The sequence below is a fragment of the Acidocella sp. MX-AZ02 genome (assembly GCF_000306035.1).
In the GTDB taxonomy this organism is placed as follows: Bacteria; Pseudomonadota; Alphaproteobacteria; order Acetobacterales; family Acetobacteraceae; genus Acidocella; species Acidocella facilis.
Genome location: NZ_JH976207.1, coordinates 26,167 through 69,669 on the forward strand (window position 1 = coordinate 26,167; position 43,503 = coordinate 69,669).

Genomic DNA, 43,503 nt, shown 5'->3' on the forward strand with positions numbered 1-43,503 from the left:
GTTAGAGCAATATGTGTTTAGGTTGACGCGCCAGCGTCAAACTAAACACATGAAATTGCTCGCTAAAACAAAACCTAGAGGATCAAGCTAAAAGCTTGATGCTCTAGTGAAAGCGGGTGATGGCGAAGGGCGCGATCGGGTGCTGCGTCGCCCCCTGGGTGACCAACTGCGCCATGATTTCGCCGATGACCGGGCCCAGCTGAAAGCCATGCGCGGAAAAGCCGAAGGCGTGAAACAGGCCGGGTTCGGTGCTGCTCGGGCCGATCACCGGAATATCGTCCGGCAGGCGGGATTCGATGCCCCCCCAGGCCCGAACCAACGTCGCCGCGCGCATCAACGGAAAAAGTTCGGTGGCGGTACGCGCGCTGCGGGTGAGTTTGGCGAAATCCAGCCTGATGGTATTGGTCCGCAGGTCGGCGCTGCCGAGATGGCCGCCGCCGATCATCATGGTGCCGTTGGGCATCTGTTTGAAGGAGAGCGGCCGGCCGATGCCCAACACCACCGGCTTGAGAAAGGCGGGCAGGCGGGAAGTGACCATCATCATCGGCGCGATGGGCTGCAGCGGCACGGCTTCGCCGCACTGCGCCGCCAGTGCCCCGGCCCAGGCACCGGCGCAATTCACCACGCAGGGGGCCTGATAGGTGCCGGCATCCGTCTGCGCCCGCCAGAGTCCGTCGGCGCGTGCCAGCCGGCGCACCGCGATCCCCTCTTCGATCACCACCCCGGCCTGCAGGGCGGTGTCGCGAAAGGCCATGGTGGTGTGATACGGGCTGGCGGCGCCGTCGCCGCGGGCGATCAGCCCGCCTTCCATGCCCGGCGCCAGCTCCGGCATCATCTCATACAGCTCGGCGGGGCTCAGCAGCTCCTCATGCGTATAGCCCAGCGCCCGCAGCCGCGCGGCGCGTTGCGTGGCCCAGGCCAGATCGGCCTGGGTCTCGGCCACCGCCACCTGGCCGGTGACGTGAAACCCCGTCTGCCGGCCCTCCAGCAGCGTCTCAATGTCATACCACATCTCCATCGCGGCGATGGCGAGCGGGATCTCCGCCTCGTGGCGGCGCAGCCGCCTGACCCCGCCGGCATTCACCCCCGAGGCATGGCGGGCGACATGATCCTTCTCCAGCAGCACCACGCGCAGGCCACGCCGCGCCAGCTGCAAGGCGGTGGAGCAGCCTTGGATGCCGCCGCCGATCACCAGCGCATCGGCCGGGCGCGCCATCACCCTTGGTCCATGTCCGCCAGCTCACCGATGGTAATCGGCTTCAGCGGCGGGCGGATGCGGTAATAGCCGGTCGCCTCCGGCGTCTGGCCTAGTTCCTTGGCCAGGATGAAATTCACCAGCGGTCCGCAGACCCGCCCCTGGCAGGGCCCCATGCCGGCGCGCAGGAAGGACTTCACCTGGTTCGGCCCCTGCGCCCCTTGGCGGGCGGCATCGCGGACCATGCCGGCGGTGACTTCCTCGCAACGGCAGATCATCACCTCGTCCGGTGGGGTGAGGATCTCCTGGCGCGGCGCATAAAGCGCATCCAGGAACGGCCGCAGCGCCAGCTGCTTGCGCCGTGCGCCGAGAAGGGGGGAGGCTTGCGCATCGCGCGCCGCGGCGCTGATCCGCCCCAGCCGGTACAGCGCCGCCAGGGCCGCGAGATGCCCCGCCGTTTCGGCGACGAGCGCACCGCCAATCCCCCCGGCATCGCCGGCGACCAGGATGTTATCAACGCTGCTCTGGCCCCATTCATCCAGCACCGGCTGGAAGCAATGCTGCACAGCGTTCCATTCATGCGCGCAGCCGATCGCGCGGGTCATCTGCTGGTGCGGGATCACCCCTTCATGCAAGGCGATCAGCCGCGTCTCCAGCCGGTGGCGCTGGCCGGCGGCGGTGAAGCTCAAAGCCTGCGCTTCGCTTTCGCCTTCGATACGCAGCCCTTTCGCATGGCGGTAGAGCTTGACCCCGGCATCGCGGATGGCGGCCTTCAGCGCCAGCCCCTTGCGCAGCATCTGCCGTGCCGGGGCGTGGATCAGTGCGGTCAGATGCGGCAGCGCGGCGCGTTCATGCGCGCGGCTGGTGGTGTCCACCAGAGCAGCGGGGGCTGCCCCGGCGGCGATGCATTGCGCCGCCAGCAGATAAAGCAGTGGCCCGCTGCCAGCCAGCACCAGGCCATCCGGCACCAGCCCGGCGCTTTTCAGCAAAATCTGCACCGCCCCGGCGGTCATCACCCCGGGCAGAGTCCAGCCCGGCAGCGGCACCGGGCGCTCCAGCGCGCCGGTGGCGATGATGATCTGCCGAGCCTGCAGCATCGCCACCCGGCCCTGGCGCTTGGTCCAAACCTCGCCCTCGGGTGTTACCTGCCAGATCGCGGTCTCCGGCAGATAGGTGGCGCCGGAGGCCCGGAACGAGGCGGCCAGGGCTGCGCCGTGGGTGTAATCGGGCCCCAGCATCTGCCGCAGGGCAGGGGAGCAGCTCTCAATGCCGCGATAGATCTGCCCGCCCGGGGCCGCCTGCTCGTCCAGCAGCACCACATCGGCGCCGTGCCCGGCCAGGGTGGCGGCGGCTTGCAGCCCCGCCGGGCCGGCGCCGATGACCAGCGCGTCATGCATCACAGCGCTCATTGCCCGTCCTCCGCGGTGCCGAGGTCGAATTGCCGCGCCCCGCGCTGGCGGCGCACCACCAGCCCTGGCGTGGCGGCGGTCAGGCAGGCCTGCTGGTTGGGCATGCCGTTGATCTCGACCAGACAGTCGAAACATACACCCATCATGCAATAGGGCGCGCGCGGGGCGCCGCTCACCGGGGTGTCGCGCAGGGCGGCGACACCCGCCGCCAGCAGCGCGGCGGCGATGCTCTCGCCCGGCCTGGCCTCGATGGCCTGGCCCTCGAAGGTGAAACGGACCGGCGCCGTCAGCGTCTCAATGCGCTTGAACATGGAACCTCTGGCTGGAAAAAGGGAGAAGCTGTTCGGGCAGTTCGCCCGCGAGAATGGCCGGCGCGTAAGCGAGCGCATGCGCCCCGGCGAGGGTGACGCCGCTATGGCAGGCGGCGGAAAACGCCCCCGGATGCGCGGCGGATTGCTCATAGATCGGATGACCATCCGGGCTCATCACCCGCAGCGCCGACCAGCTGCGGATCAGCGTGGCATCGCGCAGGGCCGGGAAGATGCGCATATTGCGCGCCGCGATCTGCTGCTGCACGGAGATTTTCGTGCCGGTATCGAAGCCGACATCCTCATGGCTGTCGCCCAGCATCACCGTGCCCTCCTGGGTCTGGCGAACATTATGGGTGGGATAATCCAGGAAGCTTCGCATCCGCTCGGTCACCAGGATCTGCCCGCGCAAGGGTTGCACCGGCATCTGCAGCCCGACCATCGGCGCCAGTTCCCGGCTGCCGAGCCCGGCAGCCAGCACCAGCTTCTGGCAGGAGATCAGCGCCGTGCCGCAGGCGATACGAAAGCCGTCCGGCTGCGGGGTGATCAGCGTGACATGGCGGTTGGGGAGATAGTCCCCGCCGGCCGCGCGCAGCCCGGCCTGCAGCCCGCGCAGCAGATAGAGCGGGTTGGCGTGACCATCCATCGGACAATAGGTGGCGCCGACAACCTCGTCGCCCAGCCCCGGCACCATCGCCCGTGCCTCTGCCCGGCCGACCACGCGGGTGCCGATATCGCCGCTCTCATTGCTCATCCGGTGGATCAGCGCGGCGCGCGTCTCCAGCTCTGCCTCGCTGAGGCAGAAATAAAACCCGCCCGGCTGCTGCAGCCCAAGATGCAGGTTGGTTTCGCCTTCCAGCGCGTCGCGCAAGGCCGGCCAGAGATTGGCCGAAAGCTGCGACCAGGCGGCGTAGGCGGGCATGCCCGCTCCTTTGCCCTGGATCCATACCAGGCCGAAATTACCGCGTGCCGCGCGCAAGGCGCTGTCCCCCTCATCCAGCAGCGCGACCCGCGCGCCGCCTTTCGCCGCCCCCCAGGCGATGGCGCTGCCGACCAGCCCCCCGCCAATGACGGCAAGATCATAGGATTTCACTTGCTTCCTCCGAATAGGCGATCGACGCCATAGAGCCTGTCGAGCAGAATCAGCAGGGCCGTGGTGATCGCCATGATGATGACCGAGATTGAGGCGACCAGCGGGTCCACCGTCTGCGAGATATAGTTGAACAACGCCACCGAAAGCGGCGTGTTCTGGGGCGAGGAGACGAAGATGGTCACCGTCAGCTCGTCGAACGAAGCGGTGAAGGCCAGGATGAACCCGCCAGCCAGCCCGGCCAGCAGCATCGGCATCGTCACCCGCCAAAAGGTGGTGAAGGCGCTCGCCCCCAACGAGATCGCAGCGCGCTCCACCGTGCGGTCCAGCCCCGCCACGCCGGCCAGCAGCATCCGCAGCACATAGGGCATCACCACCACCATATGCGCCAGCACCAGCCCGAGAAACGAACCCTGGATCTGGAACAGCGCAAAGAAGCGCAGCAGCGCCACGCCGAGCACGATCGGCGGGATGGTCAGCGGCGACATCGCGAAGGCGAGGATCGCATCCCGGCCGGGAAACCAGTAGCGCCCGATCGCCAAAGCCAGCGGCAGCATCAACATCGTCGCTAGAGTCGCCGCGAGCAAACCAAGCTCGATGCTTAACTCGAAGCTGGAGATGAAATCCGGGTGGTTGAGGATTTCATAGAACCAGCGCAGGGACACGCCATGCACTGGAAACGAGATATAACCGGCCGGGGTGAAGGCGACGAGGGCCACCACCACCAGCGGCGCCAGCATGAAGACCAGGAAGGCGGCATGGAACAGCCGTTCCAAGATCGAGACGCGGTTCATGCCGTCACCGCCGCGTAGCGACGCTCCAGCAGCCGGTTCCAGGCGAAGACGATGACCATGATCGCCACGATCAGCAGGCAGGCGATGGCCGCCCCTTCCGGCCAGTTCAGCGTGGTCAGGAACTGGTCATAGATCGTCGTCGCCGCCACCTTCTCGCGCCGCCCGCCGATCAGTTCCGGTGTCGCGAAGGAACTCGCGGTCAGTGAAAACACGATGATGCTGCCAGAGAGAATCCCCGGCACGATCTGCGGCAGCACGATGCGGCGAAAGCAGGTGAAGCCGCTCGCCCCCAGCGATTGCGCGGCCTGCGCGGTCCGCGGATCAATCTGCCGGATCGAGGTCCAAACCGCCAGCACCATGTAGGGCACCATGACATGCGTCATCGCGATATCCATGCCGGTTTCGGTGAACAGCAGATCGACCGGGTGCGGCAGAATGCCAAGCCCGACCAGGACCTGATTGATCAAGCCCGTCCGCGCCAGCAGAATCTGCCAGCCCAGCGTGCGCACTACCACCGAGACCAGCAGCGGCCCCAGCACGACGACCAGACACAAGCTGCGCCAGCGCGGCTGCAGCCGCGAGATGATATAGGCCTCCGGCACGCCGATCAGCGCGCTGGCGATGGTGGTGACCAGCGCCAGCCGCAGCGTACGCAGAAAAATCGAGGCAAAATAAGGATCGCTCAGGATTTTTTGGTAATTCGTCAGCGACCAGCTGTGAATGATGCCCGCCGTGTCGCTATAGGCGTTGAAGCTGAGCAGGAAGGTCATCAGCATCGGCACCGCCAGCAGCACCGCCAGCAGCACCAGCGCGGGCGCGCAGAGCCAATACGGCGTGGCGGCGCGCGGACGCGGCGCGGTCTCAGCCATGCGCGGCCTCGCGCGGCAGGAACACCACGCTTTGCGCCGCCCAGTCCAGCCCGACAAGGCTGCCTTCGGTGGGCACGTCGATCCCGGCATTCTGCTGGAACACCAGCAGCTCGCCCAGCCCGCTCTCCAGCTGAAACAGCCAATGATTGCCCAGGAAGATCCGGGACTTCACGGTCGCATCCAGGCGCCCGGCGCCCGCCGCGCACAGGCTCAGCTTCTCCGGCCGCAGCGAGCAGATGAACGTCTCGCCAAGCTCTGGCGACGGCGCGTCATCCAATGTCAGCGCCTCGCCCAGCAGCACACCGGCGCCATGGCGCCGCGCCGGCACGCTGTTGCTCTTGCCCAGAAAATTCGAGGTGAAATGGCTGCCCGGCTGCTCATAGGCGGCCTGTGGCGCGTCGATGCGCATGATCCGCCCGGCCCGCATCACCGCCACCCGGTCGCTCAGCGCCATCGCCTCGTTCTGGTCATGCGTCACAAGAATCGTGGTGACGCCGAGATCGCGCTGCAGCCGGCGGATTTCCAGCTGCATATCCTCTTTCAGCTTGGCATCGAGATTGGACATCGGCTCATCGAGCAGCAGCAGGCGCGGCTGGATCACCAGCGCCCGCGCCAGCGCCACACGCTGCTGCTGGCCGCCGGACATTTGCCGTGGATAGCGATCGATGAATTGGCTCAGATGCACTTGCTCCAGCGCGCGCCTCACGCGCGTCTCGCGCTCCGCCTTGGGCACGCGGCGCATCTCCAGCCCGAAGGCGACATTTCGCGCCACCGTCATATGCGGAAACAAGGCGTAGGATTGAAACACCACGCCGATCTGCCGGCGGTTCGGCGCCACCCGGGTCAGATCCTGCCCGTCCAGCCGAATGCTGCCCGCATCCGGTGGCGCGAAGCCGGCGACCATCTGCAGCGTCGTCGTCTTGCCACAGCCCGAGGGGCCGAGGAGGGAGACGAACTCTCCCTCCTTCACGTCGAGATCCACGCCATCGACCGCCGTGACGGCACCGTAGCGGCGGACCAGACCGCGGATCTCGAGAAAGCTCATTCTCTTATTTCTCGATCTGCCGGTTCCATTGCGCCTGCCAGGCCGGCCGGGCGGCGTTCACCCTGTTCCAATCGAAAGAGACGAGGGTGGACATCACATTCGGCCCGTAGGGAATGTTCTGCGCTTGCGTCGGTGTCAGCTTCACGGTCTTGTTCACCGGGCCGGTGCCGGATTTCAGCGCGAAGATCTTCTGCACGTCGGGCGAGAGCAGATACTCGATCAATGCCTGCGCATCCTTGTTGTCATGCGCGCCATTCACCACGCAGGCGGTATCCATCAGCTCTGGCGCGCCCTCTTTCGGGTAGGCGAAGCGCAGCGGAAAGCCGGTCTGCGCTACGGAGAAGGTGCGGCTGGTGCCCCAGATCGAGGCGACGATCTCGCCGCTCTGGAAAAGCTGGGACATCGCGCCCGGTGAGCTTTCGAACGCATCCATGTTGGGGGCGATCTTCGCGGCCATGTAATCGAAGCCCGGCTGGATATTATCGCCGCCGCCGCCGTGTATTTTCGCGTACATCAGCAGCGCGTCGAGCCCGTAGGTATTGTCGAGCCCGGGCATGGCGATGCGGCCTTTATATTTCGGGTCCGCCAGATCCGCCCAGCTGCTCGGCGGCGCCCAGCCATTCTTCTTGAAGGCGTCGGCATTATACGCAATGCCCACCGCCACCAGTCCGGTGCCGACCGCATCGGGGCTGATTTTGGCGATGGAATAGACATTCTGATAATTCGGCCCCGGCTTCAGCGGCGCGCAGAAATGCAGCGACAAGGCCTGATACATCGGCCCGTCATCCATGATCGCGAGATCGATGTCCGGATGCGCCTTTTCCGCTTGCAGCTTGGCGAGCGTATCAGAGGAATTGCCGGCGATATATTGAATATGCACATGGTGCGCCTTCTCGAAGGCCGGAAACACCGCGCTCTGCATGATGGTCTGAAATGAGCCGCCATAAGCGGCAACATACAGCGTGTTGTCGGCGTGGGCCGCAGCGGGAAGGGTGGCTGCGCCTAAAGCGAGCAGGAAAAATTGTTTACGCACAGATTTTAGTCTCCCATTGGTAGGTTGAGGCTCAAATCAAGGCATTTGCGTGCCAAATCATCATTTCAACGATTGCATTGACCACTTCATTCCGTCAAATATTCGTTTTATATGTTTTCATTCCTCTTAGTTATGAAACGGGAGCGCGATGACACCGACCAGATTGCGGGAGCTGGAAGCCTTCGATGCCGTGCTGCGCTGCGGTTCGGTCACGCGGGCGGCGGAAACGCTGGGAATGTCGCAACCCGCCGTCAGCAAGCTGCTGAGTTCGCTGGAACACGGGATCGGTCTGCGGCTGTTCGAACGCGCCCGCCGCCGGCTGGCGCCGACGATCGAGGCGCTGCGGTTGCATGAGGAAGTCGCGCGGTTTTTCGTCGGTGCCCGCAGGATCGAAGAGCTGGTGCAGGAAATCCGCGTCTCCGGCCATGGCGAGCTCAGCATCGCCGCCCTGCCGATTCTGGGATTGAGCTTTCTGCCGCGTCTGGTCTCGCAATTGCGCTGCGCGCATCCGGGTTTAAAAATTTCATTCACGCTGGAAAGCTCGCGCGAGGTCCGGGAAAGTCTGCTGAACCGGACAGCGGATGTCGGTTTCGTGCTGCCTCTGCCGGACCAGGCGCCGCTGCGCCATGGCTGGACCATTCGCGTGCCGGCGGTGGCGGTCCTGGCGCCGGGCCACCGCTTGGCCGCGCGGAAAAGCCTAAACCCGGCGGATTTTCAAGGCGAGAGCTTTATCTCTCTTGGCCGCACCTACCGCATGCGACATCTGGTGGACGCGCTGTTCGATTCGGAAAATGTCATCCGCGTGCTGGATGTGGAAACCCAGAATGCCTTCGCGGCCTGTGAGCTGGCGGTGCATGGCGCCGGGGTGACGGTGGTGGATGCCATCACCGCGCGGGATTTTGCCGATCGCGCGGTGATCCGCCCGCTGGCGCCGACGGTGCCGTTTCAGTTCAACGTGCTGCTGCCGCCGAGTGCCGCACCGCCGATGCTGGTCGTGGCGCTAATTGTACAATTGAAAAAAGCCCTCGACGGCATTGGCGAGATCGAGGAAATTCAATGATATCGTTGAATTTTACATTATATAAGTGATGGACGGTTGCGCGCGAAGCCGGTGGCAGCGGCGGTGCTGCTCTTCTCGGCGGTGTCCATGGATTGTCCATAATACGGACGTGATGCGGCGTTTCGTGTTGAAGGTGGCGCCCGTCGGCCGGCAGATGCAGGGGTGCGGCCAGTGTCATAGGGCCGTGGACCAGCAATAAGGAGGACAAGCAGGAAGCTTCCAGAAGATTTGCGTGTCGCGTCTTGTTAGAATGCGACGGCTGGAGCTTTCGGCAGCACTGCCATGACCCATTATTTTCCGTTCCATCCCGCCCCGCGCCCCCCAGCCCAGCTGCCGCCGCCTCTGACCTGCGACGCGCAGTTCCATGTTCTGGGCGACCCGGCGCGCTACCCGCCCCGGCCGGGCGCGCATTATGAAATGCCCTCCGCGACCATCGAGCGCGCCTTGGCGATGCACAAGATTCTGGGCATCACTCGTGGCGTTATCGTGCAGACCACCACCTACGGCGCCGACCATAGCGTGGTGCTGGATGGGCTGAAGCGGGCAGGGCCGAATTATCGAGGCTGCGCCAACGCCATTCTATTCGCCACCGCCACGGATAAGGAGCTGGCGGCGCTGCATGAGGCCGGCATACGCGGGGCGCGTTTTTCCTTTCGCCAGGAGCTGGGGGTGAAACTCTCGCGCGCCGAATTCGACCGTGCCGTCGCGGTGATGCGCGAGTTAGGCTGGTATGCGAAAATCCAGCCGGAGAAGACCGGCATCATCGAAGGTGTCGAATTCTACGAAAATCTCGACATTCCGGTCCTGATCGACCATATGGCCCGCCCAGACCCGGACGCCGGGGAGACGGATGCCAATCTGCTGAAAATGACTGAGCTGCTCAAGCGCGGCAATTTCTGGGTGATGCTGTCCTTGACTGAAAAAACCTCGCGCCAGGGGCCGCCTTGGGATGATGTGATGCCGATTGCACGGCGCTATATCGAGACCGCGCCGCAGCGCTGTGTGTGGGGCAGTGACTGGCCGCACCCGATCTCGGTAAAGCCGCCGCCGAATGATGCGGAGCTGATGGAGTTTCTGTTCCGCTGCGTGCCGGACGAAGCGGAGCGACACAGCATCCTCGTCGACAACCCCGCGCAGCTGTTCGGATTCTAACGTAGACTCGTTTTAAAGATCTTTGCGGATGTGGGGTGTTTTTCAAAACATCCCACATCTTTCATGTGTGTCTCAACGCGGCAGCATCGTCTCAATCCTCGCCACGCTCTCCTTCAAACGCGCCGCGATTTCCGCCGTACGCTGCTGAGACATGCGCCGGTCGATGCCTGCGGCGGTGAAGGCGGCCAGTGATTTGCCGCCTGGCGCCTCAAGCGCCACGGAAACCACCTTGGTCCCGGGAATCAGCCCATGCTCGCGGATGACATGGCCGCGCCGCTGCGTTGTCGCCACCAGCTCGCGCACCCGCGGCAGGCTGAGGCCGAGACGGCGCAGCCGTACCTCGTTCTGGGCCAGAATCTCCTCGCGCTCCCCCTCCTGCAGCCGTGCCAGCATCGCCAGCCCGGCGCTGCTCATGCCCAGAGGCCGGCGCTGGCCGACATCGACCATCAGCACCTGGATCGGGAACACGCCCAGCCGGCGCGCGACGCAGAGCGTATCCAGCCCGGTGCGCACGGTGAGGAACATGGTATCGCCGATCTCGGCCGAGATCCGCCGCAGCTCTGTCTCCGCCGCGCGCAGGAAGGGCGTGCGCCCGACCCGCGCCAGCGCCAGCATCGGGATTTGCTCGCCGATCGCGTAGCGGCGCGTCGACGGATTTTGCTCGACGATATTCTCTTCAATCAGCACCTTCAGAATCCGATGGCAGGTCGGCCGGCTGAGCCCGGTGCGCTCGGTGACATCGGTCAGTCGCACCCCGGCCTCCTGGCCGGCGGCCAGCACGGACAAGATCGCCACCGCCCGCCGGATGCTTTGCGCGCCCTCGGCCTTGCCGCTCGCGTCATCGTCCATTTCCGCCCCTTGGCCAGCCCGCGCGGCCCTTCTGGTTTTGAATTAGATGTCCACGATACGGACAAATCCAAGCCCCCGCAATTGTCCTGCCCGGCCGGGGAGCGCAGGAAAGCAGCAAGCATGCCGGCGGCACCAATAAAGCCCGGCAGCAATGAGGGGGAACGCATGAACGACGCCCAAGCCGCGTTGAGCGCCTATAGCAGCGGCCAGAAGCTGGCGATTATCGTTTCGGCGATACTCGGCTTCGGCCTGGATATGTATAACGTCCTGATCTTGACCTTCGTGCTCGGTGCCATTCGCGCCTCTATGCATCTGAGTCTCGGCCAGGCCGGGCTGATCGCCACCGCGACGCTGGTGGGCTCGGTGATTGGCGGCGCGGCCTTCGGGCTGGTCGGCGACCGCTATGGCCGCAAGACCGCTTTGCAGTGGGCACTCGCGATGTTCTCCATCGGTGCGATTCTGTCAGCCTTTTCCAACAGCTTTGAGATGCTCTTCGGGCTGCGCTTCATCACCGGCATTGGCCTCGGCGGCGAATGGGGGGCGGGGATGGTGTTGTTCAACGAGGTCTGGAACGCCCGCCGGCGGGGCATTGGCAGCGCCTGCGTGCAGGGCAGCGCCGTACTGGGCACCGCGGTGGCCTCGGTGGTTGGCATCTGGGCGCTGAAGCAATATGGCCCGGAGCTGGGCTGGCGGGTGGCGCTGCTGACCGGCGGCGCGCCGATTCTGCTGATGATCTTTGTTCGCTTCGCCATACCGGAATCAAAACTCTGGCAGGCGCATCAACATAGTCTCGCCAGCGCGCCGGCCGCGCGTCGGGTCCGGCCGGAATGGCTGGACCTGCTGCTGCCGACCTATCGGCTGCGTTTTCTGGGCGGCATCGCCTGGATCATGAGCTATATGTTCACCTTCTACGCCATTCTGGTGTTCCTGCCGACCTTGTGGATCAAGGATATGGCGGTGCCGCCGGCGGAGGTGCGCAGCATCGTGCTGATCGGAACGCCGATTTCCTGTGGCGCCTACCTGGTGTTTGGCTGGCTGAATGACCGCCAGGGCCGGCGCATCGGCGCGGTCATCCCCGGTAGCATCTGGGTCATCAGCCTGGCGCTCATGGCGTTTTTCTCCACCCAGCCTTATGCGGGGTCGCTTGTCGCCTGGCCGATGTTCTGGAGCTATCTGCTCTTCGTCATCGGCAATGCTTCGCTCGGCGTCTCCGGACCGTGGATCTCGGAGCTGTTTCCCGTCGGCATGCGCTCCACCGCGACATCGAGCATCTATATGATGGGCCGCGCCATTGGCAGCCTGGCCCCGGTGGTGGTGCCGCTGGTGGCCGCCGCGGCGGGTGGCTCGCTGTTTCTGGGCATGATGATCGCGCTGCCTTCGGCTGCCTTGTTCCTGCTCATCGGCTTCATGCTGCCGGAAACTGCGCCGCGCAAAACCCGCGATGCCGCGATGACCGCCGAGACCTACGGCCAGACGACCGTCACCGCGAAGAATGGAGCGTGATCAGCCCTATGAAATTTGTCAGCTACGAAACCGCCCAGGGCGCCTCCTACGGCATCGTCCGCGGGGACGGGGTGATCGACCTCAAATCCCACTTCGGCGTGCATTGCCCGACGCTGCGTGACTTCATCGCAAGCGCCGATCACGATCTTACCAGCGTGATGCGGGCCGCGCCGGATCATCAGCTGGCGGCGTTGTGGCTGCTGCCACCGATTCCCGCGCCAGAGAAAATCCTGTGTGTCGGCGTGAATTATGCAGATCGCAACGAGGAATATAAGGACGATAAGCCAGTGCCGAAATATCCGAGCCTGTTTTTTCGCGCTCCGACATCCTTCGTTGGCAGCGGTGAGCCCCTGATCCGCCCGCGCGTTTCAGAGCAGCTCGATTATGAAGGCGAGATCGCCCTGGTGATCGGCAAGACCGCCACCAAGATTTCGCGCGAGGACGCGCATTCTTATATATTTGGTCTGACCTTGTGCAATGAGGGCACCATTCGCGACTGGCTGCATCATGGCAAATTCAACGTCACCCAGGGCAAGAATTTCGACCGCTCGGGCAGCCTTGGCCCCTGGATTGTCAGCGCCGATGCGATCGATTTCACGCAACCTTTGGCCTTGCAGACCAAAGTGAATGGCCAAGTCCGGCAGAGCGACGATACCTCCCGGCTGATATTCCCCTTCGCGGATCTGCTGGCCTACATCACCTCGTTCATGACGCTCAATCCCGGGGACATCATTGTCACCGGCACGCCGACCGGGGCGGGGGTGCGTTTCACCCCGCCGCGCTTCCTCAAGGCCGGGGATGTGGTGGAGGTGAGCTGCCCCGCCATCGGCACGCTGCGCAACCAGGTGGCGGAGGAGGCGTGAGCATGCGTGATGCCGCAGATATCGCTCGGATCGCCGAGGCGCTGGACCAGGCCGAGCGCACCCGCACGCCGATGCGCCAGCTCTCCAAATCCATGCCGGATTTGAGCCTGGCCGAAGCCTACGCGATCCAGGAGCATTGGGTCCAGGCGAAGTGCGCTGCCGGGGCCATCGTCAAAGGCCACAAGATCGGCTTGACCTCGCGTGCCATGCAGACGCTGCTGGGCATTGATGAGCCGGATTACGGCGTGCTGCTGGATGACATGTTCCTGGAGCCCGGTGCCGCCATCCCGCGCGCGCGCTTCATCGCGCCGAAACTGGAGGTGGAGCTGGCCTTCCTGCTGCGCAGCCCGCTGAAAGGGCCGGGCTGTACGCTGTTCGATGTGCTACGCGCCACCGAATACATCGTCCCGGCGCTGGAGATCATCGATAGCCGCACCCCGCGCGTCGATCCCGAGACCGGCATGGGCAAGACCATCATCGATAATATCGCGGATAATGCCGGCAACGCCGCTTTGATCCTGGGCGGTTCGCCGGTGCGGCCGGCTCAGATCGATCTGCGCTGGAGCGGGGCTCTTCTGCATGTGAACGGCACCATCGAGGAAACCGGGCTGGCGGCGGGTGTGCTTGGGCATCCCGCCACTGGCATCGCCTGGCTGGCGAACAAGCTGGCGGCGCATGGGGTGACGCTGGAGGCCGGCGAGGTCGTGCTGGCGGGCGCCTTCACCCGCGCGCTGGATATGCGCGCCGGGGATCAGGTGCATGCCGATTTCGGTCGGCTTGGCAGCATCTTCTGCCGGTTCGTATGAGGAAACGCCATGGAAAACCCGCCTAATCTGTTTAAGCGACGCCTCGCCGCCGGGGAGCCGTTGACTGGGCTCTGGCTCGGCCTCGTCTCCGCCTACACGGCGGAACTTTGTGCCGTCAGCGCGTTTGACTGGCTGCTGGTGGATTGCGAGCACGCGCCCAACGGCGTAGCGAGCACGCTGGCGCAGTTGCAGGCCATTGCCCCTTACGCGGCGCAGCCGGTGGTGCGCCCGCCGATTGGCGATACCGTTCTCATCAAGCGCTATCTCGATATCGGCGCGCAGACGCTGCTGATCCCGATGGTGGAAACCGCCGCGCAGGCGCAGGCGCTGGTTGCAGCCACGCGCTACCCGCCGGAGGGTGTGCGCGGTGTCGGAGCGGCCTTGGGCCGGGCCTCGCGCTGGGGCCGTGCCGGCGGCTATCTCACCGGCGCTGCCGAGGAGATTTGCCTGCTGGTGCAGATCGAGACCGTCACCGGCATGGAAAATCTCGAGGCCATCGCCAGCGTGCCCGGCATAGACGGCGTCTTCATCGGCCCATCGGACCTCGCCGCCTCCTACGGCCATCTCGGCCAGCCGCAGCATCCCGACCAGCGCAGGATGATCAGCGATGCCGTCGCACGGCTGCGCCGGCTCGGCAAACCCGCCGGCATTCTGGCGACCGACGACGCCTTCGCCCGCGACTGCCTGGCCGAAGGATTCGGCTTCGTCGCGGTGGGCACGGATGTCGGGCTGCTGGCGCGCGGTGTCGATGATCTCGCCGCCCGCTTCAAGGGCAGCGCCGCCCCTACTCCCCGTCCGTCCGGCTATTGAAAAGGGTCTGATCATGGCGTCTCGTCGCACTAGCATCTATATCGACGGGTTCAAGCATGTGAACCCGATCCCCGCCGCCTGTGTCATCGACCGCGTGCTGGTCTCAGGGCTGGTGATCGGCGCGGACCCGCAGACCGGCGCGCTGCCGCCCAGCCTGCCCGAACAGGCGGCCAATATGTACACGCATATGCGCCGGATCATCGAGGCAGCGGGCGGCGGGCTTGAGGATATTCTGAAGGTCACCGTCTGGATGAACGACCGCAATGCCCGCGAGGCGATCAATCCTGGATGGCTGGCGATGTTCCCGGACGAGGCATCTCGCCCGGCGCGCGCGACAATGAGCCGCGTGCTGGGGGGCGAAAAGCTCGTGGAGGCAGAATTCATCGCGATCTTGCCGGAGGCCTCTTAGCGCCTCAGGCTTTCGGTTTAGCGAGCAATTGGGGGGGGTATTTTGCCGGTGGCGCGTCAATCTAAACACATATTGCTCTCACGATGGTTTCAAGGCGAGCTTGGGAAGAGTTTATAAAGGTCTTGGTTTATCGAGGCATTTTGCAAAAACCAAGTGTCTTGCTCGCCGCCTCTTTCGAAAAAATCGAAAAACGATTTCCAGTCTTATCTTGATTTATAAAGGGTGGTGGCCCGGAGCCCGGCTCACTGCTTTGGTGTTTGCTTGATCGCCGGCTTGACGATCATTTCTCCCAGCGACGCATAGACCGGACCTGCCACCCGCGCGATCGGATTGAGCATATGTGTGTCGATTTTGCCATCGCGCAGAAGCCCAGGGCGGATATGGAATTTGATCACCTCGCCGACGATCAGCCTGCTTCGGGTTTCGCCGAATTCCAAGCAGGTACGAAAACGGCATTCCATCGCCACGGGGGCCACCACCAGCCGAGGGACGCTGATCTCCTCAGAGGCGGTGGTTTCCAGCCCGATCTCGTCAACCTCGCTGATGTCGCTTGGATATTCGATGGCGCTTTGATGCACGGCATCGATCTGTGAAACATCCGCGACATGCACGACAAACTCCTCGCGCGTCAGGATATTGCGTGAAGTATCCTTGTACACCCCGGCTTTGTGACCGATGCTGATCCCCAGCATCGGCGGCTTGGGCGCCAGAAAGGTGAAGGCGCTGAAGGGGGCGAGATTGATAATTCCGGCCTCGGACAGGGACGTCACCCAGGCAATCGGGCGCGGCACGATCATGCCGGTGAGAAGCTTGTAGGATTGCTCGGCGCTGAGTGAAGCGGGGTCGATGATCAAAGATAAGCTCCGTGTGGTGGTCCCGCGCGGCATATTTGGCGGCGCAAATGGATGGTGTTCCCAGTATGCTGTCGGCTCGTGGCCTCTTCCAGAACCGCTGGGATGAAGTGTCCGGATCGTGGACCTTCATTCTTCGCCCCGCCTGGCGGTGCTCTGATGACCCAGCCTGTTCAGGCAGCCAGGCCGCGCGGTGCCGCGCCAATAGCCGACAAAAGCCTTGATCTGAAAGGAGTGGCTCCAGTATTTGCCCCAGGCGGAGACTTAGAGCAGCTTGGCGAAACTCGCCGCATGGCGATCGGGAAATCCATAGGCGCCACACCCCTCGATCTGCCGGAAACATGCCTGGGCAACGCAATCGTCTCGCCATGCTCGAACGGACAGACCGAGGGGCAGATCACGCGCCTTTGCGCCCCAGAAGATTAGCCCTTGTTGATCGCCGCCGCGCTATCTTATGGCAAACCCAAACTCCAAGCCCGCAGATAGCGATGACCTGCCGCCCAAGGTCGATAAAAGCCTCTATTACGCCAATGATGTCCCGCAACCAGGCAGCTAGGCTTTCGCAGCACTTTCGTAATTGTAAAATCCGCGCCCGGATTTGCGCCCCATCCATCCGGCATTCACATATTTCACAAGCAGCGGGGCAGGGCGGTATTTGTCTTCGCCCAGTTCCGCATGAAGCACGCGCATGATCGAAAGCAGCGTGTCCAGTCCGATAAAGTCGGCAAGTGCCAGTGGTCCCATCGGATGATTGGCGCCGAGCTTCATCGCGTTGTCGATCGAATTCGCGTCCGCAACGCCTTCCGCCAGCATGAAGATGGCTTCATTCAGCATCGGGCAAAGCAGGCGATTGACGATAAAACCCGGGGCATCCTGCGCAACCGCGGCCGTCTTGTTGAGTTGCGCGGCAAGTTTTGTCGCCAGTTCGTAGGTTTGTTCCGAGGTGGCCAACCCACGGATGATCTCGACCAGCTTCATCATCGGGACGGGATTGAAGAAATGCAGCCCGATGAATTTATCCGGCCGGCCGGACAACGCGGCCAGAGCGGTAATGGAAATCGAGGATGTATTGGAGGCCAATATCGTCTCTGGCGCCAGAACATCCTTGAGTTCCGCGTAGATCGCCTCTTTGATCTGCAGGGATTCCGGAACGGCTTCGATGACGATATCGGTTCCGGCCAAGGCGTGATAATCGGTCGAGCTGATCAGGCGCGCAAGCGCGCTGGCTTTGTCGGCTTCCGTTATCGTCGCCTTGGAAACCTGCCGTTCCATGTTTTTATGGATCGTGGCAAGGCCTTTATCCAAAGCCGCCGCGAACGCGTCCACGAGCACCACGTCAAAACCGGATATCAGCGCCGCGTGAGCGATGCCGTTTCCCATCAAACCCGCGCCGATGATACCGATTTTGCGGATGCTCATGATTAAAGGGCCTTCTCTAGTTCGGGCAGAATCGTGAACAGGTCGCCGACAAGTCCGTAATCGGCCACCTGAAAGATCGGCGCGTCCTCATCCTTGTTGATGGCGACGATGACCTTGGAGTCCTTCATGCCGGCCAGATGCTGAATGGCGCCCGAAATGCCAACCGCGATGTAAAGTTCGGGGGCGACGATTTTACCGGTCTGGCCGACCTGATAATCATTGGGCACGAAGCCCGCATCCACGGCGGCGCGTGACGCGCCAACAGCGGCGCCAAGCTTGTCGGCGATCGGCTCGATCAGCTTGGCGAAATTATCGCCCGCCTGCATGCCGCGGCCGCCCGAGATGATGATGCGGGCGGCGGTGAGTTCCGGCCGCTCGGACTTGGAAATCTCCTCGCCGACATAGGCGGATTTTTCCGCGGGGCGGGCCGCGGAAACCGCCTCAACCGGCGCCGCGCCGCCTTCCGTAGCGACCGGATCAAAGGACGCCGCGCGCACGGTGATGATTTTCACCTTGTCAGCGGATTTGACGGTCGCCATGGCGTTGCCGGCATAGATCGGCCGGACGAAGGTATCGGCATCGACGACATCCGAGATATCGGAAATAGGCTGCACGTCCAGCAGCGCCGCGACACGGGGCAGGACGTTTTTTCCGGACGCGGTGGCAGCCTGCAGAATATGGCTGTAATTTCCAGCAACCGACATGATCACCGCGGCCATCGGTTCAGCGAGGTGATGCGCATAAGCCGCGTCATCCGCCACCAGCACCTTGGACACGCCAGCGAGTTTCGCGGCCTGTTCCGCGATGTTGCTAACATTTTCGCCCGCGAGGAGGACATGCACATCGCCAAGCCGGGCCGCCGCGGCAATGGCCGAGCGTGACGGCTGCTTGATGCCGGCGGCGTCAAAATCAAGGATCACCAAAGACGTCATGATCAGATCACCTTTGCTTCGTTGCGGAGTTTCTCGACCAGGCTGGCCACGTCCGGCACCTTGATGCCAGCTTTGCGCGTCGGTGGCTCGCTGACATTGATCAAGGTCAAACGTGGCGTGATATCCACGTTAAGATCGGCCGGCTTGAGCGTATCGATGGTTTTTTTGCGGGCTTTCATGATGTTCGGCAGCGACGCGTAGCGCGGCTCATTCAGCCGCAAATCCGCGGTGATGACGGCCGGCAGGGTCAGTTTCACCGTCTCCAGGCCGCCGTCGATTTCGCGGGTCACGGTCGCGGCGCCATCGGCGATCTCAACCTTGGAGGCGAATGTCGCCTGCGGCCAGTCGAGCAGGGCGGCGAGCATCTGCCCGGTTGCGTTCATGTCATCGTCGATCGCCTGTTTGCCGAGGATCACCGCCTCAACATCTTCCTTCAGCGCCACTTCCTTCAGGATCTTGGCGACGGCCAAAGGTTCAACGGCAGTTTCGGTTTCCACCAGAATGCCCCGGTCAGCGCCCATGGCCAGCGCGGTCCGGATGGTTTCCTGGGCCTGGGTCACGCCGATCGAGACCGCGATGATCTCAGACGCGATGCCCTTTTCCTTCAGGCGAACGGCTTCTTCCACGGCGATTTCATCGAAGGGGTTCATCGACATTTTCACGCCGGCGGTTTCCACGCCAGACCCATCGGATTTGACGCGAACCTTGACGTTATAGTCGACCACCCGCTTCACGGCGACCAGCAATTTCATTTTGATACCTCTGAACTGTCCCTCGAAGGGTCATCCTTGATATGCGATGCCCGACGCTTTGGATAGCCTTTATTTACTCGCGAGTAAATAAACTCAGCCGAGCTGTTTCAGCCTGGTGATGGCCTCTTTGACATCCTCCAAAGGCCCGCAATAGCTGAGGCGGAAATACCGGCCGCCGCGTTGCGCGTCGAAATCCAGCCCCGGCGTCGCGGCGATATTCTGCGCCGCCAGCAAGCGCGCGCAGAAGGTGGCACTGTCCTGCGCCCGGCCTTCGATGTCGGCGTAAAGGTAGAAGGCCCCATCGGGCGGGGAGAATGTGGAGAAGCCGGCCTCCCGCAACCCCGCCATCAGCAGCTCCCGGGCATGGGCGTAGCCGGCGCGATTCGCTTCCAGTTCCACCCGGCAATCCATGGCGGCCTCGGCCGCCACCTGCGCGATATGGGGCGGGCAGATGAACATATTCTGGGCGAGGCGCTCGGTGATGCGCACCATGTCCTCGGGCAGCACCATCCAGCCGATCCGCCAGCCGGTCATGGAAAAATACTTGGAAAACGAGTTGATGACGATAGCACTCGCAGAAAACTGGGCGGCTGAGGCCTGCGGCTTGCCGTAAGTGAGGCCGTGATAGATCTCGTCCGAGATCAGGCGAATCCCGGCCGCATCGCAATAATGGCAAAGCGCTGCCAGCTTGTCCGCCGGGAGCATCGAGCCGGTGGGGTTCGCCGGGCTGGCGACGATCAGCCCATCAGGCTTGCGGGGCAGGGCGTCGAGCATTTCCACCGTCGGCTGAAACCCTGTCTCGATGCCGCAGGGCAGGACCAGCGGCCGCAGCCCAAGTGCCAGTAAAATATTGTAATAAGGCGGGTAGTAGGGGGCCGCGAGCGCGACCACGTCGCCAACATCGAAGCTGGACAGAAAGGCCAGGGGAAATCCGCCCGAGGCGCCGACGGTCACCGCGATGCGGTTGGGCGGCACCTCTATGCCGTACCATTCGGCGATATGCCGGGCGATCCGGGCTTTCAGCGATGGCAGGCCCAGCCCGTCAGTATAGCCCAAGGCGGCGCCGCTCCGCAGCGCGGCCTCAACGGCCTCACGCGCCCCGCTGGGCAGGCCGGTCCCCGGTTGACCGACCTCCATGCGTAAAATCTTCGCCTCACCGGCTTGCAGGCTTGCCGCGCGCTGGTTGGCGGCGAGGATGACATCCATCACCTGAAAGGGCGGGACGAGCCGTCCCGCGCCGATTTTCAGGGCCAATTCAGCGCCCGCCGATGGCCAGTCCGTTGGCGCCCGGCGCCGTGCTGGCGCGGCAGCTGGCCTCGCCACCCGGGACATTGTTCGGGCAGGAGATGATGTTGGCGCGGCCAGGGGCGGGGATGGGGGCGTTTTGGCCGGTCAACGCATTGTCCAGACCAATGCGCGCGGCCGCCGCCGCGGCGTTCTGCCCGGTGCCGGTGGCCGCCGCCCGGAAGGCATCATTGCCGCCGGTATAGGCCATCTCGGCAGCCAGATCCGGCGTTGGGGCGGTCCTGGGCGAGGCGGCCAGCAAGATGCCGGTGCCCGGCGCAATCCGCCCCGTGCCAAAGAGATTATTCATCGAGGTCACGCAAATCACCGCGCCGCCCTTTTTGTCCAAAGCCATGAAGCTGGCCGAGGCGGGCAGCGCCCGTCCGGCAGCGTCAGGCGATACGGGCAGGCTGGCGACCTGATATCCCCCCTGCTGCGTTATGTCCGGCGCGCCATAGTGCGGTGTCGCATTCACAAGATCGCCTGTGGTCAGGCCGCCGCCGGCCTGGTCGGCGGCCTTTGCGAATTGCGCCGCCCCCATGCCCGCATAGAGCCCGTTGACGCCGTTCACACGCAGGCTCTCCAGCGTCGCGGCGAGGTCGGGCTGCTGCAAATTGGCGCCCGCCGCCAGCAAGGTGCCGCCGGGGGCGAACACCGCCGCAGCCTGCGGGTCTGCCAGCAGGGCGTTGCCCACCACCTGGAGATCACTCTCCAGGGCCTGCGAGACCGGGGCCCCCCCGGCCAGCCGTTCGGCCGGGACAATCACGGAAGATAGCGGCAATTGGCCATAGCGCACCTGCATCGCCAGGAGTCCGCGCGCCAGCAGCGGCACGGCGGCCGGGCGGTCGCCGCTCGTCTGTGCTGGAAGCCCAGCAGGGAAGCTCAGCATGACCGGCTTCTGCATTTTCCCATCCGGGCCGGGCATCTTGATGATGCAGGCACCGCCGCCGCCGAGCCCGCTGCGGGAGGGCAGGGTCACCGCCTGGGCGAAGCCTTCAGCCGCCGCCGCGTCAACCGCATTGCCGCCACGGTTCAGGATATCACGCCCAATCACCGCCGCCTCGGGCGCATCGGCCACGGCGTAACCGAACTGGGAGGGCACCGTTCCGGAGGTCGGGCTGCCGTCATTCAAGCCGAGCAACTCATGTCCGAGAGAGTGGCCGACACCGCAGCCGGTGAGCAGGGAAAGGGCGGCGAGGGCGCCGAAGGCGCGAAGGCGGTTCTGCAAGTTAATTGACCCTTGAGACACGTGACCCGGTTTGCTTAGCCGTGAACGCCATGACTCGCAACGCCAGCCTCACGGTACGGCCAAAGACGGGTTTTCCAGGAAGACGACATCCCGCCCCTGGCGCTGCAGCACCTGCCCGCCATCGATCACCAGCGTCTGGCCATGGAAGGCGGGGCTGGCGAGAATAAAATCGATCGCGTTCAAAATCTGATCCGGCGTACAGCCCTGGCCCATCAGGTTATTGCGATGGCTGCGCTCGAACTCCGCTTCCGACTGCAATTTGCTGATCAGGGTCAGGCCGGGTGCAATGCCGGCGACGCGCAGCGTTGGCGCCAAGGCCATGGCGTGCATCTGGATCATGCCATGCAGCGCGATTTTCGACAGGCTATAGGAAAAGTAATCCGGGTTGAGGCCAAACACCTTGTTATCGACGATGCTGATCGCAACGCCGGCCCGATTCCGGCTGACCAGGGATTTATACATAAATTGGGTGAGCAGCGCCGGGGCGAAGAGATTGACCCGCATATGCGCGTCCAGCCCCGCCGGCGTCACCGAAACCGCGCTGTCATAGTCAAAGCCGGAGGCGCTGTTGATCAGCAGGCCGATGGGGCAGATGCTGTCACATTGGCGGAAGGCCGCCTCGACCTGTTCCGCATCGCCCAGATCGGCGCCGACCGCGCTGGCATGTCCACCGGCGGCGATAATGTCGCGGACAACCTGGTCAGCTCCCTCGGCGGCCTTGTGGTAATGCACGAAGACATGGCGTTCGCTTGTGCCCAGATGCCGCGCGATGATGCCGCCCAGCCGCCGCCCGCCTCCGGTAACCAAGACGCCTTCCATGATGTTCCCTCTTCGACCGATAACTGCCCTGAGGGAAATAGACGAGCCGCCCGGTAAACCCAAGCCCCGGCTGGCGGGTGATATTGGTCCAGAAAAAACGCCCCTTGTTGCGGCGCGTGGGGCAAAAAAATCGCACGAGATGTCGCCGGTCGGCAATAAGCTCCTGAATCCTGTAGGGAATTCGTGTTTGGGCTTGCCAGAGCGGTTCAGCCGGTGCATTGCGCAGCCTGTATGAAGGCCTAAATTGATCGAATGCCAGCTTCCCAGGAGTGCGCTTTGTTGAAGACACCTGATCTGCCCGCGACGGCCGCGCCGCAAATTTTGACGCATTTGCAGCGCCTGGAAGCCGAGGCGATTCATATCATGCGTGAGGTGGTGGCGGAGAGTGAAAACCCCGTCATGCTGTACTCCGTGGGCAAAGACAGCGCGGTGATGCTGCATCTCGCCCGCAAGGCATTCTACCCCTCGCCCCCGCCATTTCCGCTTCTCCATGTCGATACGACCTGGAAGTTCAAGGCCATGTATGAGCTGCGGGACCGCATGGCCAAAGAGAGCGGCATGGAGCTGCTCGTCTATCAAAATCCGGAAGCGAAAGAGAAAGGCATCAATCCTTTCGATCACGGCCCCTTGCACACGGATATGTGGAAGACCGAGGGGCTGAAGCAGGCGCTCGACAAATACGGGTTTGACGCGGCCTTCGGCGGCGCGCGCCGGGACGAGGAGAAGAGCCGCGCGAAAGAGCGGATTTTCTCTTTCCGGTCAGCCAACCATCGCTGGGACCCGAAGGCGCAGCGGCCGGAATTGTGGAATCTCTATAACGCCAAGAAAAACAAGGGCGAAAGCATTCGCGTTTTTCCCATATCCAACTGGACCGAGCTGGATATCTGGCAATATATCCAGCTGGAGCGCATCCCGATCGTGCCGCTTTATTTCGCGGCTGAACGCCCTGTCGTGGAGCGTGACGGGTTGTTGATCATGGTCGATGATGACCGGTTTCGCCTGCGCGATGGTGAAACGCCGGTTATGAAATCCGTCCGGTTTCGCACGCTCGGCTGCTATCCTCTGTCGGGTGCGGTTGAAAGCAAGGCTCAGTCCATCAGTGAAGTGATCCAGGAAACCCTGCTCACCACCACCTCCGAACGGCAGGGGCGTGTGATCGACAAGGATGCAGGTGGTGCCAGCATGGAAAAGAAGAAGCAGGAGGGATATTTCTGATGCCCGAAATTCAGACCGGCTCCTATAAGGTCGATGCGCTGATCGCCGAGGATATTGACGCTTATCTCCTGCAGCATCAGCATAAATCCCTGCTGCGCTTCATCACCTGCGGTTCCGTCGATGACGGAAAATCGACTCTGATCGGGCGCCTGCTGTATGATTCAAAAATGATCTTCGAGGATCAGCTGGCGGCGCTTGAGTCCGATTCCAAAAAAATCGGTACGCAAGGGCAGAATATCGATTTTGCATTGCTGGTTGATGGCCTCGCGGCCGAACGCGAACAAGGGATCACCATCGACGTCGCCTATCGGTTCTTTGCGACCGAAAAGCGGAAATTCATCGTCGCCGACACGCCAGGTCACGAGCAATATACGCGAAACATGGTGACGGGCGCCTCCACGGCTGATCTTGCCATCATTCTCGTGGATGCGCGCAAGGGCATTTTGACCCAGACCCGCCGCCACTCTTATCTGGCCCATCTCATCGGCATCCGCCACCTCGTGCTGGCGGTGAACAAGATGGATCTGATCGGATATGATCAGCAGACATATGATCGCATCGTCGAAGAATATAAAAGCTTTTCGCAAAGCATAGGGATCAAGTCATTCACCCCCATGCCGATCTCCGGATATGTGGGCGACAATATCACCGAGCGCTCCAAGAACACGCCCTGGTATACGGGCGTGCCTCTGGTCGAGCTTCTGGAAAATGTTGAACTGGATGTGACGGCGGACCAGGGCAAGGCGTTTCGCATGCCGGTGCAATGGGTGAACCGGCCGAATTTGGATTTCCGCGGCTTCTCCGGTCTCGTCGCGACGGGCCTCGTCAAGCGCGGTGATGCCATCCGTGTCCTGCCGTCCGGAAAGACCTCTTCGATCGATCGGATCGTGACATTCGACGGGGATCTCGAGCAGGCTGTCGCCGGCCAGTCCGTGACGCTGTGCCTGACCGACGAAATCGATTGCTCGCGCGGCGATGTGATCACCTCGGCCGATGAACCGGTGCAGGTTGCCGACCAATTTGAAGCGACGATCGTCTGGATGGCCGACGAGATGATGACGCCTGGCCGGTCCTATTGGATGAAGATCGGAACACAGATTGTTTCGGCTTCAATCCAGGCGCCCAAATATCAGATCAACGTCAATACGCTGGAGCGGACGGCGGTCAAGACGCTTGAGTTGAACGCGATCGGCGTCGCGAATATCACCACCGATCGCGCGATCCCGTTCGAAGCCTACGAGACCAACCGAACGCTGGGTGGCTTCATCATCATCGAAAAGATGACGAACGCGACTGTTGCTGCCGGGATGCTGCATTTCTCTCTCAGGCGGTCTCAAAATGTGCATTGGCAAGCGCTGGATGTGTCGCGGGATGTTCGCGCCAGCCTGAAAAATCAAAAGCCAGTGGTGCTTTGGTTCACGGGGCTTTCCGGGGCAGGGAAGAGCACGATTGCCAATCTGGTCGAGAAAAAGCTGGTCCGGATGAACCGGCATACATTCCTGCTCGATGGTGACAATGTTCGTCATGGCTTGAACAAGAATCTTGGCTTCACCCAGGCGGACCGTATCGAAAATATTCGCCGCGTCGGTGAGGTCGCGAAGCTGATGACGGATGCCGGGTTGATCGTCATCACCGCCTTCATTTCGCCGTTCCGCTCGGAGCGCGACATGGTGCGGCAGATGATGGCGCCGAATGAGTTCGTCGAAGTGTTTGTTGATACGGCCTTGGAAGAGGCGGAACGGCGGGATGTAAAAGGGCTGTATAAGAAGGCGCGATCCGGCGAATTGAAGAATTTCACCGGGATCGACAGCCCCTATGAGGCGCCGCTCGATCCAGAGATTCGTATCGATACGTCCAGGATGACGCCTGAAGAAGCCGCGGATATGATCGTGGAAAGGCTGATTCCGTGACAGATCTTGAATTGGCCAAGGCCATCGCGGAGGCGGCGGGGAAATTGTTGCTTGAGCTGCGGGGGACGAACTTGTTCTCCGGCAAGGCGTTGGGAAAGGCCGGGGATCGCGTCGCGAATGCCTTCATCATGGAGGCGCTTGCGGAAAATCGTCCTGATGATGCTGTGCTCTCTGAAGAGGAAAGAGACAATCCCTCCCGGCTGCAGGCGGAGCGTGTCTGGATCGTCGATCCGTTGGATGGTACGCGCGAATATGCCGAAGGCCGCGATGATTGGGCGGTTCATGTCGGCCTCGCGATCAATGGCGTGGCCAAAATTGGCGCGGTCGCTCTTCCCGCAAGCGGTGTGGTCATGCTCTCCGAACCTCAGGACGTAAAGCAGAGCCCTGAAAAATTGCGAATGCTGGTCAGCCGGTCGCGGCCGGCCAAGGAAGCGCTTGATGTCGCCGAGGCTCTGGGGGCTGAGTTGGTGCCGATGGGCTCTGCGGGCGCCAAGGCGATGGCGGTTCTGCGTGGTGATGCCGATATCTATCTCCACACGGGAGGGCAGTATGAATGGGATAATTGCGCCCCGGCAGCTGTTGCTTTGGCGGCTGGACTGCATGCCTCACGCGTGGACGGAACTGATCTGGTCTATAACAACGCCGATCCTTATCTGCCGGACCTGCTGATCTGTAAGAAAGAATTGGCGCCTCACGTTTTTCAAAAACTATCCGCGTGCCGGCCGGTTGAATAACGGAAGCTTTTAAAACTGGCTGGCTTCGATCGGCCAAGATGGCGCAGGGCGGCCGAAATGGTAGCCCTGCATCAATTGAAACCCCGTCTCGTTGAGAGTCTGCTTTTGCGAAAGCCGCTCCACCCCTTCCGCAATCACGTGCAAGCCAAGAATTTTAGAAAGATGCAAAATACCGGCCGCCATTTTCTCTGAGTTGGCGGTTTGACCGACCCCAGCAATCAGCGAGCGATCGACTTTTAAAAGATCGAAGGGGTATTTATGCAGCCAGCTTAATGAAGAATATCCGGTTCCGAAATCGTCGAGAGCCAGGCGGAAGCCGCGCTGCTTCAAATCCTCAAGAATGTTCAGGGAACGTTCGGGATAGGACATCGCGGATTGTTCCGTGACTTCAAGAATAAACCGGCTTGTCGGCACGGCTTCGTTCAAGCAGATCGCTTCGAGTTGAGCGGGGAGTTCGGTGTTCGCCAACTGCACCGCAGAGATATTCAAACTGACCAGGCTATTTGCATTGCCACCTTTTTGCGTGTGGCTTTTCATCCAGTGGCATGCGGATCTCATGACATGCAGGCCAATTTCGTTGATCAGCCCGGTCTCCTCGGCCACGGAAATGAATTCGCTCGGCGGAACGATGTCCCGCTCTCTTTGCCAGCGCAATAACCCCTCATAGGCAAAGACGTCGCCGGTGAACGTATCGATGATGGGTTGATAATGCAGCACAAGCTCGTTGCGTTGAACAGCCTCCCTGAGTTCGGCTTCAAGCTCAACGCGCCGCTCGACCGTCTTGTGCATTGGCGATTCGAAGCGAACAATCGGCTGTTCCTTATGCCGCTTCGCCTCATACATGGCGATATCGGCGTCGCGCAGCGCGGGCTCGTGGTCCTGGTAATGGCTGAGGGCGCTGACGAGCCCGATGCTGACGCCGACTGTATAAGGCTTGCCGCCCAGCATGTAGGGGGCGGTAAGAGACGCCAGCAAGGTCTGTGCTGTTTTTAAAATCGCATCAGGATCCTCGTCTATGCTCTGCAGCAAAACGAATTCATCACCGGAATGCCGGCCGACAATGCATTTATCCTGTGAGGACGCGTCCTGGCGTGCTGAGGGATTGCACCGTGTGGCCAGGGCTGACAATCTTTCAGCCACCTGGATCAGAAGTTCGTTGCCTCTATGATGCCCCAAACTGTCATTGATGAGTTTGAAGCGATCAAGGTCAAGAAACAGCAGGCCGTAATCCGGACCGCGGCCGCTCGCCTTCGCCGCCATCGCGGCCCGCATTTCTGCAAAGAAGCCTTTGCGGTTCAGCAACCCTGTCAGGGAGTCGTGCGTTGCATCATACTCGGCGAGTGTCCTGGCCCGCTCGAGTTCTTCGGCCAGTTGATGCTGTTCCTGCAGCGCTTGCTTTAAGTCGCTCGCCGTCTGCGTTGCCGTTTCCGCAAGTAGGCTCTTTTCAAAAACGGTTTTTTCCAACGCGTCGGCTTGCGCTAACAGTAGATCCGCCAACTCGATAATAAACGCTGACGCGCCGCTCATCATTATGAAAGGCTCGAACCGGTTTGAATCGCATCTCGCCAGGGCTGCGCGGCACGCTACGGAAAGCGGTGTATCCTCGCTTAAAATGAGCGTTTCCGGCTTCGCCGATACGATCAACTCCCGTAAGGGGCGTTTTAAAAAAACTTCCCGCCCAAATGGCCGGCTGATCACCGCGAGAAAAACCCGGCGGCTTAACAGGATACGGCTTTGGTTGTTTTCCTCGATGATGACCCCGGGAAGAGCCTGCTCTCTCTGAAAAAGAGCTTCGAGCGTAATCGCGGTTTCGTCGATGGAGATGATGTTCGTCCAAGCTTTGAATTGGTTTTCAGGCCGGAAAATCGAAGCGAGTCGAATATCATCCATGAAATCGAGCGTAACCGCCAAAACAAACAACGTGAAGAGAAAGTTACGTTACGTTAGGCGAGATTCTGTTTAAAAATCAAGACGATTTTGGTGTGTTTGTCCTGTTGCTCTCTTTTCCGTTGTCAGAAGCCAAATTCGACATGGCGATCATTTCGCGCAATCAGCCTTTGATAGCGGCTGAGCGCCAGAACCGGGAAGAAACGCGGATAGCCGTGATATTTCAGATAGAAGACGCGCGGAAACCCGACGGCATTATAAGGTGCTTCGCTCCAGCTTCCATCGCTGCCTTGTGTCGATTGCAGATATTGGATGCCACGGTGCACGGCTTCATGCTCCACCAATCCTGCCGCCATCAGGCCGAGCAGCGCCCAGGCCGTCTGGCTCGGTAGGCTCTGGGCGGCAACGCCGTGGAATTCCCCCGAAGGCGCGTCTGCGTAGGTCTCGCAATCCTCACCCCATCCGCCATCTTGGCGCTGTTTGGAAATAAGCCACGCCGCCGCCTTTTCCATCATCGGATCGTCATGCGGAATTCTGGCGGCATTCAAGGCGCACAGCACCGACCAGGTGCCGTAGATATAATTCGTGCCCCAGCGCCCAAACCAGGAGCCGTCAGGCTTCTGCGTTTCTCTCAGGTAGGCAATCCCGCGCTGGATCGCGGGCTGGTCCTCGGCGTGGCCAAGCTGCGCGAGAAAAGAGATGCAGCGCGCGGAGACATCCTCGGTCGGCGGGTCGAGCAGCGCGCCATGATCCGCAAACGGGATATGGTTGAGATATTGCCGGTCGTTGTTGATATCGAAGGCGCCCCAGGCGCCGTTGGTCGATTGCATGCCGATGATCCATTCCCGCGCGCGGGCAATGCTTTCGGCATATTTCGGATCGCCGGCGCGGTGCAGCAGCATCGCGACCACGGCGGTGTCATCAACATCGGGGTAATGCGGGTTGTTGTACTGGAAAGCCCATCCGCCGGGGCGTGTGCCTGGCGTGTTATCGGCCCAGTCACCGACAAGCTCCAGTTCCTGGCGCGGGATCAGCCAATCGCAGGCGGCGGCAAGCGCGTCCTTGTCTCCGGCTTCCGCCAAGGCGTGTCCGGCGAGCGCCGTATCCCAAATGGGTGACAGGCAAGGCTGGCAATAGGCTTCGGTCTCGCCGACCACGAGCAGCTTGCGAACCGCGTTCCAGGCGATGTCAAAATGCGCGGCATCGCCGAAATGGTCGAACATCATCGTGGCATTGGCCATTGCCGGATAGATGGCGCCGAGCCCATCCTCACCGTTGAGCCGCTCAATGCTCCAATCGATCGCCTTGCGCACGGCCTTTTCGCGGGTGCGGGTCGGGAAGGCCGGTTCGGCGATCCGCAGCACATCGTCCAATATCTTGAAGGCTGGGCCCCAGGCGGATTTGTAGGGGCCGCGGATCCAGTCCTTCACCTGATCGGGCGGGGTGACGAACAGCTCGTCGATGCGGACCTGGCGGGGATTGCGCGCTCGTGGCTTCACCGCGGCCAAGACCATCAGTGGCACCATCACGGTGCGCGACCAGTAGGATACCTTGCGCATCGTGAAGGGGAACCAGTCCGGCATCAATACCGCTTCCACCGGGATGACGGGGCAGGCCGTCCAGGGCACGGCACCAAACAGCGCCATCTGAAAGCGGGTGAAAACATTGCTGCGCTCGGCGCCGCCGGCCGCCCGTATCGCGGCTCTGGCGCGGCGCATATGCGGCGCCTCGGGGCTGTCGCCGATCGCCTTCAGCGCGAAATACGCCTTCACCGAACAGGAGAGATCCATTTTGCCGCCGTGAAACAACGGCCAGCCGCCGTCACAACCGGGATAGTCGCCCTGGATCCGGCGCAGATAGACGCCGATCTTGGCTTGCAGCCCGTCATCGATGCGGTCGAGATAATGCTCGAGCAGCACATATTCGGCGGGAATCGTGGCGTCGGCTTCCAGCTCGTAGCAATAATGCCCATCGGCGCGCTGCTCTGTGCGCAGGGAGGCGCGGGCCTGTTCAATCGCATCGTCCAGAATGGCGTTCATCGGAGCGGCTTTGGCAGTTTTTTTCGCGGTTTTCCAGTGCCTATGCGAGCATGGCTGAGATTAGATCTGGCTCAGCAGGGCCTTTGCCGCGGCCTCGCCCGAGCGGATGGCGCCTTCAATCGTCGCCGGCAGGCCCGTGTCGGTCCAATCCCCGGCCAGCGCAACCAAGGGGCGGGGGCTGCGCGGTCCTGGCCGCTTGGCCAGCTGCGCGGGGGTGCAGGCGAATGTGGCGCGCTTTTCCCACAGCACCCGATACGGCGGCAGCTTCAGGGTTTGGCCCAGAACCTGGCAGACCTCCTGCCAGACCTGTGCCGCGATGGCCTCCTGCCCCAGATGCGCATGGCGGTTGGCGGCCGAGATGGTGACGGAAATCACAGTCTCGCGCAGGAAGATCCATTCCGTCAGCCCGCCAATGACGCCATGGAACGTCGCCTCCGCCGGCCCGCGCGGCGTTTTGAAATGCAGGTTGCAGATCGATTCGAACGCATCGGGCACGTCCAGCTCCGGCATCAGCTCTTTCGCAACCCAGGGCGGAACCGCCAGGATTGTCGGCTGGTTCGGGGGGAGGTGGGTGACGCGCTCGCCAAACCGCAATTCAGCGCCGCGCTGCTGCAGCCAGGCCAAGGCCGGGTCCACGAAGCTTTCTGAAAGCCCCAGCCTGGCCCAGCGTGGCAAGGCGGCAAAACCGCCGCGCTCCACGGTTTCCGCCAGCACCGCGCCCAAAGGCTGGGCGGCGGCGATGTCCGGCATGGTGTTGAGGGCGGCGATGGCCAGCGGCTCCAGCAGGCGTTCATAAAGCGGCCCGTGCCCGACCAGTGGCTCGACCAGATCACCAGGGCGCGCCTGCAGCAATCTCTTCAAGGCAAGATAATCCGCGAGGCGTGTGCCCGGCACGCGCCGGCTCGGCGCGGCGATCCACCAGGGAATCCGGCCGTGATTCAGCCTCAGCGTCCAGCCGCGATTGGTTTTTAGGTCGTGAAACGGAAAATTTGCCTCGTCCGGCCCGGTGAGTGTGTGCTCGGCGCCGATCCGGCGTAGATACCGCAACGCATCCTTATTGCCGGACAGCAGCAAATGGTTGCCGTTATCGATACGGCAGCCGAGCTGCTTGTCGAAATAGGAGCGGGCGCGCCCGCCAGCCTGCGGCGCCGCCTCGGACAGCATAATCTGATGGCCCGCCTCCGTGAGGGCGCAGGCGGCTGAAAGCCCGGCCAGCCCGGCGCCGATGATTTGGATTTTCATTCAGCCCACCAGAAGCTGTGCGGCCAGCCAGAGCTTGCGCCATTTCGGCAGGCTCACCCGGCCCCGGCGATAGTCGAAATGTCGCCGCCGGAGTTCCGCCAGCAAGGGGCGATAGCTGGCCGCCATCATGCGCGCCGGCCGCATCGCCTTGGCATCGCAGCGTGCCATCGCGTCATGGGCGCGGCGGAAATTCAGCTCGGCCATGGCCGCAACCGCGCCGCAGGCCCGCGCCAGGCCGGGGGCATCGAGGATCCGCGCCGGATCGGCCGGCACCCCGGCCGCGGCAAGATGTTCCGCGGGCAGGTAAATGCGTCCGCGTTCCGCGTCCTCGGCCACGTCGCGCAGAATATTCGTCAGCTGCAGCCCACGGCCGAGCGCATGGGCGACGTCGTCCGCCGCCGGGGAGGCGTCGCCAAACACCCGCACCGAGAGCCGCCCGACGGCGGAGGCGACACGGTCGCAATAGAGATCAAGAAACGCCAGATCCGGCGCGATGATCGGCGCCCCCGCATCCATCTCCATGCCATCGATGATGGCGATGAAATCCTCCTGGCGGGGCTGATAATCCTGGATCACGCTCAGCAAGGCGCGGGTGACGGCACAGTCCGCGATCCCCTGCTCGTACAGCGCGGAAATCCGCTCGCGCCAGCCCTGCAACTCCGCTTGCTTGGTCGGAAAATCCCGCCCCTCCTCATCGGCGATGTCATCGACAATGCGGCAGAACGCATAGATCGCATACATCCCATCCCGGCGCTCGGGGGCGAGGATTTTCATGCCGTGATAGAATGAGGTGCCGGACGCCTTCACCAGCGCGGTGATGAAGGCGATATCGTCGGGGCGGATCATAACGCGTATCTGAGCCCTTTCAGGCTGGCGTTGAGAATGTCGAATTTGGACAGCTTGACCCGCGTGGCCAGCGGATCGCCAGCGCGCAACAACGATGTCAGCCGCCGCGCCAGCGCGCAGATGATCGCGGTTTCAATCCGCAGCCGGCGGGATCTGACCCGTCCGGGCAGGGCGGCGGCATCGCGGTTCAGCGCCTCCGTGGCATCCAGCATCCTGTCGAAGACCGCCCGCAAGGCCGGGCTTGTCTCTGGCCGGGCGATGTCATCCGTGGTCAGGCCCTGTTCGCGCAACCAGGCCTGCGGCACATAACAACGGTCCAGCGCGCGCAGATCCTTGGCGCAATCCTGCAGATGGTTGAGCACCTGCAAACTGGCGCAGAGCGCATCCGACGGCGCCCATGTATCCCGGGATTCGCCATGCACATCGAGCACATAACGCCCGACCGGGGCGGCCGAGTAGCGGCAATAATCCAGCAACTCCTCCCAGCTTTCATAGCGCAGCTTGGTCACGTCCCGCCGGAATGCCACCAGCAATTCGCGGGCATGGTCAGCCGTCACGCCGGACTCCGCCAAAGACTGGCGCAGCGCCCTGGCGCTGGGGCTGCCTTCATCCGTGGCGCCGGTCAGCACCGCTTCCATCGCGTCCAGCCTGGTGAGCTTGTCGGCCGCCGGCAGGGTCGCGCTGTCGGAAATATCATCGGCATTGCGGGCGAAATCGTAATAGGCATGCACCCGCGCGCGGAGCGGTTTGGCGATCAGCAGCGAGGCGACGGGAAAATTCTCATCGCTCTTATCCTTGCCGGACCAGGATTCGACGCTGTCATCTTTGCTGGCGAGGCGCGGCGCGGTGTTGTCATTGGCGATCATGCTTTATCCCCGGCATAGGCGCGGCTCTTCCATTTGGCGCCGCGCCCGAGCCAATGGTTGCAGGCGGAGCCGATGGTGGCGGCCATGTAGAACAGGGCAATGGCGGGCAAGGCGATGGCATAGGCCCGGTGCACCCTATAGCGGTCCAGGGTGGGGAAATAGGTGAGGGCGGCGATCGCCCAGATGGCCAGCCCCAGCGCCGCGCGCCAGCCAAACCCGGTGCAGAGCGCGGCGAAGGGGAAGACCAGCCAGACCAGAGCCAGCCCGATGATGGTGCCGGCGAGCAGCAGGGCCGAATAGCGCAGCTGGGTGAAGGCCGTCCGCGCGATCATGTCCCAGATATCGCGGGCCGCGGGGTAGGGGCGGATCGAGGTCGCGAGACCGGAATGGCCGAGATAGATCGGCCCGGCTTGTTTCACCTTGCCCGCCAGCGTCACGTCGTCAATCAGCGCCTCGCGCATCGCCTCCAGCCCGCCAATGCGCGCAAGCGCGGCGCGCTTGATCAGCACGGTTCCCCCCGCCGCGGCGGCCACGCGCGAGCGCGGATCGTTCACCCTCGCGAAAGGATAGAGCATCTGGAAAAAATAGATGAAGGCCGGGATCAGGAATTTTTCCGCCCGGGAGGCGCAGTTCAGCCGCACCATTTCGGAGACCATGTCCAGCCTGTCGCTGGTCATCTTGGCCACCAGACTGGCCAGATGCCGTGGGTCATGGGTGATGTCCGCATCCGCGAACAGGATCACCGGCGCCTCGCTGGCCGCCACACCCTGGGAGAGCGCCCACAGCTTGCCCGACCACCCGGCGGGCTTGGGCGCGCCGGTCAGAATGGTCAGGCGCGGATCCGCGCCGGCCGCCGCCGCGGTGCCGTCCGTGGAGTTGTCGTCAACCAGAATGACGCGAAACGGCCCGGCATAATCCTGCGCCAGCAGCGAGGCGATGACCGGACCGATCGTCTCCACCTCATCGCGCGCGGGAATGATGATGTCGACCTGCGGCGTCTCCAACGGCACCGCCGCCGGCAGCTCCGGCGCGGAATCCCAGAACCGCCCATGCAAGAAGGCCAGATAGAGCCAGATCGCGAAGGCCAGCAGCAGGATCATGTCAGGCGCCCTTCCTTGCGGAACCAGATCAGCGCATCCTCTACCGCCTGGCGCGCCGGGCGCGGGGCGTAGCCCAGCTCTGTCCGGGCTTTATGCGTGGAAAAGAACATTTTTTTCTTGGCCATGCGAAGAATATCCGGTGTCATCAGCGGGGTCTTGCCAGTGCGCTCGGCGATGCGCTCCATCGCCCAGGCGAGTGGCATCAGCGGCGCCAGCGGCAGGCGCAGTTTTGGCGCGGCGCGGCCGCTGAGTTCGGCCACGAGCGCCAGCAGATCGCGCAGCATCAAATCCTCGCCGCCGAGAATATAGCCCTCGCCGGAGCGGCCCTGGGTCAGGGCCAGCAGATGTCCGGCCGCGACATCGTCCACATGCGCGACATTCAGGCCGGTATCGACAAAGGCGGGCATCTTCCCCCGTGCCGCATCCAGCACCATCTGGCCGGTCGGTGTGGGTTTGACATCGCCCGGGCCGATTGGGGTGGAGGGATTCACGATCACGATATCCTGCTCCTGCGCCAGGCGGCGTACTTCCTGCTCGGCATCATATTTGCTGCGCTTATAGGCGCCGACATGGTGGGCCGGGAGGATGAGGGTGGTCTCGTCCGCCGGTGAGCCGTCATCCGTGAGCCCAAGGGCCGCGACCGAGCTGGTATAGATGCTGCGCTCCACCCCGGCGCGCTGCGCGGCCCGCAGCAAGGCGATGCTGCCATCGATATTGACCTTGCGCATCGCGGCCTCGTTGGGCACCCAGAGCCGGTAGTCGGCCGCCACATGCAGGAGATACCGGCAATCCTTGAGCGCCGCGGGGAAACTGTCGGGCTCGGCGAGATCCAGATAGACAGCCTGCTCCTCAAGACCGGCAAGATTGCGCCGGTCCGAGCTTTGGCGCGCCGTCACCCGCACGCGATACCCCGCCGCGCGCGCCGCCTTGGCGACGGCGGCCCCGACAAAGCCGGTCGCCCCGGTCACCAGCACCAGATCACCCTGTGCCAATTCGTCTTCCTCGTGCTGTGCAGTCATCCGGCCGGCGCCATATACCGTACAGGACACTGGCTGTAGAACCCATTGCAGCCTTTGGCGCAACACCGAGGATGAAGATGAACGAGATTCGTGTGATCCCGACAAAAGCCGCCGCGACGGAAGATGAGGTGGTTTCGGCCGATCACCAGGCACGGCATTGGCAATTCCCGGAGGCCGGCCCGATCAAGGCCGGGTCGGACGCGCATTTTCGGATGTTCACCAGCCTGCTCGCCGCCACCTATAATCCCTACAAACCGGCGGTGCTGGACTGGCCAATGCTGGAGCCGGAGACATTACGCCGGATCACCGCCCTGCCGATCTGGGACATCGCCGTGCAGACGGAAATCAAGGCGGCCGCCCGAATCGCCTTTTATGCGCAGACCGTACCGCACCCTGCATTGCGCGCGGCGTTGCTGCATATGTCCGGTGAGGAGGCGCGCCACCGCGAGGTGCTCTCCCGGCTGGTCGCGGCCTATGGCATCCCGATGCGGCCCGAACCCGATTATGCGCTGCCCAACGATGCCGAATGGGGCTGGCTGGTCACCGGGTTTTCGGAATGTATCGATAGTTTTTTCGCTTACGGGCTGTTCGAGCTGGCCAAGCGCTCGGGCTATTTTCCTGCCAAGCTGGTTGAGACATTCGAGCCTGTCGTGCAGGAGGAAGGCCGACATATTCTGTTTTTCTCCAACTGGTTGGCGTGGCGGCGGGCGAATCTGCGATGGTATCTCCGGCCCTGGTTCGAAGCGAAAATCTGGGCGGTGTGGGCCTATCTGCTCTATGAGCGGATCGGCTTGGCCAAGGATGTGGATGGTCTGGAGGGGGCGGATGCCAATTTCACCATGAACGGCTCATCGGCGATCAGCGACGAGATGGACCTTCCCAAGCTTTTGGAAATCTGCCTGGAAGAGGATAAAAGGCGCATGGCAGGGTATGATGCACGCCTGAAGCGCCCCGGCACGATGCCGTTTCTGGGGCGACTAGGCCTGTCCGTCCTGCGACTGAAATCACGTATTCAGAGACGTTGAGAAAATATTTGTCGGTAAAAAGCAAACTTATCCCAGCGGTGCTGACGCTGGCCGGGCTGGCGGTCATCACCGGGCTCATCGTCTATTTCGGTGCGGCGGACGTGTTGCGGGCGCTGGCATCGGTCAGTGCGCTGGGCACCGCTGAATTCGTGCTGGCCCAGCTGGTCATTCTGCTCGGGCTAGGGGGAAGCTGGCGGATCCTGCTGCGCTCACGGCAGAAAGGCTCTTACTGGCTCTGCGTATGGGGCCGCGCCGTGCGCGACGCGACCGGCGAGTTCCTGCCCTTCTCCCAGGTTGGCGGATATGTTCTGGGCGCGCGCGTGATGACGCTGGGCGGGGTGGCGACGGCCGACGCCGTGGCCTCGACGCTGGGCGACATCACCACGGAATTCCTGGCGCAGCTGGTGTTCGTCGGGGTGGGGCTGGTCATTCTCTCGAACAAGGTGCCGGGCTCGGAATTATTGATGCCGGTGTCCATCGGCTTGGCCGTCGCGATGTTTTTGGGTGTCGGGCTGATCGTGGCGCAGCGCGGCTCCGGGACCAAATTATTTAAGGCCCTCGCAACCCGCATCGCCGGAACAACCGGGCAGAGCGCGGCCGACCACGCGGAAAAGCTGCAAAGCTCGTTGAACGGCATGTACACCCAGCATCACCGTCTCGCCTGGGCGGCCTTCGTGCATTTCCTGTGCTGGATTGGCACCGGGACGGCGTCCTATATCGGGTTTCACGCGCTGGGGGTGGATTTATCCTGGATCGATGCGGTCTGTATTGAAGCGATGCTGCACGCGATCATGGCGCTGGCCTTCTTCATTCCGGGCCGCGTTGGCATCCAGGAAGTGGCCTATACCTTGCTGGGCGGATTGTTCGGCATTCCGCCGGACATTGCCTTGTCGCTGTCGCTGCTGCGCCGCGCGCGGGATTTCGTGATCGCGGTGCCGGTGTTGATCGTCTGGCAAGGGCTGGAGGCGCGGAAGCTGAAACTCAATATGAACGCCGGATGAAGTTCTGGACGCAATGGTTGTGTGAGGGCGGGGCGCCGCCCATTTCGGTGATGAAGTAACTTTTCCGGAGTCATAACCATGTCAATCGTCGGTTGGATCGTTTTGGGGTTGATCGCCGGCTGGATCGCCAGCCTGATTGTCGATAATGGCGGCCGCGGTCCGGTCCTGGATATCGTGCTCGGCATTGTCGGCGCCCTGGTCGGCGGCTGGATTTTCGCGGCTTTAGGTGCTGTCCCGGTGACAGGATTTAATCTCTGGTCGCTGTTCGTGGCCGTTGTCGGGGCGGTGGTTGTCCTGGTCATCTATCACGCCATCGCCGGACGCCGAGCGTTATAAATACCCGCCAATTTGACTTAAAAGGGGCCGCGCGGCCCCTTTTTTGTGGGCGGGCCCGCGCTTGTCCGCTGTCCGGGGAGGGGATAGGTTTCGGCCATGAAAGCGCGGGTCTGGACGGTAAAACTCGTCTTCGGTGTGGCGGGTTTCGGGATCTCGGTCTGGGCCTTTCTCATTCCCTATACGAAGATCAGATTTCAGCTGGATGACGCCACGCTGGGCGGCATTCTTCTGGCCGGCGGCACCGGCGGCGTCGCCGCCATGCCGCTGGCGGGGCTGGCGATCCAACGCTGGGGCAGCCGCAGCTGTATCATCGCCTGCGGGCTGGTGATGGGCCTGATGCTGCCTTTGCTCGGCATGGCGCCATCGCCCGCAATCTTCACCCTTCTGCTCTTCGCCTATGGCGTAAATTTCGGCCTCCTGGATGTGGCGATGAACGCGCAAGGGGCCGCCATCGAGGCGCAATCGGGCCGGCTGCTGATGTCGGGTTTCCATGCCTGCTACAGCATCGGCACGCTGCTGATCGCTCTGGCCGACAGCGTCTTTCTGAAATTGGGCACGCCGGTTTTGGTGATTTGCCTGGTGAGCGCCGCGATGGTGCTGGCCGGGCTGACACAATCCTTCCGGCTGCTGCCAAAATCAGCCGATGCTCAGCCGGCTGCGCGCCAGTTCGTCTGGCCGAACCGGCGGGCGGTGATATTGGGGCTGTGCTGCTACGCCGCCTTCATGACGGAAGGCGCCTGCACCGACTGGAGTGCCATCTATCTGCGGTTTTCCCGGCATATGCCGATCGATGAGGCGACGCTGGGCTTTGCCGCCTTTGCCGTGATGATGTCCCTGGCCCGGCTGACCGGCGACCATCTGGCGATGCGGTTTGGCCAGACCTCCATCATGCGGCTGGGCGCGCTGGTCAGCCTGCTGGGGTTTGCCCTGGCGATTTTCGTGCCCATCGGCTGGGTGGGGGTGATCGGTTTCGGCCTGGTCGGGTTTGGCACCGGCAACATGGCGCCGCTGCTGTTCAGTGCGGCGTCGCATGTGCCCGGCATGTCCGTGCAGCACGCCATGCCGGTGGTGGTCGGCATCGGCTATGCCGGGTTTCTCAGCGGGCCGGTGATGATCGGCTTCGTCTCCAACCGGTTCGGGCTGGAGAGCGCGTTCGGCCTGGATGCGATCCTGCTCGGCCTCACTTTGTTCGCCTCAAGAAGCGTGGCTCATCCGTAAAACAGCGCCGTCAGGGTCGCGAGCAGCTCCTCCCGGCTCAGGCCCGGCAAAATCGCCGGGTGGATGGTGATATGTACCGGCCCCGGGGATTTCTGGAAGGATTTGCGGCCCCACCGGAGGCCGGAATCGGTCGTCGCCGGCAGCAACGGGGCGGAGAGCCCCTGCGCCATGGCGGCGATGCCATGGCGCAGCTCGCCGCGCACGCCTGGCGCCACCCGTGTCCCTTCCGGAAAGATCACCACCTGCCGCCCCGCCGCGACCGCCTGATGCGCACGCTCGACCATGTCGCGCAACGCCTTGCGACCACCGCTCCGGTCAACCGAAATCATGCCGCTCGGCTCAAGCAGCGCGCCGAATAGCGGGATGCGCTTGAGCTCTTTCTTGAACACGAAGGCCGGGGCGGGCAGCAGGCTGATCCACAGCAGGATGTCCAGCGCCGATTGATGCTGCGCGGCGATGACACAGCCCCCCGCGGGGAGATTTTCCAGGCCGCGAACCTCGAGGCTGACGCCGCAGAAAGATCGCAGCGCCCACAGGCTGATCCGCGTCCAGAGCTGTGCGGTGCGCAGAATGCCATTCCTGAAATGCCGCCCGAAGAGGGTGCACCAGATGCTGAGCACCGCGCCCGCGCCCCAGAGAACGGCGTTGAAGGCAAAAGACCGGACATGGTGCATCGTTCGTCAATAATCTCCAGCGTCGTTGGTGCTGAACAGGCCGCCCAGCCCGGCACGCACCACCAGATATTTGCTATATTCGATGGCCAGTAATCGAACTGTCGGCAGCGTCAAGCGGTCGCGCATCGCCGGCGGCCGCACCGGATCGGGGATCAGCGCCACGCCGGGCAGGGCGCGCTGAATTTCCAGCAACGCCCGCGGCATATGGTAATCCGCGGTGACCACGATCAGCGAGCGCATATGGTGCGCCTTGGCCCAGGCGGCGGTCTCGGCGCCATTATCATGGGTGGTTGCCGCCATATGCCCCAACGTGATCGCATCGGCATACCGGGTCGCGGCGCTGCGATCATCCTGGGTGAAATCGCCGAGATAGGTGCCCTTGCCGGCGCCGGAGATCAACAGCAGCGGCGCCTCATGCTCGGCAAGCAGCGCCAGCGCGGCGCTGATCCGGTCATCGCCGCCCGTCAGCGCGACGATGCCATCCGCCGGCGGCAAGGGGTTGGGCGGCGTGGCCGTGAAGACGAGGCCCAGATAGACCAGAAATCCGGCCGACCAGGCGCCGAGCACCAGCAATATCACCCGGGAAAGCAGCCGGGTGAGCGACCAGCGGCGGCGGCGCGGGCGCTGGCGCAAGCTCACGGCAGCCGCCGCAGCCAGCCCCGAACCGTGATCTGGGCTGTGCTCCAGCCAATCAGCGCCGCGCAGGCGGGCAGGAGCGGGAGCAGGGCCAGCAGGGCCGGCGGCAGGTTGAACAGGCTTGCCGGATGCGCCGGCCCGGTGAACGGGCTGGCCAGCCAGGCCAGCCAGGCCAGCACGGGGGCGGCGAGCACGGTCCCGCCCAGCGCGCCGGCCAGGGCCAGCCATGTCGCCCGGCCGGCGAAACGTGTCGCGATATCCGCCTCCAACGCGCCCAGCCCGTGCACGATCTCGATCGTGTCGCGCAATTGCGCCAAGCCGGAGCGTGTCGCCACCGCGACCACGGCGGCGGCCACCAGGGCGACGATCAGCAGCACCGCCAAGGCGCAGCCTTGCAGGCTGGTCGTCAAGGTGGCGACGCGCTGCGCCCAGATCGCGCCGGTGCGGATCACCGTGCCCGGGCTGAGCTGCTGCAACTGCGCCGCGAGCGCATCGCTGCTGCCGCTGCCGGCCCATTGCGCGGTGATGATCGCGGGCAGGGCCAGCCCGAGTGAGGCGGCATCGCCGCCGATCCAGGGCGCGATCAGCCGGTTCATCTCCGCCGTGGTCAGGACCGTCGCATCCTGAACATCATGGTTGGCCGCCAGCGCGCGCTGCACAGCGGCGAGGCGCGTGCCATCGTTGCCGGCATCCGGATCGGCCGGCTGCGGGATCTGGATGGTCAGGGCGGCGGCGGTATCGCCTTGCCAGCTTTGCGCCAAATTCGCGCAGGCGAGCGCGCCGCCGAGCGCCAGCGCGGCGAGAAAGCTCATCGCCCCGACCAGCACCGGCAGCAGCCGGTCCGACAAGGCCGAGCGCAGCCCCAGCAGATCTCCGCGATGCCTAGCCATCATGCACCAGGCGGCCATTTTCCAGGCTCAGGCGGGGAAACGGATAATGCTCCACCAGGGCGGCATTATGCGTGGCCACAACCACGGTCGTGCCCAGCTTGTTGAGCGCGGTGATCAGCAGCATCAGGCGTTGTGCCTGTTCGTCATCGAGATTTCCCGTCGGTTCATCGGCAACCAGCAGCCGCGGCCGGGCCACCACGGCCCTGGCGATGGCAATGCGCTGCTGCTCGCCGCCGGAGAGCTCGTCAGGCCGGGCATGCATGCGATGCGCCAGCCCCACCCAGCGCAAAATCTCCGTCACATCCGCCTTCACCTGGGCCTCGCCACGGCGCGCCAGGCGCATCGGCAACGCCACGTTATCATAGGCATCGAGCTGCGGCAGCAGGCGGAAATCCTGGTACACCACGCCGATCCGCCGGCGCAGCAGGGCGGCGTCGCGCCGGGTCAGCCGGTTGGCCCTGGTGTTAAGGATCTCGATGCGGCCCCGCGCGGGATGCTCGGCCAGATAGATGAGCTTCAACAGGCTCGTCTTTCCGGCCCCGGAGGGGCCGGTGAGCCAGCGAAACCCGCCTTCCTCGATTTCGAAGCTGACGGCACGCAGGGCCTCCGCTTCACCGTCCCGCGCCGCATGATGGTAACGCAGCCAGACATCGTCGAACCTGATCATCAGGTCAGTCCTCTCATGGCGTTACTAGTGCCGCGACAAGGCGGGGGCCAGCAAGGTCTGCGGGGCGTTTATTTTCGACAAAATGCTTTGTGGGCTGAAGGTGTTATTGCGGCGCTAGGCTAAAAATGCCATCCATTGCAACGCAATGCGGATCGCCTGCCCCAATTGCCAGACGCTTTATGACGTTCCCGACAATCTGCTCGGCGAGAGCGTGCGCCGCCTGCGCTGCGAACAATGCGGGCATGGCTGGGCGTTTGCGCCAGCCCCATCGCCTGAGGCCCCACCGGACGCCGCGCCGACCCCCGACATGCCGGCCAGCGAGGCTGCGACTCGCCGCTTCGGTCAGCCGGCCGATCCTGAAGCCGCCGCCGAGATGCAGGCGGCCCTTCGTCAGGAGGCCTCGGCCCCCCATGCTGCCGCAGCCGCTGTGCCGCCTGCGCGCCACACCGAGCCCGATACCAGCAAGGCCGAGATCCCGGAGGGGGTTGCGGACCGCTTCGCCAGCTTGGTGCGGGCGGCGCGCAGCCAGGACGTCGATCAGGATGAGCCCCCGGCCGCACGCCAGGCCAAACAGGCAGCCAGCCCGCTGCTGATCGTCTTGCTGGTCCTGCTGCTGGTGATCGCTCTGGCGGTGGCCGAGCGGCATCTATTGATCCGCCTCATCCCGGCCAGCGCCAGGCTGTTCCAGGCTCTGCATCTGCGCTGAGGCATCGGCGCCGTTTCGGCGCCGATCATAGCTTCAGCCCTTGCGCGGCTTCGTCACCTGGCGGGCGCGGCCGAACGCCACGGCCTGTTCTGGCACATCTTGCGTGATCACCGACCCGGCCGCGATCAGCGCTTCATCGCCGATGCGCACCGGCGCCACCAGCGCGCTGTTCGAGCCGATGAAGGCTTTCGCGCCGATGATGGTCTTGTGCTTGGCCTTGCCGTCGTAATTGCAGGTGATCGTGCCCGCGCCGATATTGCTGCCAGGGCCGATCTCCGCATCGCCGAGATAGGTCAGATGATTGGCCTTCGCGCCCTTGCCGAGCTTCGCCGCTTTCAGCTCGACGAAATTCCCAACATGCGCGTCCTCGCCGACCTCCGCCCCCGGGCGCAGCCTCGCATAGGGGCCGATCACGGCGCCGGTCTTCACGCTGCACCCTTCGAGATGCGAGAACGCTTTGATCTCCACGCCCCCCTCGATGGCGACGCCAGGGCCGAAGACGACATGCGGGCCGATCACCGTATCGGCGCCGATTTGCGTATCGCCTGCGAAAAACACCGTATCCGGGGCCTGCAATGTCACGCCGTCGCGCATGAAGCGGCTCCTGGCGCGGCTCTGAAAGGCCGCCTCCGCCAGCGCCAGCTCGGCGCGCGAATTCACCCCGAGACATTCATCATGCGCCGCGTCCAAGGCCGCGACATTGACGCCCTCCTGGCGGGCCAGTGCGACGATGTCGGTGAGATAGAACTCGCCTTTCGTATTGTCGTTGCCCACCCGCGCGAGCCAGCGTCTCATATCCGGGCCCGAAGCCGCCATGCCGCCGGCATTGCAGAAGGTGATCGCGCGCTCTTGCGGGGTGGCGTCATTATATTCGACGATGCGGGCGAGATAGCCGCCCTCCATCACCAGCCGCCCATATTTCGCCGCATCCGGCGGGGTCATGCCCAGCAGCGCGAGGCCGGCATCACCTCCCGCAGGCGGGCCAGCAGGG

Annotated in this window: 42 protein-coding genes and 1 pseudogene; 15 read left to right on the plus strand and 28 right to left on the minus strand. The window is 63.3% G+C overall.

Going from position 1 to position 43,503, the window contains the following annotated elements:
• Positions 1-103 precede the first annotated feature (103 nt).
• The 8 genes from MXAZACID_RS00145 to MXAZACID_RS00180 are packed head-to-tail and all read right to left on the minus strand — an operon-like array spanning position 104 to position 7,743.
• Positions 104-1,216, minus strand: a complete 1,113-nt coding sequence (locus MXAZACID_RS00145; RefSeq protein ID WP_008491940.1) for an FAD-binding oxidoreductase — start codon at positions 1,214-1,216, stop codon at positions 104-106.
• A complete protein-coding gene (locus tag MXAZACID_RS00150) occupies positions 1,216-2,604 on the minus strand; it encodes an NAD(P)/FAD-dependent oxidoreductase (RefSeq protein WP_008491941.1) in 1,389 nt (462 codons plus the stop codon). Before MXAZACID_RS00150 ends, MXAZACID_RS00145 begins: the two co-directional genes overlap by 1 nt.
• Positions 2,601-2,915 carry a (2Fe-2S)-binding protein gene (locus MXAZACID_RS00155; protein WP_008491942.1) on the minus strand — a complete coding sequence of 105 codons (315 nt, stop codon included), beginning with the start codon at positions 2,913-2,915 and terminating at the stop codon, positions 2,601-2,603. The genes MXAZACID_RS00150 and MXAZACID_RS00155 overlap by 4 nt, the downstream gene beginning before the upstream one ends.
• Complete coding sequence (locus MXAZACID_RS00160; RefSeq protein WP_008491944.1) at positions 2,899-4,005, minus strand: FAD-binding oxidoreductase; 1,107 nt, start codon at positions 4,003-4,005, stop codon at positions 2,899-2,901. Before MXAZACID_RS00160 ends, MXAZACID_RS00155 begins: the two co-directional genes overlap by 17 nt.
• Complete coding sequence (locus tag MXAZACID_RS00165; RefSeq protein WP_008491945.1) at positions 4,002-4,796, minus strand: ABC transporter permease; 795 nt, start codon at positions 4,794-4,796, stop codon at positions 4,002-4,004. Before MXAZACID_RS00165 ends, MXAZACID_RS00160 begins: the two co-directional genes overlap by 4 nt.
• A complete protein-coding gene (locus tag MXAZACID_RS00170) occupies positions 4,793-5,665 on the minus strand; it encodes an ABC transporter permease (protein WP_008491946.1) in 873 nt (290 codons plus the stop codon). Before MXAZACID_RS00170 ends, MXAZACID_RS00165 begins: the two co-directional genes overlap by 4 nt.
• The gene (locus MXAZACID_RS00175) at positions 5,658-6,710 is read right to left on the minus strand and encodes an ABC transporter ATP-binding protein (RefSeq protein ID WP_008491947.1); all 1,053 of its coding nucleotides are present in this window, start codon (positions 6,708-6,710) and stop codon (positions 5,658-5,660) included. The genes MXAZACID_RS00170 and MXAZACID_RS00175 overlap by 8 nt, the downstream gene beginning before the upstream one ends.
• A 4-nt stretch (positions 6,711-6,714) precedes the next feature.
• Entirely contained in the window at positions 6,715-7,743 is a 1,029-nt protein-coding gene (locus MXAZACID_RS00180; protein ID WP_008491948.1) for an ABC transporter substrate-binding protein, read from the minus strand.
• 148 nt (positions 7,744-7,891) lie between these two features.
• Between MXAZACID_RS00180 and MXAZACID_RS00185 the strand changes: the two genes are divergently transcribed.
• Together MXAZACID_RS00185 and MXAZACID_RS00190 are read left to right on the plus strand one after the other, a co-directional pair.
• Complete coding sequence (locus MXAZACID_RS00185) at positions 7,892-8,803, plus strand: LysR substrate-binding domain-containing protein (RefSeq protein WP_008491949.1); 912 nt, start codon at positions 7,892-7,894, stop codon at positions 8,801-8,803.
• Between the two features lie 282 nt (positions 8,804-9,085).
• Positions 9,086-9,955: an amidohydrolase gene (locus tag MXAZACID_RS00190; protein ID WP_008491950.1), complete on the plus strand. Its 870-nt coding sequence runs from the start codon at positions 9,086-9,088 to the stop codon at positions 9,953-9,955.
• Between the two features lie 72 nt (positions 9,956-10,027).
• Here the strand turns inward: MXAZACID_RS00190 and MXAZACID_RS00195 are convergent, their stop codons facing one another.
• Positions 10,028-10,804 carry an IclR family transcriptional regulator gene (locus tag MXAZACID_RS00195; RefSeq protein ID WP_008491951.1) on the minus strand — a complete coding sequence of 259 codons (777 nt, stop codon included), beginning with the start codon at positions 10,802-10,804 and terminating at the stop codon, positions 10,028-10,030.
• A 165-nt stretch (positions 10,805-10,969) separates the two neighbouring features.
• Between MXAZACID_RS00195 and MXAZACID_RS00200 the strand changes: the two genes are divergently transcribed.
• From MXAZACID_RS00200 to MXAZACID_RS00220, 5 genes are read left to right on the plus strand one after another with little or no spacing between them, the layout of a single operon-like run.
• Entirely contained in the window at positions 10,970-12,307 is a 1,338-nt protein-coding gene (locus MXAZACID_RS00200) for an MFS transporter (RefSeq protein WP_008491953.1), read from the plus strand.
• A gap of 8 nt (positions 12,308-12,315) precedes the next feature.
• Positions 12,316-13,170, plus strand: coding sequence for a fumarylacetoacetate hydrolase family protein (locus tag MXAZACID_RS00205; protein WP_008491955.1), 855 nt, complete (start codon positions 12,316-12,318; stop codon positions 13,168-13,170).
• 2 nt (positions 13,171-13,172) lie between these two features.
• The gene (gene hpaH / locus MXAZACID_RS00210) at positions 13,173-13,976 is read left to right on the plus strand and encodes a 2-oxo-hept-4-ene-1,7-dioate hydratase (protein ID WP_008491956.1); all 804 of its coding nucleotides are present in this window, start codon (positions 13,173-13,175) and stop codon (positions 13,974-13,976) included.
• A gap of 9 nt (positions 13,977-13,985) precedes the next feature.
• A complete protein-coding gene (locus MXAZACID_RS00215) occupies positions 13,986-14,786 on the plus strand; it encodes an aldolase/citrate lyase family protein (RefSeq protein WP_008491957.1) in 801 nt (266 codons plus the stop codon).
• A gap of 13 nt (positions 14,787-14,799) precedes the next feature.
• Positions 14,800-15,195, plus strand: a complete 396-nt coding sequence (locus MXAZACID_RS00220) for a RidA family protein (protein WP_008491958.1) — start codon at positions 14,800-14,802, stop codon at positions 15,193-15,195.
• Positions 15,196-15,437: 242 nt separating this feature from the next.
• Here the strand turns inward: MXAZACID_RS00220 and MXAZACID_RS00225 are convergent, their stop codons facing one another.
• From MXAZACID_RS00225 to MXAZACID_RS00255, 7 genes are all read right to left on the minus strand, one after another.
• Complete coding sequence (locus MXAZACID_RS00225) at positions 15,438-16,049, minus strand: flavin reductase family protein (protein ID WP_008491959.1); 612 nt, start codon at positions 16,047-16,049, stop codon at positions 15,438-15,440.
• Between the two features lie 549 nt (positions 16,050-16,598).
• The gene (locus MXAZACID_RS00230) at positions 16,599-17,465 is read right to left on the minus strand and encodes a 3-hydroxybutyryl-CoA dehydrogenase (protein ID WP_008491960.1); all 867 of its coding nucleotides are present in this window, start codon (positions 17,463-17,465) and stop codon (positions 16,599-16,601) included.
• A 2-nt stretch (positions 17,466-17,467) separates the two neighbouring features.
• The gene (locus MXAZACID_RS00235) at positions 17,468-18,397 is read right to left on the minus strand and encodes an electron transfer flavoprotein subunit alpha/FixB family protein (RefSeq protein ID WP_008491962.1); all 930 of its coding nucleotides are present in this window, start codon (positions 18,395-18,397) and stop codon (positions 17,468-17,470) included.
• Between the two features lie 2 nt (positions 18,398-18,399).
• On the minus strand, positions 18,400-19,149 hold the full coding sequence (locus MXAZACID_RS00240; protein ID WP_008491964.1) for an electron transfer flavoprotein subunit beta/FixA family protein: 750 nt from the start codon (positions 19,147-19,149) through the stop codon (positions 18,400-18,402).
• A 93-nt stretch (positions 19,150-19,242) separates the two neighbouring features.
• Complete coding sequence (locus MXAZACID_RS00245; RefSeq protein ID WP_008491965.1) at positions 19,243-20,403, minus strand: pyridoxal phosphate-dependent aminotransferase; 1,161 nt, start codon at positions 20,401-20,403, stop codon at positions 19,243-19,245.
• A 1-nt stretch (position 20,404) separates the two neighbouring features.
• Positions 20,405-21,661 (minus strand): gamma-glutamyltransferase, encoded by a 1,257-nt coding sequence (locus MXAZACID_RS00250; RefSeq protein ID WP_008491966.1) that lies wholly within the window; start codon positions 21,659-21,661, stop codon positions 20,405-20,407.
• 69 nt (positions 21,662-21,730) lie between these two features.
• Positions 21,731-22,861, minus strand: a complete 1,131-nt coding sequence (locus tag MXAZACID_RS00255) for an SDR family NAD(P)-dependent oxidoreductase (protein WP_083878541.1) — start codon at positions 22,859-22,861, stop codon at positions 21,731-21,733.
• Between MXAZACID_RS00255 and cysD the strand changes: the two genes are divergently transcribed.
• Genes cysD through MXAZACID_RS00270 form a run of 3 tightly spaced genes read left to right on the plus strand, consistent with a single transcriptional unit; the run spans position 22,778 to position 26,360 of the window.
• Positions 22,778-23,716 carry a sulfate adenylyltransferase subunit CysD gene (gene cysD / locus MXAZACID_RS00260; protein ID WP_008491968.1) on the plus strand — a complete coding sequence of 313 codons (939 nt, stop codon included), beginning with the start codon at positions 22,778-22,780 and terminating at the stop codon, positions 23,714-23,716. The two genes, MXAZACID_RS00255 and cysD, sit on opposite strands and share 84 nt — an antisense overlap.
• On the plus strand, positions 23,716-25,626 hold the full coding sequence (gene cysN, locus MXAZACID_RS00265; protein WP_008491970.1) for a sulfate adenylyltransferase subunit CysN: 1,911 nt from the start codon (positions 23,716-23,718) through the stop codon (positions 25,624-25,626). The genes cysD and cysN overlap by 1 nt, the downstream gene beginning before the upstream one ends.
• Positions 25,623-26,360 carry a 3'(2'),5'-bisphosphate nucleotidase CysQ gene (locus MXAZACID_RS00270; RefSeq protein WP_008491972.1) on the plus strand — a complete coding sequence of 246 codons (738 nt, stop codon included), beginning with the start codon at positions 25,623-25,625 and terminating at the stop codon, positions 26,358-26,360. The genes cysN and MXAZACID_RS00270 overlap by 4 nt, the downstream gene beginning before the upstream one ends.
• A 9-nt stretch (positions 26,361-26,369) precedes the next feature.
• Here MXAZACID_RS00270 and MXAZACID_RS00275 read toward each other — a convergent pair whose 3' ends face one another.
• The 7 genes from MXAZACID_RS00275 to hpnA form a co-directional block, all read right to left on the minus strand.
• On the minus strand, positions 26,370-28,250 hold the full coding sequence (locus tag MXAZACID_RS00275) for a bifunctional diguanylate cyclase/phosphodiesterase (protein ID WP_144052587.1): 1,881 nt from the start codon (positions 28,248-28,250) through the stop codon (positions 26,370-26,372).
• 122 nt (positions 28,251-28,372) lie between these two features.
• Positions 28,373-30,286 carry a squalene--hopene cyclase gene (shc, locus tag MXAZACID_RS00280; protein WP_008491974.1) on the minus strand — a complete coding sequence of 638 codons (1,914 nt, stop codon included), beginning with the start codon at positions 30,284-30,286 and terminating at the stop codon, positions 28,373-28,375.
• A 60-nt stretch (positions 30,287-30,346) separates the two neighbouring features.
• Positions 30,347-31,528, minus strand: coding sequence for a hydroxysqualene dehydroxylase HpnE (gene hpnE / locus MXAZACID_RS18590; protein ID WP_008491975.1), 1,182 nt, complete (start codon positions 31,526-31,528; stop codon positions 30,347-30,349).
• Complete coding sequence (gene hpnD, locus MXAZACID_RS18595; protein WP_008491976.1) at positions 31,529-32,374, minus strand: presqualene diphosphate synthase HpnD; 846 nt, start codon at positions 32,372-32,374, stop codon at positions 31,529-31,531.
• Positions 32,371-33,240 carry a squalene synthase HpnC gene (hpnC, locus tag MXAZACID_RS00295; protein ID WP_008491978.1) on the minus strand — a complete coding sequence of 290 codons (870 nt, stop codon included), beginning with the start codon at positions 33,238-33,240 and terminating at the stop codon, positions 32,371-32,373. Before hpnC ends, hpnD begins: the two co-directional genes overlap by 4 nt.
• A complete protein-coding gene (locus MXAZACID_RS00300) occupies positions 33,237-34,340 on the minus strand; it encodes a glycosyltransferase (protein WP_008491979.1) in 1,104 nt (367 codons plus the stop codon). Before MXAZACID_RS00300 ends, hpnC begins: the two co-directional genes overlap by 4 nt.
• Entirely contained in the window at positions 34,337-35,359 is a 1,023-nt protein-coding gene (gene hpnA / locus MXAZACID_RS00305; protein WP_051060115.1) for a hopanoid-associated sugar epimerase, read from the minus strand. Before hpnA ends, MXAZACID_RS00300 begins: the two co-directional genes overlap by 4 nt.
• A gap of 77 nt (positions 35,360-35,436) precedes the next feature.
• Here hpnA and MXAZACID_RS00310 point away from each other — a divergent pair, with 77 nt between their 5' ends.
• The 4 genes from MXAZACID_RS00310 (at position 35,437) to MXAZACID_RS00325 (ending at position 38,939) form a co-directional block, all read left to right on the plus strand.
• A complete protein-coding gene (locus MXAZACID_RS00310; protein WP_008491981.1) occupies positions 35,437-36,384 on the plus strand; it encodes a ferritin-like domain-containing protein in 948 nt (315 codons plus the stop codon).
• A gap of 8 nt (positions 36,385-36,392) precedes the next feature.
• Complete coding sequence (locus tag MXAZACID_RS00315; RefSeq protein WP_144052588.1) at positions 36,393-37,385, plus strand: lysylphosphatidylglycerol synthase domain-containing protein; 993 nt, start codon at positions 36,393-36,395, stop codon at positions 37,383-37,385.
• A 78-nt stretch (positions 37,386-37,463) separates the two neighbouring features.
• A complete protein-coding gene (locus MXAZACID_RS00320; protein ID WP_008491983.1) occupies positions 37,464-37,721 on the plus strand; it encodes a GlsB/YeaQ/YmgE family stress response membrane protein in 258 nt (85 codons plus the stop codon).
• A 96-nt stretch (positions 37,722-37,817) separates the two neighbouring features.
• Positions 37,818-38,939 carry an MFS transporter gene (locus MXAZACID_RS00325; RefSeq protein WP_008491984.1) on the plus strand — a complete coding sequence of 374 codons (1,122 nt, stop codon included), beginning with the start codon at positions 37,818-37,820 and terminating at the stop codon, positions 38,937-38,939.
• On the opposite strand, the gene MXAZACID_RS00330 is transcribed toward MXAZACID_RS00325, so the two are convergent.
• The 4 genes from MXAZACID_RS00330 to ftsE are packed head-to-tail and all read right to left on the minus strand — an operon-like array spanning position 38,930 to position 41,806.
• Positions 38,930-39,559, minus strand: coding sequence for a 1-acyl-sn-glycerol-3-phosphate acyltransferase (locus MXAZACID_RS00330; protein WP_205619707.1), 630 nt, complete (start codon positions 39,557-39,559; stop codon positions 38,930-38,932). The two genes, MXAZACID_RS00325 and MXAZACID_RS00330, sit on opposite strands and share 10 nt — an antisense overlap.
• A 60-nt stretch (positions 39,560-39,619) precedes the next feature.
• Positions 39,620-40,252, minus strand: coding sequence for a YdcF family protein (locus MXAZACID_RS00335; RefSeq protein WP_008491987.1), 633 nt, complete (start codon positions 40,250-40,252; stop codon positions 39,620-39,622).
• Positions 40,249-41,139, minus strand: coding sequence for an ABC transporter permease (locus MXAZACID_RS00340; protein ID WP_026440325.1), 891 nt, complete (start codon positions 41,137-41,139; stop codon positions 40,249-40,251). Before MXAZACID_RS00340 ends, MXAZACID_RS00335 begins: the two co-directional genes overlap by 4 nt.
• Positions 41,132-41,806 carry a cell division ATP-binding protein FtsE gene (gene ftsE, locus MXAZACID_RS00345; protein WP_008491989.1) on the minus strand — a complete coding sequence of 225 codons (675 nt, stop codon included), beginning with the start codon at positions 41,804-41,806 and terminating at the stop codon, positions 41,132-41,134. Before ftsE ends, MXAZACID_RS00340 begins: the two co-directional genes overlap by 8 nt.
• 145 nt (positions 41,807-41,951) lie before the next feature.
• Between ftsE and MXAZACID_RS00350 the strand changes: the two genes are divergently transcribed.
• Positions 41,952-42,512 (plus strand): zinc-ribbon domain-containing protein, encoded by a 561-nt coding sequence (locus tag MXAZACID_RS00350; protein WP_008491990.1) that lies wholly within the window; start codon positions 41,952-41,954, stop codon positions 42,510-42,512.
• Between the two features lie 33 nt (positions 42,513-42,545).
• On the opposite strand, the pseudogene glmU reads toward MXAZACID_RS00350, so the two are convergent.
• Positions 42,546-43,503 (minus strand): annotated as a pseudogene (glmU, locus tag MXAZACID_RS00355) (bifunctional UDP-N-acetylglucosamine diphosphorylase/glucosamine-1-phosphate N-acetyltransferase GlmU); the annotation flags it as partial.

Excerpts from the sequence above, each read along its gene's own strand:
- MXAZACID_RS00205 (WP_008491955.1), top strand. The coding sequence starts at position 12,316 with ATGAAATTTGTCAGCTACGAAACCGCCCAGGGCGCCTCCTACGGCATC.
- MXAZACID_RS00325 (WP_008491984.1), top strand. The coding sequence starts at position 37,818 with ATGAAAGCGCGGGTCTGGACGGTAAAACTCGTCTTCGGTGTGGCGGGT.
- MXAZACID_RS00185 (WP_008491949.1), top strand. The coding sequence starts at position 7,892 with ATGACACCGACCAGATTGCGGGAGCTGGAAGCCTTCGATGCCGTGCTG.
- MXAZACID_RS00150 (WP_008491941.1), bottom strand. The coding sequence starts at position 2,604 with ATGAGCGCTGTGATGCATGACGCGCTGGTCATCGGCGCCGGCCCGGCG.
- MXAZACID_RS00235 (WP_008491962.1), bottom strand. The coding sequence starts at position 18,397 with ATGACGTCTTTGGTGATCCTTGATTTTGACGCCGCCGGCATCAAGCAG.
- ftsE (WP_008491989.1), bottom strand. The coding sequence starts at position 41,806 with ATGATCAGGTTCGACGATGTCTGGCTGCGTTACCATCATGCGGCGCGG.
- hpaH (WP_008491956.1), top strand. The coding sequence starts at position 13,173 with ATGCGTGATGCCGCAGATATCGCTCGGATCGCCGAGGCGCTGGACCAG.
- MXAZACID_RS00215 (WP_008491957.1), top strand. The coding sequence starts at position 13,986 with ATGGAAAACCCGCCTAATCTGTTTAAGCGACGCCTCGCCGCCGGGGAG.
- MXAZACID_RS00310 (WP_008491981.1), top strand. The coding sequence starts at position 35,437 with ATGAACGAGATTCGTGTGATCCCGACAAAAGCCGCCGCGACGGAAGAT.
- MXAZACID_RS00190 (WP_008491950.1), top strand. The coding sequence starts at position 9,086 with ATGACCCATTATTTTCCGTTCCATCCCGCCCCGCGCCCCCCAGCCCAG.
- hpnE (WP_008491975.1), bottom strand. The coding sequence starts at position 31,528 with ATGAAAATCCAAATCATCGGCGCCGGGCTGGCCGGGCTTTCAGCCGCC.
- MXAZACID_RS00175 (WP_008491947.1), bottom strand. The coding sequence starts at position 6,710 with ATGAGCTTTCTCGAGATCCGCGGTCTGGTCCGCCGCTACGGTGCCGTC.
- MXAZACID_RS00240 (WP_008491964.1), bottom strand. The coding sequence starts at position 19,149 with ATGAAATTGCTGGTCGCCGTGAAGCGGGTGGTCGACTATAACGTCAAG.
- MXAZACID_RS00155 (WP_008491942.1), bottom strand. The coding sequence starts at position 2,915 with ATGTTCAAGCGCATTGAGACGCTGACGGCGCCGGTCCGTTTCACCTTC.
- MXAZACID_RS00275 (WP_144052587.1), bottom strand. The coding sequence starts at position 28,250 with ATGGATGATATTCGACTCGCTTCGATTTTCCGGCCTGAAAACCAATTC.
- MXAZACID_RS00300 (WP_008491979.1), bottom strand. The coding sequence starts at position 34,340 with ATGATCCTGCTGCTGGCCTTCGCGATCTGGCTCTATCTGGCCTTCTTG.
- MXAZACID_RS00320 (WP_008491983.1), top strand. The coding sequence starts at position 37,464 with ATGTCAATCGTCGGTTGGATCGTTTTGGGGTTGATCGCCGGCTGGATC.
- MXAZACID_RS00230 (WP_008491960.1), bottom strand. The coding sequence starts at position 17,465 with ATGAGCATCCGCAAAATCGGTATCATCGGCGCGGGTTTGATGGGAAAC.
- MXAZACID_RS00340 (WP_026440325.1), bottom strand. The coding sequence starts at position 41,139 with ATGGCTAGGCATCGCGGAGATCTGCTGGGGCTGCGCTCGGCCTTGTCG.
- MXAZACID_RS00145 (WP_008491940.1), bottom strand. The coding sequence starts at position 1,216 with ATGGCGCGCCCGGCCGATGCGCTGGTGATCGGCGGCGGCATCCAAGGC.
- MXAZACID_RS00255 (WP_083878541.1), bottom strand. The coding sequence starts at position 22,861 with ATGAATCGCCTCGGCTTCCAGGCGCTGCAAATGCGTCAAAATTTGCGG.
- MXAZACID_RS00170 (WP_008491946.1), bottom strand. The coding sequence starts at position 5,665 with ATGGCTGAGACCGCGCCGCGTCCGCGCGCCGCCACGCCGTATTGGCTC.
- MXAZACID_RS00195 (WP_008491951.1), bottom strand. The coding sequence starts at position 10,804 with ATGGACGATGACGCGAGCGGCAAGGCCGAGGGCGCGCAAAGCATCCGG.
- hpnA (WP_051060115.1), bottom strand. The coding sequence starts at position 35,359 with ATGACTGCACAGCACGAGGAAGACGAATTGGCACAGGGTGATCTGGTG.
- MXAZACID_RS00165 (WP_008491945.1), bottom strand. The coding sequence starts at position 4,796 with ATGAACCGCGTCTCGATCTTGGAACGGCTGTTCCATGCCGCCTTCCTG.
- MXAZACID_RS00220 (WP_008491958.1), top strand. The coding sequence starts at position 14,800 with ATGGCGTCTCGTCGCACTAGCATCTATATCGACGGGTTCAAGCATGTG.
- hpnD (WP_008491976.1), bottom strand. The coding sequence starts at position 32,374 with ATGATCCGCCCCGACGATATCGCCTTCATCACCGCGCTGGTGAAGGCG.
- cysN (WP_008491970.1), top strand. The coding sequence starts at position 23,716 with ATGCCCGAAATTCAGACCGGCTCCTATAAGGTCGATGCGCTGATCGCC.
- hpnC (WP_008491978.1), bottom strand. The coding sequence starts at position 33,240 with ATGATCGCCAATGACAACACCGCGCCGCGCCTCGCCAGCAAAGATGAC.
- shc (WP_008491974.1), bottom strand. The coding sequence starts at position 30,286 with ATGAACGCCATTCTGGACGATGCGATTGAACAGGCCCGCGCCTCCCTG.
- MXAZACID_RS00350 (WP_008491990.1), top strand. The coding sequence starts at position 41,952 with ATGCGGATCGCCTGCCCCAATTGCCAGACGCTTTATGACGTTCCCGAC.
- MXAZACID_RS00200 (WP_008491953.1), top strand. The coding sequence starts at position 10,970 with ATGAACGACGCCCAAGCCGCGTTGAGCGCCTATAGCAGCGGCCAGAAG.